Below are 57,671 nucleotides of genomic sequence, written 5' to 3'. Positions count from 1 at the left end.
GCCTTTTGCGCGGGCTGTCTTTCCTTGTAAACCTGCCAAAACGATGAGACAGGGCACGGGGGATGGCCGGTGTGCGAACGGCTTCCGGAAGGAGTATAATAAATAAGGATACCGGTCCGTGAACATAGGAGCCGGCCCGTATCCGTTCATTTGCCCGGCATTTATTCCGGGTGCCGCTTTTCAGATAGGGCGTCCTGACGCCTTTTTTACTTTATAAGCTTGTTTTGTATCAAAAGGAGGAGATTCTTCATGACTACAACGACTTCCGGCACTGCTTCCGAACAATGGCTCAACTACGTGAACGGCCGATGGATTCAATCGGAAAGCGGCAGAACGATCCCCGTCGTTAACCCTTCCACTTTGCGGGAAATGGCGACCGTACCGGATTCGGGCGCTGCCGAAACGAAGGCCGCTATCGAGGCGGCCCATAACGCTTTTCAAACGTGGAGCACCTTATCCGCTTACGAGCGTTCGGATATCCTGATGCGCTGGTATCACCTGATGATGAGCCATCAGGAAGGGCTGGCGAAGACGATGACGGCGGAACAGGGCAAGCCGCTGGCCGAAGCCAAAGGCGAGATCGCCTATGCCGCCAGCTTCATCTCCTGGTATGCCGAGGAAGCGAAGCGGCTGTACGGGGATATCATCCCGGCCACCACTTCCGGCAAACGGATGTTTGTCCTGCGTCAGCCAGTCGGTGTCGTGGCGGCGATCACGCCCTGGAACTTCCCCGCCGCCATGATTACGCGCAAGGTAGGCCCGGCGCTCGCGGCAGGCTGCACCTGCATCGTCAAGCCGGCGGAGCAGACGCCGTTGACGGCGCTGTATATGGCCAAGCTGGCCGAAGAAGCGGGCATACCCGCCGGGGTACTCAACATCGTGACAGGCGAAGCCTCCGTGATCGGCGACACGCTGTTTGCGGACCCCCGGGTAGCGAAAGTGACGTTCACCGGCTCGACGGAGGTCGGCAAGCACATTATGCGCGCTTCCGCCGATACGATGAAGAAAATATCGCTGGAGCTGGGCGGCCACGCCCCCGTTATCGTGCTGGACGATGCAGACGTAGAGCTGGCCGCCGAGCAAACCCTGCTGTCGAAGTTCCGTAATGCCGGTCAAACCTGTGTCTGCGCCAACCGGATTTATGTGCAGAAAGGCATCCGTGCGGCGTTCGAGAACCTGCTGGCGGACAAAATCCGGGCCCTCAAAGTCGGTGACGGCATGGACCCGGACTCCGCCATAGGGCCCGTCATCGACGAAGACGGGCTGAACAAAATTCAAAAGCACGTGACGGACGCCGTCGAACGGGGAGCAACCGTCATTACGGGCGGCAGCCGGAAGGAAGTGCCTCGGCATGCCGGATACTTTTTCGAGCCGACGCTGCTTACGGGCGTAGACAGCTCCATGCTGATCATGAAGGAAGAGACGTTCGGGCCCGTGGCTCCGATCGTCGAATTTACCGATCCGGACGATGCCGTCCGGCAGGCGAACGATTCTCCTTACGGGCTCGCGTCCTACGTGTTCACTTCGAATATCAACCATGCCATCCGCCTTGCGGAGCGACTGCAGTACGGCATCGTCGGCGTAAACGACGGCCTGCCTTCTTCCGCCCAGGCCCCGTTCGGCGGCATGAAAGAAAGCGGCCTCGGCCGGGAAGGCGGCAAATACGGGATCGAAGAATATGTGGAGATCAAATATATCTCGCTCGGCCTTTACTGACTTAAGGCAGCAAACAACGCCCTTCCATAAAAACAAACGTCCTGCAGCGACCCCGGTTGACCGGTCAACTGCAGGACGTTTTTTTCATATCCGCTGTATCCTTACATACTTACATACTTACCCTTGCATCTACATACTTTACGTCTCACACCGCGGAAATCTTTCCATTTCCCGTGTCCGACGTCCGAGGGCCATCCGGCCTCTCTTCGAAATACCGGACGATCTGCTCCTTCAGGATGGCAAAATCCCGCTCCTTGCAGGACAGCCGGACAGGGTCCATGGAGCCCGCTACGATAATATCGATCACGGGGCCGTTTCCTTCCGCAACTTCATACGTGGTCAACCGGCTGCGCTCGTAAAATTTCGTCCCGGCCTTCAGCCCCTCCGTCCCCAAATAAAAACGTTTCAGCCAATCGAGATAAAACATAAAACCGGATAATGCGGCAAACCACAAACTCTCCTTACCGAACAGGTAAAAAAGAAGAATCATACCCGCGGCGGCAATCCAGAACTCGAGCGGATAGAACGGTCCCTTTGCCACCACAATCCCTATCTTCTTAAACGCCTGCCGCGCTTGATACGACTTCCAGGCCACGAACCCTAATATAAGCAGACCCGCTATTGTGCTTGTCACCATTATGAAAATCACACTCCCGCTCAGATGCTTCCATAATACCTTTATTTGGTATTTTTGTTAAGCCCTAATACTACGTTCACGGCAGCGCATAAAAAAAGACCGCTTTCGCGGTCCGGTCTCATCGTTCAAAAGGCGGCGGGCGCTTTGCTCACGCCGAGGGAAACATCCAGCCAGCCTATCAGGTCTTCCATCACTTCTTCACGGTTCACTTCGTTCAAAATTTCGTGACGTTTGTTTTCGTACAGCTTGCAGTCCACCTGCTCCAGCCCCAGTTTGCGGTACAAGGCGGCAAGACGTCTTACGCCTTTGCCCTGTCCCCCGACCGGATCTTTATCACCCGCCAGAAGCAGAACAGGAAGGTCCTTCGGAATGCTACGCATATGACGTTTCTGATGAATATCGGAAAGATGGATAAAAAAATCTTTAAAAAATCCGGTTGTGCAAACAAACCCGCAAAGCGGATCTTTTACGAATTTATCGACTTCCGCATCGTCGGTGCTCAGCCAGTCGAACTCCGTCCGGTTCGGGCGGAAGGGACGGTTAAAGCTGCCGAGCGCCGTATGGCTCAGAAAAGTGCTGCGGGAGCGGTCACCGCTGCGGGCGACGAGCATTTTGGCCAGCAGGATACCCGCTTTCAGAATCGCGCCTTTCGGTCCGTTCGTCCCGATCAGGGCCACACCATCATAAAGCTGCGGAGCCCGGTACATCACTTTCTGGGAAAGAAAAGAACCCATGCTGTGCCCGACCAGGTATAGAGGCAGGCCCTGTCGCTCCTCCCGGATCCGTCTTCCGAGATCGATCATATCGTCCGTCATGCCCGCAAATCCGTCCGGACCCGGGTATCCCAGGTCGTTCACATGGGCGGCCGTCCGTCCATGCCCCCTGTGGTCGTTGGCGTAGACGACATAACCGCGGGCCGTGAGCCTTTCCGCCAGCCGCTTGTAGCGAAACGCGTGTTCCGCCATACCGTGCGCAATTTGCACGACGCCCCGTAGGGAAGTGTCCCGTTCCGGCTCCCAGCGGAACACAAAGACAGGCGTATCCGTCTCTTCGTTTAAATGAAAATGAGTTTCTTTCATCCGATCACCCTTGTTATCCGGTTTGGGCGGTGGATTCAGCCGTGGAAAAATCCGATCTGCACGATAAACAGCGCAGCGAACACGTAAAGCACAGGATGGATTTCCTTGAACCTTCCCCGGGCCGCCTTCAGTATAATGTAAAAAATAAATCCGATTCCGATGCTCGTCGATACACTGTACGTCAGCGGCATCGTGACGAGAACGAGAAAAGCGGGGAAAGATTCCTCGAAATCTTTCCAGTCGATATGCAGCAGATCGGTGATCATATAATAACCGACCACTATCAATGCGGGTGCCGTGACAGACGGCAGGTTAGCCAGCGTTTCCGCTACCGGGGCCAGAAATGACGTGGCGGCCAGCAGCGCGCACGTGACGACCGCCGTCAAGCCCGTCCGGCCTCCTGCGGCTATTCCCGAGCCCGACTCGATCAGTGTCGTCACCGGGCTTGTCCCCATTACGGCGCCGGCCGTAACGCCGGCCGCATTCGCCATAAGCGCGCTTCTGGAACGGGGAAAAACGCCGTTCTTCATCAGTCCCGCCTGCTCGGCGAGGCTGACAAGCGTTCCGGTCGTATCGAACACCGAGATCAGCAGAAACGTAAACGTGACGGCGAACAATCCCTGTTCGAATACGCCTTTCACGTCCATCTGCATGAGTGTTCCCGTCATCGTGCCCGGCCAGGCGAACCAGTGATCCGGCAAAATCAGCAGTCCCATCAGCCAGCCGATCGCAGCCGTCAGCAGCATACCGATAAAAAGCGCCGCACGGACGCGGTACGACATCAGGATCAGAGTGAGCACAAGTCCGATAACGGACAATAGAGCCGCAGGCTCGTGCAGACTCCCGATGGTGACGAGCGTATCCGGTGAAGCGACGATGAGCTTGGCATTTTGCAGTCCTACAAAACAAATAAACAATCCGGTGCCCGCTGTAATCGCGTATTTTAACGAAGCCGGAATGGATACGATCAGCAGCCGGCCGTGCCGGCTGAGTGAAATCAGCATAAACAGAAGTCCGGCCAGAAATACGGAGCCAAGCGCTACCTGCCAGGAAACCCCCGCTCCCTGGACGACGCCGAAGGCGAAGAAAGCATTGATGCCCATGCCCGGAGCTATGACGATCGGGTAGTTGCCCGCCAGTGCGATAATAAGGGTCGAAAATATAGTCGTGAGGATCGTCGCGATGAAAACCGCATGAAAATCCATGCCCGATGCGCTTAAAATACCGGGATTCACGATCACGACGAACGCCATCGTCATAAACGTCGTACATCCCGCCAGCACTTCCGTCCCGATCGTCGTCTGGCGTTCTTTTAATTTAAACCAAGTTTCTGCCTTGTCCAATCAATTCCAGTCCTTTCCTTGCCGCTAATCAAGAATTGTATCATGGATTGAGACAGACTTCACGCTGAATTTATTTCGTGGCGGTAGGTCCGCTCCTTTTCCAGCTCCCTATATTTAACATTATTTCCCATGCAATTCAGTTTCAGCCCACTCGACGAAAAAGACCCGCTATCCTCATGGATAACAGGTCTTCCTTAAGTACAGGGTCCGGGAAAAAACAGGCTATCCCCGTCCGTCGCTCGCTTTACGCTCGATATGCAGCTTCGCTTCGGCGCCGGCCGTGCTCCGTTTTGTCTCATTGTCAAAACGTTTCCGTTCCGTCCGCTCGATTTGAGCGACCCGGCCGTCGTGAATAATGATTTGAACGGTTCCGTACTCCAATCCGTTAATGCTTTGAATGATCCGGTCAATCCAGACTTCATTCAGTTCAACAGGTTTGGCCATAATTCTCATCCTCTCTACCCTCGATTCAAATCATCCAATCGTACCATTCTTTTTTACGCTTCTGCAGGTCTACCAGCCAAGCGGACGTTTTGCCTATTAAAGTAAAAGTGGCGTCACGGTTCGAGAACGTATGGTCGGCCTGGAAAATGAGTTCCAGATCGCAGCGTCCGTCGGCGCGGAGCCAAAACATTTTTTGATAAAGCGGGGCGTAATCTACCGGTATATCTTCGTCCGCCGTGCCGTGTGCGATGAGAACATCTCCCCCGAATTTGCGCAGCTGCTCGAACGGTTGATGCTTGGAGAGAGAGTCGAAAAAAGCCGGGGTCAGCAGATACCCCTGATAGTCGATGCCTTTGTCGGGCTCCAGCTGGCGATAAGCATCCTTGCCTACAATTCGTACAATATCATTGTGCGGGTGGGCTACGGCCGACCACATCACGAGGGTCCGGACGCGATGGTCGGAAGCGGCGGTAAGAAGGGCGACCGCGCCGCCCAGGCTGTGGCCAAGCAGCGTCACGCTGCCGGGATCCACGCAGTCCAGGCTGAGCGCGTAATCCAGCACCCGGCGCGTCTGGGCGATCATCGGATCGAGTCCTCCCGCTCCGTAATCACCGGTGCTTTCGCCGCAGCCGCCGTAATCGAAGCGGAGCACCATATAGCCTTGGCTGCTCAAAGCCCGCGCCGTCTTGACGAACAGCCGGTCGACGCCGATCCGGTTGCCGATAAAGCCGTGGCAGATGATGACAACCGGCCATTTGCCCGCGCCTCCTCGGCAGTCGGCGCCCTCCCCGTCCGTCGGATAGTGCAGCGTAGCCGCCAGTTCCAAATCCCCGCTCGGGATTGTGATGTGATGTTCCATAACCCTAGTCCTTTCTGCAAGTGCGCTTCTGTGAGGTCCGGATCAGATATGAACCGGCATGGGATCGTTTTTTAAGGCATTTTCTACGGTTCTTGTCTGATTGCCGTCGAAGATATACAAGCGGTGGACCAGAACATGGACACGGTCCCCCGTTTCAAGCTGGGGCAGTTCCAGTGAACGGTAGCCCACCAGAAGGTTGGGTCCGCTCTCCACTTCGACCTGCCAGTTCGAACCCCGGAAATACGTGCTTCTGACGATCGCCTCCGCCGACGCCGTCTGGCGGCTGATTTCGCCGGGCAGCCCGATCTCCACGAATTCCGGCCGGACGACTGCGGACGCTTCTCCCGCCTCGGCGAACCCGATCAGGGAGCCGGCTTCTTCCAGCGGCGAAGATTCGCCGATAAAGGAAGCGACGAACGGAGTCAGCGGTTCGCGGTAAATGTCGATCGGCGAGCCTTTCTGCTCGATCCGGCCTTTGTTGACGATCATGATTTCGTCGGCCACCTCGACCGCTTCTTCCTGGTCGTGGGTGACGAAGATCGTCGTGATGCCGACCCGGGAAATCATTTCCCGCAGCCAGCTGCGCAGCTCCTTGCGGACTTTCGCGTCAATCGCCGCGAACGGTTCATCGAGCAGGAGCAGCTGCGGCTCGGGTGCGAGCGCCCGGGCGAAGGCCACGCGCTGGCGCTGGCCGCCGGACAGCTGGTGCGGCAGCCGCTTCTCCAGACCCGCCAGACCGGTCAGCTGGAGCAGCTCATGGACGCGGGTGCGGATTTCCGCCTTACCGCGCTTCTGCACCTGGAGGCCGAAAGCGATGTTGTCGTATACGGACATGTGCTTAAACAGCGCGTAGTTCTGAAAAACAAACCCGATATGGCGTTCCTGCGGCATAAGGTCATTTACCTTTTCGCCGTGGAACAGAATCTCTCCGGAATCGGGCGACTCCAATCCGGAAAGCATGCGGAGTATCGTCGTTTTGCCTCCTCCGCTCGGGCCCAGAAGGCCGATCAGTTTGCCCTGTTCAATGTCGAACGAAATATTTTTGGCGGCTTCATAGGAGCCGAACGACTTGTTGATTCCTTTTACACTGATATGCATAAGTTAACTCCCCTCCGTTGCCTGGTTTAAGCCGGAATCGGCATGCTGCCGGTTGGACTGGTGGAACTTCCATTCGGCCAGACTTTTCACGATCAGCGTGAGCACGGCCAGCATAACGAGCAGGGAAGCAACCGCAAATGCAGCCGAAAATTGATATTCGTTGTATAAAATCTCGATATGGAGCGGAACGGTATTCGTCTTGCCCCGGATATGACCGGAGACGACCGAGACGGCACCGAACTCCCCCATCGCTCTCGCGTTACATAAAATGATTCCGTACAGCAGTCCCCATTTGATGTTGGGGAGGGTCACTTTCCAGAAAATGCGCCAGCCTTTGGCGCCGAGTGTGGCCGCCGCTTCTTCCTCCTGCGTGCCCTGAGCCTGCATAAGCGGGATCAGTTCCCTCGCAACGAACGGGAAGGTGATGAACACGGTGGCGAGCACGATGCCCGGCAGAGCAAACACGATCTTGAGATCGTGATCGGCCAGCCAAGGACCGAACCAGCCTTTCGTCCCGAACAGCAGGATAAACATGAGACCGGCAATGACGGGCGAGATGGCGAACGGAAGGTCGATCAGCGTAACCATCACGTTCTTGCCGCGGAATTTGAACTTCGTGATCGCCCAGGCGGCCGCCACGCCGAACACCACGTTCAGCGGAACGGCGATCGCCGCCGTCGTCAGCGTCAGCCGGATGGCCGCCCATGCTTCTTTCTGGGTCAGGGCCGCCAGATAAACTTCGGTGCCCTTTTTGAACGCCTGGATAAAAACCGTCACAAGCGGCAGCACCAGAAGAAGGGTCAGAAACAGCAGGGCTCCCCCGATCAGAAGCCACTGGACCGCCTTGGGCTCGGTGATATGCTTCGCCGGTTCCGACGAAGGCCCGTTCAGGTTTGCAGCCACGTTGCCTGCCATTATGCTTCAGCTCCTTTCGCGGTCATCCGCTCACCCGCCGGTTGGATTTCATCTGCAGCGCGTTGGTCACGAGCAGCAGCACGAATGAGATGATCAGCATGACCAGAGCTATGGCTGTCGCCCCGGCATAGTCGTACTGCTCCAGCTTCGTCATGATGAGCAGCGGCGTAATCTCCGTCTTCATCGGCATGTTGCCGGAAATGAAGACGACGGAGCCGTACTCGCCGATCGCCCGGGCGAAGGCGAGGGTGAACCCTGTCAGCAGCGCGGGCACCAGCTGCGGGAAAATGACGCGGCGGAACGTACGCCAGTGTGAAGCGCCGAGGCTCACGGCCGCCTCTTCCGTTTCGTGCTCCAGCTCCTGCAGCACGGGCTGCACGGTGCGGACCACGAACGGAAGCCCGATAAACGTGAGCGCGATGATGATGCCAAGCGGCGAATATGCCGCCTTGATGCCGAGCGGAGCGAGCAGGCTGCCGATCCAGCCGTTGTCGGCATACAGGCTTGTCAGCGCGATGCCGGCCACGGCCGTCGGGAGCGCGAAGGGCATGTCGACCAGCGCGTCGACGAACCGTTTGCCCGGAAAGCGGTATCGCACAAGCACCCAGGCCACAAGCAGGCCGAATACGGTATTGACCAGCGCGGCGGCCAAAGAAGCGCCGAAGCTGAGCTTGTAAGAAGCGACCACCCGTTCATCGGTGACTGCCTGCCAGAACTGGGCGAAGGTCAGCCCCGTCGTTTTCCACACGACCGCGGAAAGCGGGAAAAGCACGAGCAGGCTCAAGTAAAGCACCGTAAAGCCCATCGACAAGCCGAACCCGGGTAAAATACGTTTCGTTTTGTTTCGTCTTCCCATTGCGAACACGTCCCCTTGATCGCAGACCGAGTGGTGCCGGTTTGTACCGTCGCACCCGGGCACGCAGTTTTATTTCGGTTTGTAAATCTGGTCGAATACGCCGCCGTCGGCGAAATGTGTTTTCTGGACTTTGGCCCAGCCGCCGAATTCGGGATCGTCGATTTTAAACAGGTTCACTTGCTTGAATTGATTTTCATACTGCTTCGCAACGGATTCCAGACGCGGCCGGTAATAATTTTTCGCGGCAATTTTCTGGCCTTCCTCCGTGTACAGGTAGTCCAGATAAGCCTGGGCCACTTCTTTCGTGCCTTTCTTGTCGGCGTTCTTGTCAACTACCGCTACCGGAGGTTCCGCCAGCACACTGATCGAAGGCGTCACAATCTCGAACTTATCCTTGCCCAGCTCGTTGAGCGACAGGTAGGCTTCGTTCTCCCATGCGATCAGGACGTCGCCGAGTCCTCTTTCCACGAAGGTCGTCGTTGAATCGCGTGCTCCCGTTCCGAGCACCGGCGCGTTTTTGAACAATTGGGTGACGAATTCCTTCGCTTTGGCTTCATCGTTGTTGTTCTTCTTGAGCGCGTAGCCCCAGGCCGCCACGTAGTTCCAGCGCGCTCCGCCGGAAGTTTTCGGATTGGGGGTGATGACGGACACGCCCGGCTTGATGAGATCGTCCCAGTCCTTGATTCCTTTCGGATTGCCTTTGCGTACGAGGAACACGATCGTCGATGTGTATGGAGTGCTGTTGTCCTTCAGTTCCGTTTCCCAGCCTTTATCAATAAGACCCGCCGCTTGAACCTGATCGATATCGTAAGCCAGCGCTAGCGTAACCACGTCCGCTTCCAGTCCGTCGATGACCGAGCGGGCCTGTTTGCCCGAACCGCCGTGAGACTGGCTGACCGTTACGGTCTGGCCTTTCTTTTCTTTCCAGTACTTGATGAAGGCTTCATTGTATTCCTGGTACAGTTCTCTCGTCGGGTCATAAGATACATTAAGCAGTTCGACCGATTTTGGTGCGGAGCCGCCGTTATCCGTTCCCGTTTTCGTGGATGCTGTTTCGTTTCCTCCGCCGCAAGCGGTCAAACCGGTGAGCAGCGAAGTCAGGGCAAGGACGGAAACCGTGCGTCCGAGAACCCTTTTGATAGAATGCGATTGTAAAGCAGCCATGTACATATACCCCTTTCGAATTTGGCACCTCGTTGTCTATCTGTTCACATTCCCTACTGAACTTTTTCTTCGCGTCTCCGGTGATCCGGTGGACAAAATAAACAAATCCTATAAGTTTAGTAAGAATTATTTATACATCAATATAGCATCGCCTATAAATCGTGTCAATACGTTTTTTTGTAAAAAATGTAAGTGCCCGTCCGACCCTCTCCGAGGAAAAAAATCCCCGTTTCAAACCTACCTGCAGCGTGTAAGAAAGGCGTGGGAGTTATCTTGGAAACAAACCGGCAAGCCTTGAAACCACTTGCTTTAATGGAGGTCAAAGAAAGATGAACAACAACTTAACCGCAGACGCCGAACGCGTTTTAATCGTTTATTTGAACAATGACATCGTCGTGGAAAATGTACCGGGAGAAGTCGATGTGGACTCTTATCTCGACGAACAGGATTACGACGCGCGTCAAGTCGAGCTGATTTCGATGGGCGAGTTTAACGATCGCCTGGATCAGATGCTGCTTCAATATTAGTTCGCTCGTTCCGCCAACATTCACGGTAATGAAAACAGAAGCCTCCGGGCTTTTCACATAAAAAGGCAGTACCTTTCGTTAGCGAAAGGTACTGCCTTTTTCAATGTGTGTATGCGCCGTTCGGCTTTGATGGACGCGGCACGGGGCCGGGAAACTCCGGACGGCTTCGCCGCTCCCTGCCGCGGACCCGTTCAAATGCCGGGTGACCCCCGGCCAAGCCGCCTCTAACGGGTTAAGCCGGCAGCCGTTTCAATCCTCTAGCGGCCTTCGAACAGATTGCCGAGTCCGCCGAGCACGCTGCCTTCTTCCTTGCCGCGGAAAGAACCGCTCATCACTCTTTCGGCCAGGCGGCTGAACGGCAGCGACTGCAGCCATACTTTGCCCGGACCTCTCAGCGTGACGAAGAACAGCCCCTCGCCTCCGAAGACGGCGGTTTTGATGCCTTTTACGAACTCGATGTCATACTGGACGTCCGGCGTCATCGCGACGAAGCAGCCCGTATCGACTCGCAGCACCTCGCCCGGATAAAGCTCGCGTTCCAGAATGGAACCGCAGGCATGCACGAAGCCAAGCCCGTCGCCTTCCAGCTTCTGCATGATGAAACCTTCGCCTCCGAAGAAGCCCGCGCCCAGCTTGCGCTGCAGCTCGATACCGATGGATACGCCTTTGGCCGCGCACAGGAACGAGTCCTTCTGGCAGATGAGCTTGCCGCCCAGCGCCTGCAGATCCATCGGAATGATTTTGCCCGGATACGGAGCGGCGAACGTGACGTGCTCTTTGCCCCGCCCGTTGTTGGTATAGACGGTCATAAACAAGCTCTCGCCGGTAAGCAGCCGCTTGCCCGCTCCCATCAGCTTGCCCATCAGACCGCGGCCGCCGCCGCCGCCCGATCCGTCGCCGAAGATCGTTTCCATGCCGATGCTGCCTTCCATCATCATCATGCTGCCTGCTTCCGCGATGACGCTTTCCTGCGGGTCCAGCTCGATTTCTACGAATTGCATTTCATTTCCGTGAATTTTGTAATCAATTTCATGAGCGTTCAAGCACAAGCACTCCTCTGTTCATTGTGATAAGAACCGACTTCATTCACGCCTATCTTACCCATTGGTACGATGCGGAAGACTGTCGGTTCCGCTTCCGTCCAAAAAATTATGCGTACCTAAGGTCCGTCAATCGGCTTCCCTTTCCGCTTTGCGTTTCCTGCGCGCCTCATACCGGGCCGGAGCGGATTCGTACAAGCGCATTTCCCGCTCCGTCTCCGGTATGACCGCGGGAACGGGAGTCGGCCGGCCTTCGTCGTCCAAAGCCACGAACGTGATAAACGAAGTGGCGGTTGTCCGTCTTTCGCCGGTGAACATGTTTTCGGCCACCACACGCACGTAAACTTCCATGGAACTCCGGTGCGTCCAGGAAACGAAAGCTTCCAGCTCGATGGCTTCCCCCAAATGCACGGGAGACAGGAAGTCGAGGCTGTCGCTTGAAGCCGTTACGACTCCCCGGCGGCAGTGGCGCATGCTTGCGATTGTCGCGATCTTGTCGATATATTCCATGATCTTGCCGCCGAAAACCGTCCCGTGATAGTTCGTATCCAGCGGAAAAATAACCTCGGTCATGATAGAGCGGGAGGTGCTCGTCGGTTTCGCTTCCATAGGGGTTCATGCCTCCTTCTCATCGGCGGTACGAAAGCCGGTAAATCCGGCCCCCGCTCCGTCCTTTTCCGTAAAGCTCATCTGACTGACCTCAACATGCGTGTCAGGCTCTATTCCTCGTAGCTGATAAAAAGCTTGCCCGCCGCTTCGGCGGCCATCGCTCTGGCCGTATCCGTATCGGGTGCGGCGGCAAGGGCAACCGCCATCCGGCGGCCCGGTTTCGTTTCCGGCTTGCCGAAAATCCGCACCTGGACATCCGGCACGGCGAGCGCTTCCTCCAGCCCCCCGATTTGGAAATCGGTGCTGCCGCGGTCCGCCTTCAGCGTATGGGAAGCGCCGGGCGTAAGCAGGCGGATTTGCGGAATCGGCAGTCCGAGAATGGCTCTGGCGTGGAGCGCGAATTCGGACAAGTCCTGCGTCGCCATCGTGACCATGCCAGTATCGTGCGGACGCGGCGAAACCTCGCTGAAATATACGCCTTCGCGCGTGAGGAACAGCTCGACTCCGAAGATTCCATAGCCGCCGAGGGCGTCGGTGATCGTCCGCGCCATCTGCTCGGCTTCGGCGATTTGAGCCTCGCTCATCGCATGCGGCTGCCACGATTCGATATAGTCCCCTTCCTTCTGCACATGACCGATGGGAGCGCAGAAGGAGGTGCCGCTTACCGAACGGACGGTGAGCAGCGTAATCTCGGATTCGAACGTCACGAACGCTTCGACGATGACGCGGGCTTTTTTCGCCCGTCCGCCTTCCAGAGCCGTATTCCAGCAGGCTTCGATATCCGCTTCGGACCGGCACACGCTCTGGCCCTTGCCCGACGAGCTCATGATGGGCTTGATGACGCAGGGCGTTCCGATTTCCGCAACCGCGGCATGAAGCTCGTCCAACGTATCCGCGAAAGCGTATTTCGCCGTGCGCAGACCGAGCTCCTCGGCAGCCAGCCTTCGGATGCCTTCCCGGTCCATCGTCAGGCGCGAGGCGTTGGCGGTCGGAATGACGCGGTAGCCTTCCTTCTCCAGCTCGACAAGCTCCTGAGTAGCGATCGCTTCGATTTCGGGCACGATCAGATGGGGCCGCTCCCGTTCGATAAGCTCACGAAGCGCCTGTCTGTCCAGCATGTCGATCACATAACTTCGGTGCGCCGCCTGCATGGCAGGCGCGTGTTCGTAGCGGTCGACCGCAATCGTTTCGATCCCGAGCCGCTGCGCCTCCAGAATGACTTCTTTGCCCAGCTCTCCCGAACCGAGCAGCATGATTTTCTTCGATTTCCCTGATAGCGGTGCTCCAAACATACGGTGTCCTCTCCCCTGAGTGCAGCAGTGTGCCTCTGTATTTATTAAGCTTGCGGTTAGGCAAGTATTCCTATGGGTGATAACGTTCATTGCGGCAGAACCTCTAACTCTTGAGCGGCTGAGCGCCTGATCATATGAGCGGCTATCCGGCTTGCCTCCCTTATCCGCCGCTGCGCAGAAGCAGCCTGCGCAGCAGCGGAGCGAGATGCTCCGGCAGCTCGGCGGCGTGCGGAACCACGATCCCGTGCCGGCCGTAAATGTTGCGCATCGTGGTCCGCTGCGTTTCGTGCACTTCGCCGCTGGCGAGGAAGACGCTGATCACGTCGATCCCGAGCCTGCGGCATTCCAGGACGGCCTCGTACGTGTCGAGGATGCCGTCCTCCTGGTATTCGGCGGCGGAAGGCTCGCCGTCGGAGAAGACAAGCAGCACGCGCTGCTTCTCCGGCCGCCGCAGCAGCCGCCGGGCGGCGTGACGGATCGCGAACCCGTCACGGTTGTCCTGCTGCGGCTCCAGCTGCAGCAGAGCGGCGCCGCTCCGCGGAGACGAGGACGAGCCGAAGTCGATGACCGTGTGGAACACGTTCGGCGCTTCTTCGGCCGTGACCCGCTCCGCGTCTTCCCAGAAGCCCGTCACCTCGTGCGGGATGCGCAGAGTCCGGAGCGTCTCGTGAACGAGCGAGATGCCCAGCTTCGTCTCTTCCATCTTATCGTACATGGAAGCGGAGCAGTCGACAAGAAGCGAGAATGCCGCATTCAGCTCCGGCGCGGGGTTCTCCTTCTTGGTGAAGAGGCGCGGAGCTTCTTCCGTCACGCAGCGCAGCAGCTGCCTGCGGCCGAGCCGCCCGTAGAGCAGGTCGCTCCGCGGAGCGATCCGCTTGCGCTCCAGCGTCAGCCTCACCGTGCGGGTAAGCTGCCTTGTCAGCGGCTCCACGGCACGCACCGCTTCGCGGTAAGCGTCTTCTTCGGCGGGAGCGGGCCTGCGCGGGGCTTGCAGCTCGGCGACAGCGCGCAGGACGGAAGGCCCGTCCCCGCTTCCCGCGGAGGCCGCGGAAGGCAGTAATGGCGCGCCGCTGTCCGGCGGCGGCTCCGACGACTTCCTCTCGGAAGCGGCGGAACGCCCGCGCGCGGCGGCCATGGCCTCGTCCGCCGAGCCGTCTCCGGGCCTTGCGGCGATGCCGCTGAACCGCGCGGTCCGCGTGCCCCGTTCGAGCGACTGCCTCAGTGCTTCCCCGGCGGTGCTCCGCGTCTCACGGTGCCACATGGACTGGCGCTCGCTTCTGCGGTCTTCGTCCCGCCGTGGGCTCAGGCGCTCCGCATCGTCATTCGCGAGCCGTTTCGCCTTCTTGCCGGAAGGGCGTTCGCCGCGCTTCAAGGGCGAGTCCGTGCCGCTTCCGGGCTGAACCGAGAAATAGGCTTCCGCCGCATCCCGCTCCAGCCGGTATTCCAGCAGCTCCAGCATATGAAGGCACAGCCGGGCGTTTTGTTCCGTCGTCTCCGCCGTTTCGGCCTCTTCCAGCAGCGGCTGTATGAGCCTTAACAGCTCTTCCGTACGCTTCGCCGGCGCGGAAGCTTCCTTGGAGGCGCTTCCCGGCCACCCTCCCTGTTCCCCGTACAGTGTCTGCACGTCCGTCCCTTTAAACCAGAGATAGACCGATGCGAAAAGTGCGTCCGCCAGCTCGCCGCGGGTGAGATGCGTTTGGAACTTGTGCGTAAAATAACCTTTGTACACGTCCGACCGTTCTTCGAACACGGCCGCGGTACCCGGACGGATGCGCCGGCAGATCTGTTCCAGCCGAAGGTCTTCGCAGAGGGCGAACAGCTCCGCACCGAGCCTGGAAAGCGGTGATTCCGAAACGGATTCCAGAAACGCATCGGTTTCCCGTCTCCCCGTATACCACGCGCTGCCGAGCGCGCGGAGATAGACGTCGCTTTTCATTCCCGCTTCCCGCTGGGCCGGCTTCCAGTCCCGCCAGAACTGGCTGACCGTCAGCAGCCCTTTGCTTTCTTCATAATGGGAATGAAAGGCGAGCTGAAGCTCCAGATTGCCGTTCCGGGTAAAGGTCCGGGCCAGATCCACGAGCTGCATGAGCGCAAAGGCTTCCAGCCGGTTATCGAGCAGATGCAGTTTTCCGACGAACATCGCTAAAAGAGCGTCTCCGCCACATTGCGCACGGCGGCCCTTTCGCGGTCGTCTTCCAGCTTGGCGGCGATGGCCCGTTCAACGGCTCTTCCCGGTGGCATGAACGCGGCGAGATCGCATGCGTCCAGCAGGGCGCGGATAGAAGCCGCTTCATCGGACAGCTGGCCCATCTGCACGAGCGCGAGCAAATCGGCGGATAATGCCGCGAACGCTTCGAGAAGCCGGCTGTCACGCAGAATCGTACGCTCACTCAGCAGAGTGAGGAGAGCCTCGCCCTGCAGATAGGGGACGTCGATGGCCACGAAGCGGTTTTTCAGCGCTTCGTTAAGCGGAACGGTTCCGATATATCCTTCGTTGATCGCCGCGACGACGCGGAAATCTTCATGAGCCGTAACCGTCTCACCGGTGAACGGATTCGTCAATGTTCTCCGGTGGTCGAGAACGCCGTTAATAAGGGGCAGCGTCTCGGGCTTGGCCATATTCACTTCATCTATGTAGAGGATATGCCCGGCTTTCATGGCGGTAATGACCGGTCCCGGCACGAATTCGATCGTCGTGCTTTCCCCGGACCGGCTCAAGGTTTTGAATCCGAGCAGAACTTCCGCGTCAAGATCCGTGGAGCAATTGACACTGTGCATCGGCTGGCCCGTCAGAAAAGACAAGTGCTCGGCCAGCTTCGTTTTGCCCGAACCCGTCGGTCCTTTCAGCAAAAGAGGCTTGCCGAGCGCCAAGGCGATAATCGAATCCGTGAACACTTCGGGCTGTGCGGGGACGAATCCCGGTTGTCCGACTAAATGGAGCTGTTCCTCTGGCAGCGTGGCGGATTCGATCCGGTTTCGCAGCGCCAAGAGAATGTTTGTAATAGTTTCTGGGAGTTCCCATTGCTGCAGTAGGGCTGCAGGTGTCCTGTTCATCCGGCGTTCTTCCTTCCCGTGTTGCGTTCTCTCTTTTTAACTATCTGCCAAAAGAACAACCGGTGTCAAGTTCCCGACTCCTCAATAAGCGCGTACGGATAAAAATGCAGATCATTCCCGCAGGAAGGACAGCTCATGTAAGACGGGATGTCGTTGAGCATCAGCGCCATGGCATAGGAAGATTCGTAGTTGACCGCCCGGATAATATCCTGGGGATGCACATAGGTGCAAGAAGATGAGCCGCAGGTCGCGCGGACTTTATATGCGTTTGCCACTGGTTTCCTCATTTCCGGAGGACGCAGGCGCTAAGCCTTGTCCTCCCCTTGTTTGCGGTTAAAATCCAAATTCAAAATGACTGTAAACCGGTCCGGTTTCGTCGGTACGATCGAAGCGATCTCGATATATGAAGTGCCGAACTCGTTCTCCGCCCGGTCCACGAGGCTGTTCAGACTATCGCTCAGCGTTGCGCTTTCATCCAATACGACTTCGGCGAAGTACTGTTTAATCATGTCTATTCTCCGTTCCCGGTTGTTCTTTTTCATAAGCGATCAAGGTGATTGCTTCCCCCGTCTGTTCCTGCAATTTGCTTTCCAGGATGCGGATTTCTTCAATCAGCTCTTCTTTACCGTTCAATTCAGCAAACGTATACCCGCTTGTTTCCATGTGTTTAGCCTCCTGTCGGATGTCTTGACGCAGATGGTTAGTGGGGCTGGTGCCTTACCGCTTCTTATTCTTTCCACGCCTGTTCTTTTTTAAAAGCCATCATTCCGATTGCCGGAAGCTCATAAAAATTTTGTTAAATCGCAAATTTTTCAACTAGTTTGGGTATTCCGTCCCTTATTAAGTAAATATTTACCTCTTATAATGTTAATTACGTGCAACTTTTATAATTAGATCACGTAAGTAAAGATGTTCGGCCTGGAAGGATATTTTATTTAACGCTTGCAGGCACCCTAATCCGAAGAGGAGTGAGATGATTTGAAGAAGAAATTAGCCGTTACCGCAATCGGAGCCGCCATGGTACTCAGTATGGGTACGGGCGTACTCGCCGGAGCCAATCTCCAGGAGATCAAAGCTTACTTGAACGGTTCCATCACGGTGAAATACAACGGTTCCCCGGTCCAGCTGCAAGATGAGCAGGGAGCTGTCGTGCTTCCGATCACATATGACGGCAACACCTATCTTCCGGTCCGCAGCATTGCCAAGACTTTAAACGTGGCCGTTAATTACGACGGAGCGACCAACACGGTCCTGTTAGGCGAACAAAATGAAGGCGTCGCACTGGCCAAGAACTTCAGCAATTCTTCGTCGTATCATACGAAAGATCCCGATTTGACTACCTACAAGGGAAAAGACTACAAAGACGTTTTTTTCGATAACGCCAAGTCTACCCGGGGCAGCAGTTTCATGCTGTATCCGAAAGGCAAATACCAGAAGCTCGTGCTCCAGGTAGCGGCTACCGGCAATGATATCGAAAGATTTTTCGTCGAGGACAGCAAAACGGACACGAAGCTCAAAACAACGACGATCGCCGTTGATGAAGGCTTGAAAACGATTGAAGTGGATATTGCGGGAGTCGAGGAAATTTTCGTCCATGCGGATATCGAGGGAGACGGCGGCATGTTCGTCCCTCTTACGACCTCGTATTTCAAATAATCATATCTTATCCCGTGAAGATCTCCTTACGATACAGTAAGGGGATCTTTTGGTTTCTGTCGTCTGGTGCCCTCCGATGTCCTCCGGCTTCTGCCTCAGGCGCCGTGCCTGCCACAGACTTTGCGCCCGACAAAAAAAGCGTCCCCGGAGGGACGCTTTCCGCAACGCTTATTTCAATTCATCGAGCTCGCGAAAAAGCTGCTTGACCGCTTCTTCGTCCACTTTGCCCGCCTGCTTCATCCGGAGAAGCCGTTCCCGGACTTCCCTTGCAAAATATTCATCCCCATCGGTATCTTCGGCGTAACCGGGATCGAACCAGATGTAAAACCCTTCGGGACCGTTTCGCAAGAACGGACGGTTCCAGGCGGCCGGATACTCGTAGGGCTGATCCGAGAAAAGAATCCCGAGCACATCGTCGCTTTCTACGGGGAGGAGCTGATGAAACTGCTCTTCCTCGCCCGTCCCCGAAATCTGCCGGTGTCTGTACGCATAATGCACATAATGCTCGCCGGTTTCCTTGTCTTTGGTCAAAGCGTACATCTCCAGCTCGCCCTGCTTCAAATCTTTGACCGTTTGGAGCCTTTCCTGAAGCAGGTCCCCGGAAATTTTGCCGAGAGCCGAGAATGATTCAGCTGACATCAAACTCTCTCCTTTCTTCCTGCAAAGCGGGCGGCCGCTGTTTGTTCGGCACGTCATTCTGCTGGAGCAGCGTCCGCAGGGAACGGCGCGGAAGCTTCCACTTGAAGATGACCGAGAACATCCGGGATACGACAACGATCATGAACAAAATAATCAGACCGAGCGGATTCTGAGGCCAGCCGATGCCGATAAGAAAGCCGGCCAGCATGGCCCAGACCGCATAAATTTCATCTCTAAGAACAAGAGGCTTGCGTCCGGCGAGGAGATCGCGGATAATCCCTCCCCCGATTCCCGTAAGTACGGCCGCTACGATCGAGGCGCTTACGGGAAGCCCCTGATTGGACGCATAGAGCGCCCCCTGTATGGAGAAGGCCGCCAGACCGATGGCGTCGAAGAACGATTCCCAGGATTTCCACCGCTTGATCCAGGCCAGCGGGAATATAAAGACCAGCGTCATTGCGGCCAGCGCAATCGTAAACTGGAATCCCTGCTGCCAGAGCATCGTCACTTTCTCTCCGATGAGCAGATTGCGGACAACCCCTCCGCCAAATGCCGTTACAAAGCCCAGGACATATACGCCCAGAATATCATAATCCTCTTCCATTGCGACGATCGCGCCGCTGACGGCAAACGCGATCGTTCCGATTAAGCTTAACGCCATCCAATCCACTTTTCTGCAGCTCCCCCGGGTTAGTTAGATAAATCCCAGTCCAGTTCAACCTCTTTGCCGGTACGGGACGATTCGTAGATTGCATTGAGAATCAGGTTGTTCGTATAGCCCGACATGACGGAGGTCATCGGTTCGCTTCCGGTCCGGATACATTCCAGAAAATGCATATTCATCAGGAGGCGCGGATCGGTCTGCTGCTCGGGCAGCTGAAGCTCAACATCGATTTCCTTATCGAACATTTCCGCAAAAAGTTTGCCATAGGAGCTTCCTCTCAGCGTCGCTCCGCCTTCCGTGCCGAGAAGATGAATATACGGCTGATTGTCCGTTTCGGTCAACGCCGCCCAGCTCACATCGAGCGTAAGCGTGCTGCCGTTGTCCATTTTGATCAGGGCCGTCGCCAAGTCTTCCACGTCATAACTGCCGCTCCAGTTCGGTTTGCCCCAGCTGCCGATTCCGCGGCGTTTGGGCCCGAATTCCGAATAGGTAGCGCCATAGACGGACACCGGACGCGGATTGCCCATGAGTGACAAGGACAAATCCAGCATATGCACGCCGATATCGATCAGCGGCCCGCCCCCGGATTTGGACATCTGGGTAAACCATGTGCCCCAACCCGGGATTCCTTTGCGCCGCAGCCAGCCGGTTTTGGCATGATAGATGCTGCCGAGCTTGCCGCGCTGAACGAGCTCCTTCACCTGCATATTGAGCGGCTCCCACCGGCGCTGATGCGAAATCATCAGAACTTTGCCGCTTTCGCGTTCGGCCAGGACGATTTCCTTGGCGGCCTTCACATCGATGGCCATCGGCTTCTCCAGCAGGACGTGCTTGCCGGCCTGAAGCGCTTTTACCGCGAGGGGGGCGTGCCATTCGTTCGATACGGCGATAACCACTGCATCTATGTCGGGATCATGGATCAAATCTTCACCATTTCCGTAAACTTTAGAGATCTGATGTTCTTTGGCCCGCGCTTCGGCAAGCGGAAGAAACACGTCAGCAACCGCGGCTACCGTAACGCCCGGGGTTTCTAGCAGCCCTAGTATATGCACGTTACCGATATTGCCCGCGCCGATGACGCCTATTCTGATCTCATCATTGAGTGCCATTGTGCAAAACCCTCCGATATCACGTTAAAGTAAGTTCGGCTTTATTTTAACACAAATGAAGGACAGCATCAGCCTTCCGGCCATATTTTCAAAAAGGTTTTCGCCAAGCGGATTTGGAAAGGAATAAAACACTTTATTTTTTATATAAACGTTTATGAAGAATATATTTTTCTCTTTATTTTAAAAAGCGAACTATTTTATCGGCACACACGCTCATAAGACAGTCACCGAACCCCCACCCTAACGAAAACAAGGAGGAATGACGCATGACCAGTCGGAAAAAGTACGGTCCCCGCCTGATTGGCGGCAGGTTATTTAAGCCTCTTACGCTGCTGATTCTGATGACGTTCTTCGCCCAGCTTTTGTATGCCATGCCCGCATCGGCACAAGAAGAAGACCGCGGAGCCCCGGCCCCTCACTCCAAAGCCGCCGAGAAAAAACGCAAAGCAGCCGCCCTCCAAGGCCCTTCTATCCAGGTTGATCCCTCTTTCGGCTATTATCAGAACCGGACGCCCGAAAGCATAGCCGATGAATTGCTTCAGCGCGGATACAAAACGGTTCATTATTTTGTCGTCAACGAAAACGATGTGAACCGCGCCTTTATCGAAGCTCTCCAGGCAAAAGGCATCGGCGTATGGGCGCTCGTTCTCGGTAACGGAAGCTATTCTACGGCACGTTTTCCCGCGGACTGGCCTTCATGGCAGATGGAGTCTGCTTAAGCCTCTGAACGACGGGTATTACCGGTTCTCTCCCCACAGCGGTGCCTATGTCCAGTGGAAAAAGCAGGCGCTCGCCAGGCTCGTGCGCGATTATCCTTTTGACGGGATCGAGGTCGCGGAGCCTTATTTCCCCGAATGGGACGGAATAAACCGCGGCGTGTACGGGGACGTAGGGCCACTCGCGCAGAAAGCGTTCCGCGACAAAACGGGCCTGGAGATGCCCGATTTTACCGACGCGTCTTCGCCCCACTATTATTTGACCGATACGGCGGCCTACCGGAAGTGGGTCGATTTCCGCGTTGAAGCCGTGAACGATTTCCTGAACGAGCTGATCAACGGAAAAGGCGGCGTCCGGGAAGCCCGGAAAGATATCCTCGTGGCCACCTGGTCACTGGCGGTAGATGCGGGTCGGGGCTCCTTTGACATGCTGAGGGAACTGCAGGGCCTCGATGCCGCAGCCATGGTCGGCCGGGTTAAGCCGGACATCCATTTCCTTCAAACCCACTGGCCCGACTGGCTTAAACCGCAGGATAGCCTCCCTCCCGATTATGTGAAGCAGTACAAGATTTTCGCGGACCCGATCAAAGCGGAGCATCCCGGGCTTCCGCTCGGCGTTCAGGCGGACATCGGCTCGTCCCTCCCCATGGTTAAGGACGGGGGCTGGTTGAGCGCTTTTTCCGAATCCGTCCGTGCACTCGGGTATTCTACCTGGACCGCGTACGAATACCACTTGGGCGGTTATATGTACAAGGAAGCTCCCGTTCCGGGTGAAGCTCAGCGGCTTTCACGCACGGAAGTGAAGATCCCTTTTCAGAAAAGAATCGACGAAAGCTCGGCGAAAACCGAAGGTAACGTGACGGTTTCGGCAGGCGCGGAGAGCTTTTCCCTGAATCCGGGGGAAATATCGGTTGACGGCAGCAATCTGCTAATCCGGTCGGACCGTCTCCCCAAAAAAGAATTCCGGCTTATCCTGAGCGGGATCAAAGACACGCCGGCTTTCTGGTTCCATAACAAAACGCAAGCGCCCAACGGCATCGCAGGTAACGCGGTGGTAGACGTACCGAAACATTAGCGCGATTTTGTGCAATAAAGGGAATGGCTGCCGGTTGACGAATTTTATTCCTGTCGGTAGACGACGTCATCCGGAAGATGAAAAGCAAAAAAATCCTGTTCACGATTCGTGAATACAGGATTTTTTGCTTTTTAACGTGATCTATTTGCGCATGCCGTATGTTTATCAAAACTCAAAACCTGCATGTCCAGCCCAGCCCGCTATTGTGGGAAATATTCGCGATGCAGCTCTTCCAGCTCCGCAATGGAACGTCTCGCCCATTCTTCTGTCTGATGCAGCATGTTCAGCTCGCGTTCGAGAGCCTGCTGGAGCGAAAGGGTGTAATCCGGCACATTGCCGTGATAGGCATGAATGCTCGACAGCGGCATCAACGCGATTTCGTGGAAAGCAAGCGCACGGCGCTGATGAAAGAACGGGACATCCCCCTGCTGCGGGTTATGAAGATCACCTTGCGAAGGATGCTTAACGACCGCGAGAACTTGAACGGCCGCTTTAATATTGGATGGCGGTTCCACGATGCGGCCGATGTACTCTCCCGTTTTGTATGTGGCTATGACCAGATCACCGACAGAAGCAGTGCTTTCGTTTCTATAGTTCATAAGTGGATGCTCCTCTCTCTTACGGAGTATTTTCCGGATAATCCGACGGCGCGACGATCCTCAGATGCTGCATGCCCGTCAAATAACGAAGTTCGAACAGCAAGTAATCCACCGATTTCACGGCGTAAATGAATCGTACGGCAGTTCCCTTCTCTACCACCACTATACAGGGGATGGACGAGATTTTCCACTTTTGCACGGATGCCCCCGCGTAATTCGCATTACACGCTTTAAGGGGCAGTTCAGGCTCTATCGTTAGAGCCACGTCCAGCATCCGTCTGGCGACTTTGCAAGTTCCGCAAAAAGGGGTATGAAAAAATACGGCGAACGACTGTTTTTCTTTGAGGGCCTGCCCGATTTGCTCATCGTTCCAATCCTGCATACCAATCTCCTTTCCGTAAAAAAAAACATATTCCGGCCGCGAGACTCTCCGGATTGATCGTTCTATGGCGCCGGGCTCCGCGCGCCGAGAATTTGCACGCTGCGGGAAAAGCAGAGCAGTGCCCCAGCGGGCATGAGTCCGGGCAAACGTGAGTGCCCCGGCCATCTTCAGGAAGCGTGATTGTCTCTCAGTACGGACAGAGACATCAGCGTATGTTCCAGCAGTCCTTCGAAGTCGTCCAGATGGCTTTCGTTGACCTTGCGGCCGAATTCGAGCAGCACCTCATTGTGCCAGCCTTCGTTTTCGGAACCGAACACGTAAGAAAGCGTCTGGGTGATGAGCGGCCTTCCGCTCCAGATGGATTCCAGCGAGGACCCGGCAGCGGGGCAGTCCCGCGAAGGATCGTGGGTAAGGAATCCGAATCTTACCGTCAGCGTACAGCCCGGCTCGGCGCTTTTACGGCTCAGCAGCTCCGCCGCCAAATCTTCCAGTCCGGCCGCCAGATGAAGCTCCGCCCACGGAGAAGCCGTGTTCTCCTCCCCGCCGCAGAGTACAAATCGGATCCGGTAATGGCGGCCCAGGCTGGACAGATCCATGACGTCCGACCGGTTCGTCACCAGAATCTCGCCGGACAGATCCAAATCATAGACGGCCCCTTCCAGGACGACTTTCAAATTCTCGTAAACCGTCGGATCAAACATACGATGCAGCCCTCTTTTCCATATAAATTTCGCATAGTCAGCCTGGAAGCTCAATTGATGGTATTGCTAAATGTTCCCGCGTCCCAGAGCGCAGCAAAGGCGCCCGGATGATAAGCATCCAAGCGCCTCTTCTGTGTATTCCGTTCGAAAGCCTCTACCCGTTAAGCGTAGTATTCTTCACGCAGACGGCGCACATCTTCATTTTCCAGATATTCGTCGTAAGGCATCATCCGGTCGATTACACCTTTCGGCGTAATTTCGATAATGCGGTTGGCAATCGTCTGAATGAACTGATGGTCATGCGATACGAACAGCATCGTGCCGTCAAAGTCGATCAGACCGTTATTGAGTGCCGTGATGGATTCGAGATCCAAGTGGTTCGTCGGCTCGTCAAGGATAAGAACGTTCGCGCTTGCAAGCATCATCTTGGAGAGCATGCAGCGCACTTTCTCGCCCCCGGACAGAACGCTCGCTTTCTTAAGCGCTTCTTCGCCGGAGAAAAGCATCCGGCCCAGGAAGCCGCGGATAAACGATTCGTCCTGATCTTTGGAATATTGACGCAGCCAGTCGACGAGGTTCATATCGACACCGTCGAAGTACTGCGAGTTGTCTTTCGGGAAATAAGCCTGGGTTGTGGTGACGCCCCATGTGTAGGTGCCTTCATCCGCTTCCGTTTCGCCCATCAAAATCTGGAACAAGGTCGTTTTCGCGTGACCGTCCGGACCTACGAAAGCGATTTTATCGCCTTTGTTGACGGTGATGGAAATATTGTCGAGAACTTTCTGGCCTTCAACGGACTTGCTGACTCCGTCGATCGCCAAAAGCTGCTTACCCGCTTCACGCTCAGGCTTGAAGTTGATGAACGGGTATTTACGGTTGGAAGGCTTGATGTCGTCCAACGTAAGCTTCTCGAGCTGTTTCTTACGGGATGTCGCCTGCTTCGACTTGGAAGCGTTGGCGCTGAATCTCGCGATAAACGTTTCGAGTTCCTTGCGCTTCTCTTCGGTTTTCTTGTTCTGTTCTCTGGCAAGCTTCAAAGCCAATTGGCTGGATTCATACCAGAAGTCGTAGTTGCCGACGTACATCTGAATTTTGCTGAAATCGATGTCGGCGATATGCGTACAAACCTGGTTCAGGAAGTGACGGTCATGGGATACGACGATGACGGTGCCTTCGAATCTGGCCAGGAAGTTCTCCAGCCATTGAATGGACTCGAGATTCAAATGGTTGGTAGGCTCATCGAGCAGCAGAATATTCGGGCTGCCGAACAACGCCTGGGCAAGCAGGACGCGGACTTTCTCGTTGCCGTCCAGATCTTTCATCTTCTGGTCGTGAAGTTCTTTCGGAATGCCGAGACCGATCAGAAGCTCGGCCGCATCGGATTCCGCCTGCCAGCCGTCAAGCTCGGCGAATTCGCCTTCAAGCTCGCCCGCACGGATTCCGTCTTCTTCGGAGAAATCCGATTTCGCATAGAGAGCGTCCTTCTCTTCCATAATCTGAAAGAGGCGCGCGTGGCCCATCATAACTGTTTTCAGAACATCGGTTTCATCGAACTCGTAGTGGTTCTGCTTCAGAACCGCCATACGTTCGCCCGGAGCGATATGAACGTCGCCTTTGTTGGGCTCGATTTCGCCGGACAAAATTTTCAGAAACGTGGATTTTCCCGCCCCGTTAGCGCCAATCAGGCCGTAGCAGTTGCCGGGAGTAAATTTAATATTAACGTCTTCGAAAAGAGCGCGTTTGCCGTACCGAAGCGTTACATCCGTTACAGTGATCATAAGTGCGGTTAACCTGCCTTTTTGTAGAATCACGGCTTCTTCCAAGCCAATTCCTTTTAGTATACCATAAAAAAGGGCTGCCCGCTTGAAATTGCGGGAATGAGCTTACTTGCCGCGCTCGATTTCCTCCACGAGCTCGGAGAGAACGGTCCAGCGTTCCATGGCCTGTTCAAGCTCTTCGCCCGCGGCGATCTCCTCGGCGTACAGCTCCTGTACCCGGCCGTAGTCGCTTCCGGCCTTCACGATATCGCTCTTGATCCGCTCTATCTTTTCTTCGAGCCCGGCGATGCGGTCTTCAATCGTATCCCATTCCTTCTGCTCGTTGAAGGAAAGTTTTTTCTTCCTGACACGCTCTCCGCCGGAGCCTGCTCCGGCACCGCCGTCGGATGGAGCGGACGATGCGGGGGCCTGTGTCCGGGCTTTTTCTTTGGACTCGGGCTTAGACTCGGAGGCTTCGGGCTGCTCTTTAAGTTCCAGGTATTCGGAATACGTGCCGATATACCGTTCGATCTCGCCCCCGCCCGTAAACGAAAACAGATGGTCGGCCGTCCGGTCCAGAAAATAACGGTCATGGGACACCGTGATGACGGCACCCGGGAACTGCTCCAGATAATCTTCCAGAATGGAGAGGGTCTGAATATCGAGATCGTTCGTCGGCTCGTCAAGAAGGAGGACATTCGGCTCTCCCATCAGTGTACGCAGCAGATAGAGCCTTCGCTTCTCGCCACCGGAAAGTTTTCCGATCGGCGTCCACTGGAGATTCGGCGGGAACAGGAATCGTTCCAGCATCTGCGCCGCCGTGATGCTCTCTCCGTCTTTGGTGCGGATGACTTCGGCCGCCTCGCGGACATACTCGATGACACGCTGCTTGTCATCCATCTCAACGCTTTCTTGTGTGTAGTAGGCTAGCTTGACGGTGCTTCCCCGCTCGATTTCCCCGGTGTCCGGGTCCAGGCGTCCGGCCAGCATGTTCAGCAGCGTCGATTTGCCGCTTCCGTTGCGGCCGATAATGCCGATCCGGTCATCCGGCAGCACGATGTAGCTGAAATCGCGGATGAGTTCGCGGCCTTCGTAGCCTTTGCTCACCTGCTTGAGCTCAATGACTTTGCGGCCGAGGCGGCTGCCCGCCAGAGCCATGTCGAGCTTAGCCGCAGGCCCGTCGACTTTGCGGTCGCGCAGCTCCTCCGCCCGTTCGACGCGTGCTTTCTGCTTCGTCGTGCGGGCTTTCGCGCCGCGGTGCAGCCACGCGAGCTCTCTGCGGAGCAGATTGCGGCGCTTGTCTTCGCTGGAGGCTTCCCGCTCCATGCGCTCGGCTTTTTTTTCCAGAAACGTCGTATAGTTGCCTTCATAGCTGTAAATGCTGCCCCGGTCAAGCTCCAGGATTCGGCTGGTTACGCGCTCCAGGAAATAGCGGTCGTGCGTGACGAGCAGCAGAGCGCCTTTCCACTTGCTTAAAAACTGCTCCAGCCAGTCAACCGTCTCGTTATCGATATGGTTGGTCGGCTCATCAAGGATAAGCAGGTCGGCGGGCTGAATCAGTACGCGGGCCATCGCCACACGCTTCCGCTGACCGCCGGACAGCTCGCCGACAGGCTTGCCGAATTCCGTAATGCCCAGCTTCGTCAGAACGGTCTTGGCCGTTGTGCCGGCTTCCCACGCGTCCAGCTCGTCCATCCTCGCCTGCACCCGCATCAGCTTCTGCTGGGCAGCTTCGTCTTCGGGGCTGTTTTCGAGAGCGGCAAGCGCCTGCTCGTAATCACGGAGCACCTTCATAAGCGGCGTCTCCCCGTAAAAAACCTGCTCCAAGACCGTCGAACGTTCGTCGAACTCCGGCTGCTGGGGCAAGTATTCCACCCGGAAATGATTCGAATGAACGATCGATCCGGAGTCGGGCGTTTCCAAACCGGCTAAAATTCTCAGCAGAGAAGACTTGCCGGTGCCGTTGACGCCGATCAGGCCGATCCGTTGTTTTTCCGAGATCGTAAAGGAAATATCGTCGAAGAGAATTTTCTCTCCGTAAGTTTTTACAAGATGTTCGGCATGAATAATACTCATGAGTTCCTCCGTCCTTAAGCGGTAACGCCAAATGAATCCGGCTGCTCCCATGTCCGCCGCTGGGCGTCGGATGAGACCAGCCGGAAGTAGAGTCCGGTTCCCGGAGTGATCAGACCGGGCTTACGGGATTTTCGGGCTGCCCCGGTTCGTTCGCCGCCGCGGCCGGATGCAAAATATATTGCAGCAGCAAAGAAGCGGTTCCCGCAATGGCGTCCACATGCGTGCGTTCCATGCCATGCGAGGCATGAACACCGGGGCCGATCAACGCCGCACGGATGTTGCTGCCTCCGCGAAGCGCCGCCGAAGCGTCCGAACCGTATTGCGGATATATATCCACCGCATGGCGTATACCGGAGTGCTCCGCGAGGCGGATCAGTTGGGAAGTCATCGCGTAGTCGTACGGACCGCTGGAATCTTTTGCGCAGATCGAAACGTCCTGCTCGGTGCAGGTCAGATCGTCCCCCATGGCCCCCATGTCGACTGCGACAAGCTCGTTAATATCAGCCGGGATGTAGGAAGCTCCATGGCCGACTTCTTCGTAAGTGGTCAAAATGATTTTAACGGTGCAGGCCGGTTCGATCAGCTCGTTCTTAAGCAGATCCATAAGAGCGAACAGGGCGGCCACGCTCGCTTTATCGTCGAGATGGCGGGATTTCACATACCCGTTCTCCAGCATGCGGACCCGCGGCTCGAAAGACACGAAATCCCCGACACGAATTCCCAGCTTCTGTACCTCATCTTTGTTGAAAGCCAGTTCGTCCAGACGGACTTCCATGTTCTCCTCGACGCGTTTGTGGTCTCTCGCATCCGGAAATACGTGGACCGAAGGTTTAGTGGTCAGGATCGTGCCTTCATAACTGAGTCCCTGGCGCGTATGAACGCGGCAGTACTCGTTTTCGATGGCCGCCATCATAAAACCGCCTACCGATGTGAGGCGCAGACGCCCGTTGTCCTTGATGGAGCGAACCATTGCTCCCAGCGTATCCACGTGAGCCGAGAGCCCGATCGTGTAATCGCTCCGTTTGCCCGGAATCGTAATGATGCCGCAGCCTTTATTCGTCAGTTCCAGCTTGTAACCCAGTTTCTCGGCCTCCGCCTTCACTTTGTCCATAATGTGGTGGGTGTACCCGCTCGGACTCGGCGTATTCAAAAGCATGTCCAACACTTCGAGCAGATACGTTCTGTTTACTTGCTCCATAACTCAACCTCTCCTTTTCTGTCCCCGTACGAGTAATGTTGTCCTCGCAAACGAAACCGCGCAGCGGAAAAATCCCCGTCTGACGGCTGCCGCCTGCCGTTTCCGGACGCTATGTAAAGTCTTGCTTCTACTTAATACCCCGAAATTCCCTTTGTCCATCAGTCTTGTACAAGCGGGTCCGGATTACGAGCATTTCAGCCGATCCGGCCTTACGTTCAATAGCGCTCTCATACAGGTGATACTACACTGTTTCCCCGCTGTTTTCAAACGATAAACCTCTTTTGAGGAAAACAATCCGGCCGCTGTTGGAAAACTTTGACCCGTGAAATCTAGCAAATCGCATGCTAGGATTAAAAGGCTTCTTCCGGGACGCAGCGCCGCACAGTGTTATGCTGCTGCTCATCTCAGGCGGAAAGCAAAAAAACAAGGCCGAAGCTTCTACGGAAGCACGGGGGAACCCATTTTTGGGGTGAAGCCATGATGTTTATGGCCGGGTGATTGCTCTTTGACCCGAATCCGTCAGCTAACCTCGCAGGCCGAAAAAGGAGAGATTCTAACTTGAAATCTATCAAAAAAGCAGCACTAGTCGGTGTTTTCGCCCTCACGTCCGTTTTCGGAGCAGGTGCCGCATCCGCATCCGCCGTGCCATGCAGCGTTTCCGGCGGGGACACGCTTTCGACCCTATCGAACAAATACGGCATTGATCTTGCCTCTCTTCTCACATCCAATCCGCAATTGAAAAATGCGAACTTCGTTTGGAAAGGCATGCAGATCGTCGTACCGTCTGCGCCGCCAGCTTTGGAAAAACCGTCTGCCGGTAAACCGGCCTCACCTTCCGTGCCTGAAAAGAAACCGGAAGTCCAGAAGCCTGCCGCACCTTCGGCAAAACCGAGCACTCCCGCTCCGGAAACCCAGGCGCCCGTAAGCACGCCGGAACCGACAACCAAGCCTTCCGCACCGGCTGTAACTCCGGCACCGAAACCGGTTGAAAAACCGGCCGCTTCCCAATCGGAATTTGCGGACCAGGTTGTAACGCTTGTAAACCAGGAACGCGCAAAAGCCGGCCTAAAACCGCTCGCTTCAGACAGCGCGCTGGCCGCCATGGCACTGGATAAAGCGAAGGATATGTATACAAACAACTATTTCGACCACAACTCTCCAACGTACGGGTCTCCATTTGATATGATGAAATCTTACGGCATCTCCTATACGTATGCAGGTGAAAATATCGCCCAAGGACAGCGCACTCCGCAGGATGTGATGAACTCCTGGATGAACAGCCCGGGTCACCGTCAAAACATTTTGAGCCCGAACTTCACAAAAATCGGAGTCGCTTACTATAACGGCGAATGGGTTCAAGAGTTTATCGCGAACTGATCTGTTTTTTTAAATAAATACGCGAATATGACTATTCGATTTCATGCTATGATCTGAAACGTAAATTTTCCATCTTAAATTTCATAAAATTCAGCTATGGAAAAGCGGTCCGCTCCGAACAGGAGCCGGCCGTTTTTTTTGTTAAAGACAGGCAGCAAGAAACAAGATGATGGAGGAAGGAAAGGATCATAATGCAGGCGATGTTGGGGAAACTGGGGTAGATGAAGCTTTTAGGGCGGGTGACGTGTTAAAGAAGAAAGACGAATATAAAATTAGCTTATCCAGCGCCTCACGCCACAGTGGACGAAGCCGTAGTTCGAAGGAAATTTCCGATAGTGAATGACATAGGGACCAAAGATTCCGCTCACCTTGAAATGAGGATCATGACGCTCACACGCATGTTCGGCCGTCGGCTAAAACGCTAGAAGAACCTGCCGCGATAAACGGCAAGTTCTTGAGGAAACAGCAGATTGACTAAACAATTAGCTTTCAAAGTCTACGCAAGGAGCGACGCCGTCTTTGGCTTCCCCCATATAAGCGAGCACATCCTGATGGACCGGGTGGACATTATAAGCTTGGAGGTCTTCCAGGGAGTTGAATTTGGTGATCAAAACCAGATCATAAGAACGTTCGGAATGGATCACATCCGCCCCTACTTCGATATGAAGCAGTTCGGAAATTTTGCCTTCCATGTTCTGCAGTTTGGCTTTTGCTTGCTCGACGGACTCCGGGCTGCGATCCTTAAGCTTGAAAAACACGACATGTGTAATCATTGGGCATTCTCCTCTTTCCCGATTCTTCAACAACCTGTCCATTATATCATTAACGTACCGGGACCGGAACTCATCGGCATGACCGGAAGCTAAATTCGGTATAAACCATCCGCACCACGTCCCCGTCTTTTAAAGGGACCAACTGATAAGGAACCAGCATCCCCTCGTTTAGAAACGTACCGTTTCGCGAACCGAGGTCCTTAACCGCATAACCTTCCGTCGTCCGTATAAATTGCGCGTGAATCCGGGAAATTCCCAGCACATCTTCGATGTAATCGGCATCCCCTTCCCCGCGCCCGATTATAAAAGAATCCGTATCCAGGAGGATCGTTTCTTTCCGCCCTTCCCGCATAACTTCAAGTACGGGATGACGGAAGTTCGCGGAGGGCGGAGCTGTCTCGGCGCCGAGGAAAACCGTTTCATCTGCGGTTGCCGGCGCAGATAGAGGGGGAGCCAGGAGCGTCGTACGTTCGCCCAAGCGGGCGTAGTACTGTTCCAGCGACACCGGCTCCTGCTCCGCCACAGGCGGATACGGGCTGCTGCCGGAGGATGCCGCTTCTTTCGATTGGCTGTTACGGCGGCCCGGAAGGCCGACAGCCAAGAGTATGTAAGCGGCATCCAGCGCCAGCAGCGTCACTCCGCTGCTGATATAGAGCAGCGGGGTCCCGGGAGCGCTGAAATAAGCGTTCCAGATCATCCCGATGATCAGGAATGCGCCTCCCAGCGCGAGGATTTTGGCGCGGGACCCGCGAAGCGGTCCCGCAGAGGCCGCCGCTCCGGCAGGCGGCGGCACGATTGGCGCAGCCGCGGTTGCGGCAGCGGCAGCCGGCGGCGGAGCGGTGCGCGTAACTGCCTTGCGTGAAGGCGCCGCATGCGGTTGAATCGCTTCGCGCATGGAGGGAGTTACCGCGGCTCCGCCTGCGGAAAAACACGTTACAGCAGCGCCGGCCGCTGCAGGTGAACTTTTTGCAAAGGCCACCGAAGCCGCGCCACCGGAACTCCCGGCGAAATCCCTAGTGGAAACGGCATGGCCCGGCGAGACCGGCTGCGCAAAACCCGGAGAGGCAGCCGCCGGAGACGCGATCGTCACAGGAGGATGGCTGCCGCCCGTTGTGAGTTGTTGACGTTTTTGGATAAACTTCTTTGCAGCTCCGCGCGGCGGCTTACGTTCGATATGACTCTCATGTGCAATCCCGTGGGCCGATCGGGTCCGTTCTTGCAGCACGTGGTCGTTCTCCCTTGGCAAATGATCGTCAACGGCCTTGTTATTCTGACTGTGAAACTGCAGCGGTTCCGTCACAGATATATTCCTTTCTGCGTTTGACAAAACAGAAAACGGCCGAACCTCCCGTTTACCAAAATCCGCCGGATTCTCTATACCTGATTCCATGAGGGGCGAACTTCGAATTAGCAAATCCGGCTCGTCCCCTCCTTCCTGTTCATCAGTTCTAAAATTTTGCTGATACTCGCTTATTTCCAGATATACTCTCCTCTTAAACTCTCGAACAGAAAAATCTTCACGCTCACAGTACTCCGTAAGTCTCCCAAGGCCTCCTTGTTCTTGGACCGTGAGCCGCCTGCCTAAGTCACGCACAAGCACTCCCCAACTACCGGAAACGGACGCGGCCGGAAATTCTTTTAATGGCAGGCACAGCATTGAGACGTCTGCCCACCCTTTATCCATATACATATAATTCTTATCCACTAAAAATTGAGCTTCGTTCAACATGAAATTGCCGCTGTCGCCCACACAAGCCGCCGCTTCGTGCAGCAGTTGAAGACATCCGGCGAGATTAGGACTATGCTCCTTAAGAATAGATGCCAGTGACCGCCTGGAACCCAGTTCATAGAGCAGCTTGAGCTGACCGCCGATCTCTTCCGTTTTTAAAGGCAACACCCCGGGAATCGGATATTTTTGAATCATTTTCAGCTGTGTAGGCGCCAGTAGCCCGAATGTCAGCCCTTCTTCCAAGCCCACTTCCAACCATCTGCCTTGTGATAACCGCATGCTTGTCTGCAATCCGAACCGTTCCATAGCTACATCCTTTCACTTTCCTGAAGGGAATCAGTTAAAAGCGAGGCTTCCGTACCAATAAGCAGCCAGAACCCCCGGCAGTACCGCATACATAAAAGGAAACCGCAGCTGATCCTTTTGTTTCAGACTTTTCCAGAACGACATATCTTTAAGACATAAAAACATGGCCACTCCGCCTAACAAGCGGCCTAATCGTTTGACTCCTTCTTTTCTGACAAGAAGCAAGCCCAACCCGATTGCCCCGGCAAACAATAAAGAATAAACCGCGCACGTAAAAACGGAAGCCACGCCCGTTAAAGCTCCAATCGCCCCGAACAACTTCACGTCTCCCGCCCCGAGAGCTCCCGCCGCATACAAAATTAAGAGCGCGGCAAAACCGGTCAAGCAGCCCGCCAGAGAGAAAAAGAGTCCGTTCCAGCCACCGGCAAGAAAATGATAGACAATTCCGCTGCAGGCACCTGCGGCAGTCAAGACGTTCGGAATGACCGATTTTCGTACATCGGTTACAAACGCGGCCAGAATTAGAAGAGAAAGCAGCAGCTCCTCCATGGTGGTGTATCTCCTTTATGCGCCCAGCCAGACCCGCTCGAGCGCTTTCTTTTTCAAAACAAGGGTACGGCTGAAAAATGGAACGGCAAGACGATAATTATAAGTGGCTTCAAACCCCAGATAAGCCTTCTCCCTATTAGTTAAGCTGGGCAGCGTTACCCCGCTGATGCGGAATCGTTCCTTCTTCAAAATCCGTTTGTCCGCAAAACTGTACACGACTGGTTTCATGGCATCTGACAGAGCCTCACTTGCCGCATCCTTCACTCCATCAACACCGTTTTCGCCCGTTTGGCGGACCCATGCCAGAAGTCCGACTACCGGATCAGGAATATAAGCTTCAACCGATTCGATAAATTCTCCCGCTTGTGCGGCTTTTTCTCTTATGTTTTGAAGAGCTTCCGTTACCTGCCGCCCTCCGGATGCCAGCGCTGTCCGATCGAAAGATTCCTTCCCCTGGATATACAGCACTTCCGCCGGATAAAGTCCCGCGGCCAGAACCTTTGTAGATTCACTTACCGCAGACCGCAGTGCCATATCCGCTACCGCTATTTGAATGCACACGATAAGAGCGACGATAAATCCGACGAACATCGGCAAAATGAGTGCCGCTTCCAGCACCATCCCCCCTTGCTCGCTTTTTCTAAAAATGTGCATACAATCGCTCCATCCCGTTGGTTGGCGTTTTTCTCTAGTAAGCCAGTTCCGTACGGCTGATAAACCGGCACCGGTTCTCTCTTACTTCGCAGGAGGAAATGCCAGTCCCGTTCATCAGCTTCATTAAACCAGGCAAAAACCATAAAGATACGGAAGATTCGGCGGTCCCTTGTATGTATGTTACCGCGTTATCCAGCGGCCGCTCCGAATTCAGTTCGACCAAGGATTGAAGTCGTGCCAGAAGATTCGTGTCTCCGCCGTGCAGGAGAAGAAAAATCCGCAAATAGTCTTTGTAAGTGAAAGTAAACAAAGGATTCGTCAATTTGCCGGATATCTGCACTGCTTTTCCTTCAGTTAAGTTGTCCATATCCGCCAACGCCTTGACGGCAGCCTCGGCTGCACTGACCAGCAGTACCAGCAGCGGGGATCCCGCCTGGAGCATTTCATTTTTAGGGTCCATCAATTCTTCGACCATGTGGACCGCAAAACGGAACGCAAACATTTCACCGTAAGCCGAGGACATGTTTTTGGCACAGGAATTGAACCCGTACAGCAAATACTCGACTTCTTGACCGGGAAGCTTATGACCGGACGGATCGGACAGCGCGTGAAGCGGCTTTATCTGCCCCGACCCGTCCAATTCCCGCCCATACGTTCTGTAGTTAAACTGAGATAAGGCGTACTCGTTTACGAACAGCTCGTTGCGGATAGCTTCACCCGCTTGGCCAAGCCGCTCCAGTAAACTCATGGCATGCTGGATTTCGATATCGGGCTTGCCTTCCAGATCGTACACGGTACGGCCGCCGGCATTTGAAGCACTCTCGTTTAACGTCATGTATTTCCGGTATAACCCCTCTTCCCCATTCCCCTCTAAAGTCTCGTAGAAAGACGAAACCGATCCTCCTGCCTGATCCGTGCCGCATTCTCCCATAGCCTGCTTGGCCCGATCTAAAGCCGCCTGTATTTTCGAACGCTGCTTCTCTTTTTCTTTGCGGATATTCTCGTTCCGCTTGTTTCGCTCCGTTTCACTAGCAAGCTGTTTGCGGTAGGTTTCATCCATCTGGGTCTGGTAAGCATCGTTTGCGGCGTGTATTTTTTGAGCATTTGCATTCGTGAACAGATTGGTGCTTCCGATGCCGCTGCGAAAACCGCTGAATAAAGCCGCGCTTGAAGCAACTCCCGTCATATAGACACGTAAATCGTCTTCGCTAACAATTTTCAAACTTTTGAACGCTTCGAACGCTTTAAGTTCATTCCCCTCAGACGAGGACAAGCGTTTCAGTTCTGTATTCAGCTCGTCGTTTGCTTTCTTCGCTTCGCCGAGCAGCTCCTGTACGGATGTTTGAATACTTTGCACATTTTCGTCATCACGGACGATTTCAATCTTGGTTGCCGCCAGAAGCGCCGTGTATTTCAAAATATTTTCAAGCAAGGTCTTCAGATCGGAAAGCTTGTTTTGCAGAGCAGACATCTGATCTTGAAGCGAACGAATGCTATCCATCATTCCCTGAATTGCGGCCGCCGCTTCCGGTCCTGAAGCTGCTGCGGCTGCAATGGAGCCGTTCATATTTGATATAGAGTCCGAGAGCGAGCGAATTTGCTCTTCCAATGTTTTGATTTGCGACCTTACCTCGTCCGCGGTATTTAAGCCGATAAGCTCCGAAAGACGGTTCAGTTCGGTTATTCTTGCCCGGTAGGTATGATGCCGGCCGTTCAGCTCCTCCTTCATTTTGACGGTTCCCGACCAGGCCTTATCGAGCAAATCTTCCCGCTTGGCGAGCAGTTTTTCGATTTTTTCCGCTTCTTTGGCGTAGGCCGCGCCGTTTGTCATCGTTTTGACGGCACCCGGCTTTTGGAGCTTATCCGTTATTTCCAGGGCGAATTCAATCGGCGCCGCGTATTTCATATGTTCAAGAAGTTGTTCTTTAAATACGCTGTGATTGGCTAGCGTGTAAAGAGAGGCCAGCGACCTTGCCCCTTCTTCCGGTTTTGTATCCAGCATTTTATAAAAAACACCGTTCGAACTGCCCGAAAGATTCTCTTTGTAGATCAAGTCGAACAAAGCTGCGGAGCTTTCCGGCTCTTCGGTAAGACCGAACAGTCCGTATTTCTGAAGCTCGGGATCGAAGGCGGACAAAACGGATCGTACCGCAGCCCGTGCCGCCGTATCCGCTTCTCTCTCTGCCGCCTTAACCCGTGCGAAATCGATCAAGACAGCCTGCAGAAAAAAAATAGGAACAATGATAATAATCAAATAAATTGAAACGGCACCATTTTCGGAGTTATAGAAGCTTCTCAAAACACGCTCCTTTCCGGGCAGCCAAAGCCGCCCTCGATTTATTCGTGCAAAATGACGGAGATGCCGTTTTGAGCCAGCTCCCGCTGAATGGCTTGTGAGGGCGCTTTTCCCGATTTGGTTTTGAAAAAGTGCCATACGATCCCTTTAACCTGTGTTCCCTCCTTTTTCAGAAGAACGTCTTTACGCATTTGTTCTCTCAGGTTCTTCTCATTGAACGTGTAAAAAGCGAGATGCGCCGTCCCGCCGGCATCCAAGGCGTCTATCGTTCTTTTATCACCCTCCGGGGTAATTACCTCCGTTTTCCGCCCGCTGACCAGCTTCCGGATATAGGCGCTTGCCTGCGCTTCGCTTGTGATCCCGCTTGTGGAAGGAATGGCACCGGCTGCGGGCTCGGTCAGCACTTCCCTGGCCTTCGATGCGGTAATGCGGTTTTTTATCGCCGGTATGTAGCTGCGTGTCAGATCCACGGTCCTGATCAATTCAACGGGATCGACTACGTGCGAAATACCCTGCCCGCTAACATGGTCGCGTATAACGTTCCCGGGTAAAAAGGAACGCGTGCGAAAGGGCGCCTCCAGCTCTGCCGAAACTTTGCGTTCCCATAGCTGATTCACGTACGACATGGAGCCGCGAGCGCCGGCGGGCAGGAGAGCGGCCACGCGCGACAGCTTACCCGCAGGACCGCTGCCTCCCGGTAAGCCCGGAACTTGGACAGTCGACGATTTTCCGCTATAGCCGAAAATACCGAGAATGCCGTCCTGCGTTAAACGCCAGTAGAGTCCGTCTCCGGCTCCCGGTGTATAAGCTCCCGTTACGGGGTCTTTACGGCTGTTGTTCCACGAAAAGGCGGCTCGTTCGGACGCGATACCGGCTTGCTGCTGAAGGGCCACGCGGTTGTACACAAACATGCCGAATAGGATAAGGGTTAAGGTAATGAAGATCATTACCGGAAACAGCAGGGTCCCTTCCAGGGTGAAATTGCCCGCTTGGGAACGGAACAGACGTAGCAGGCCTTTATCCGTCTTCAATTTTACAAGCATCCTGCTACGGCGCTTTAATGGCATCATCGCTTTTGGAATTGTTAAATTCCGTATCCGCTTTACCAATCAGTTCATTGAACCATTTAATAATCCACTTTCTGAAAATAACGGCTACCGCTATAAGTACGGCTACGATAAGCAAAATTTCAAGCGTGCCCAGCCCTTCCTCATCGTTCCAGAAACGCACTGCGGCTGTTTGTAATCGGTTCTTCATTATAGGTAACCTCCCAAAATGTGAATCGTTTTTGTCCGTCAGCCATTTATGGACAGGACGGCGGGCGAAGCAACGATAATCATGACAACGAGAAAAATTGCCACCATCGGAAACACCAGCTTCGAGGAAGCCTCCTCTCCAAGCTTCCGGGACTCCGCCTTACGGCGGTCCCATAATTCTTTGGCGAGCGAGCGCAGGGCGACCAGAAAATCTTCTCCTCCTCTTCTGTAGTTCAGCAAAATTGTCGTTGTGAACAGTGCCGTTTCCTGCATGGCGCACCGCTTGCTCAAATCCTCAAGCACTTTGGGTAGGGACACGTTCATCTCCAGTTCCCGTACTGCCTGCCCGAACTCGGCGTGAAGCGGGGATGCCGCAGCCCGTGATGAATCCACACTTCGGATCAGCGCCTTCTGGAGAGTTTCTCCCGCATTAATAAGCAGAATCATCTTGCTCAGCACTTCCGGCAGCTCCAGAACTATCCGGCGTTTTCGCAGCATGATTTTCTGATCGAGCTGTCTAAGCACCAGTAAAGGAGTTAAACCGGCACCCAGCAAACCGAGGAGCAAAACTGCCGGGTCTCCGCCTCCCGCAATACCCAGCAGGCCGCTGAGCAGGAGAACGAGCAGAGCCGTCAAAAACATATCTCCCATCACAAGCTTCGCCATAAACAGCGTGTCCTTATGACCGTAAAGCGAACGGATCCGCTGCATAATCCGGACACCCGCATCCGGGAAACGCTCCATCGTTTTGAACCGTTCGACCGCATAAAGACCCGCGGAAGCCAGCTTTCTCATATGCAGCGTACACGGATAGTCCGTCCTCATACCTTTAAAGCGCCTGGAACCGAGGACGTACAAGAGCAGCAGAGCCGAAAAAGAACTCATACTTAAACCCAGTAGTACAAGCATGTCGTCACACCTTTATATCCATAATCTTGCCCGTCAGCCACATGCAGCCTCCCAAAGCAAGCAGTCCTCCCGTCATAATGAGGGGACCCGTGCCGCTGTACAGAGGTGCCATATAATCGGGGGAGCTGAATCCGAGCACCGCAACCATACAGACGGGGGCGGCAAGAAGTACGCGCGACTCCAGCTTTTTCTGGGCCACCATAACCGAAATGTCCTGCTCAATGTCCAGCTTATCTCCGATAATGCCGGCAGTTCGCCGGATGACCTCAACCAGGTTGCCCCCCGTCCGTTTGCAGGTCGTGAATACGTCGGAAAAATTCGTAACATCCTCGCACTGTGCCCGCACCGCAAAATCCGCCACGGCATGTTCAATCGGCTCCCCGTTATCTAAACGCCTTATGATGATTTCGAATTCCCGGACAATAAGGCAGTTCGGATCAGGATAAAGCATCTGAAGGTCTTTCCACGCTTCACGGAACGAATTTTCTACGGATCTTCCCGCTGTGAGCGATGTGGACAGGCAATAAAGAGCCTGCTTGAATTGAAGAATCAATTTTGCCTTTCGTACGGTTATCAGCCGTATTTTGCGGAAACGCGGAACCGTTAAGCCCAGCATCGTGCAAAGCAAAGCAAGTATAAGGTCCTTGTAAAAAATAAAAGCGATACCCGCAAAAACGAGCCCGGACAAACCTGAAGTCAGCACCGTCTCACGAAGTGTCATCCGGTAGCTGCCGTAATCCGTAAGTCCAGCCGGTGAAACGCGCAGCGGCTTGTTCCTTGGAGAATGGGGATCTTCTTGCCGCAACTGCCGCGCATTCCGCGCCTTCTCTCCGGTATCGCCTGATTCCGGCAGTTTTCGCCGCTTTCTCTTGTCCTGCACCATTAAAACAAGCCAAAGAACCAGCCCGGCCAAACAAGCCGTCACCGGAAGCATCATGAGGCCGCCTCCCTCTCACATGCCGTCCAATCCGGTAACCTCACCCCCGCAACGCCGCATTTCCATCCGTGAACGAGTGGATTTTCCGTGTAGATCAGGCTTCCTTTCACCCTTCCGTTCTCGTCCTCACCCTGATCTTCAAACCGGAACAGCGGATTCAAGCCGATTTCACCATCCTCAATACCGGCAAGCTCGCTGATCTCAACGATCTTCCGGGAGCCGTCCCTCATCCGGGTCAGATGCACCATAAGATCTATGGCCGAAGCGATTTGTTTGCGGATCACCGGCACCGGAAGGTCCGCCGCGCTCAGCACCATCATTTCCAGACGGCTCAGCATATCAACGATTGAGTTACTATGACCGCTGCTAAAGCTTCCCTCATGTCCGGTATTCATAGCCGCCAGCATATCAAGCGCCTCCGCTCCTCGGACTTCTCCGACGATAATCCGGTTCGGCCGCATCCTCAGCGACGAACGGATCAGGTCCCGGATTCCGATCCCTCCTTTCCCCTCGGTGTTCGCGTTGCGCGTTTCCAGGCTCACGAGATTCGGAACCGTACGGATTTGCAGCTCGGCCGAATCCTCAATCGTAATAATGCGTTCGTCCGGCGGGATACCTTGGGACAGGGCATTTAAAAAGGTCGTCTTGCCGGAACCGGTGCCGCCTCCGATAAAAATGTTGTATCTCGCCTTCACAAAAACGGCGAGCAGTTCCGCCGCCTGCTCCGTCAACGCTCCTCTGGCAATCAAATCGCTCATGGTCAGCGGCTGGGTTGGAAACTTACGGATCGTCATCGTCGGGCCTTGAAGCGCCACCGGGGGGAGTACCACATTGACACGGGAGCCGTCCTGCAGCCTGGCGTCTACGATCGGCGACATCTCATTCACGGTCCGGTTCACTCTGGCAACGATCGCCTGAATGATGTCCTCCAGCTTCTCCCGGCTCTCGAACCGGGCTTCGTTCCGGGTGACACGCCCGTCACGCTCGATAAAAATATCCCGGTGGCTGTTGATCATAATTTCCGTAACGGACGCATCGTCGATTAAGGGCTGCAGAACATCAAGCCCCCGGTAGGAATGGAAAATACGCTGCACCATCTCCCACTTTTGTCCGGCCGTCAGCCGGCCGTCCCCCGAATCCCCTAGCACCACCTCCTCGATCAATTCCATCAACTCTTCGTCCGAAGTGGACTGTGTCGGATCCAAACGGGCGTTAACGGCATCCTTGAACGCACGGACCCATTCTTCTCTCACACCGCCTCAGCTCCCTCGTATAACCTTCGTAAAATACGGCCGACCTGTGCGGCAAAAACAGGCTCGTTTAACCAGACGGCGGGGTCCGGCACGTTTTTCCAAGAGGGGATATAAGGAAGCGTGCCAAATAGGGTGACGTCAACGTCTATAGCCATGTTTACTTCCCTTCCCGTATATTTGTTCAAAACAAATAAGTTCTTGCCCGCGCAGGTATCCATGGATTCCATGGAGTTCAGGGCTTCCCGGACTTTTCGAGTTTTGTACAAAGCGTGCGAGTCTTCCGCGACCAGCCACACGACATAGTCGCAAGCTTTTAGAGCCCCTAGCGTTCTCGGCCGGACGGCACTATCCAAATCGAGCAGCAGAACGTCCCAATTTCCGCTCTCTGCGATACGCCCGACCAAGCTCCTCACGTCTTCCGCATTCAACTCGTCCGCTTCCCGGATGTTCGGAAAAGGAGCCAAATAATCGAAGCCGTACGCGGGATGCCGGCATTGCAGCAGTTCCGCATATTCCGCAGCCCGTTCCCGCGATTTTCTCCACGCATAGAGAAGCCGCGAAAACGAATCCGGCGGGCCGTCCGGTATAAGCAGAGCGGAAGAGCTCACCGCTTCCAGGGACACATACAGCGCCTTCCTCCCCTGTGCGGCGAGCTGCGCTGCCATATTCAGGGCGAGAACGCTTTTGCCGCTCCCGCCGGAAGCCGAGTACACGGCGATTACGCTCGTCCGGCCTTCTCGGAATGCGGTCCTTATGCCCCCTGACTCACCGGTTTGCTCCGCCGCCCGCAGCAGCAGATCTCTCAGCATCGTACGAAACGGCTGATACCGGTAAATCAGGTTCTCTGCCGGCACATCCGCGCATTCCGGGCTCTCCGACAACCGGTAAACTAGGATATTCTGCGGCCGGCCGAGCCAGCGGTTCACTTCTTCTTCCGCAATCGTTTCCGCATGCAGAACAAGCGGGAACGCCTCCTTGTTCTCCATCCTGACCGCTTCGAGCTGCTCGCACCGGGTAAACCGCCGGATATCCAGCCGGTCACGAAACTCTCCCTCACGGACAAAACGTTCCAATGCGGACGCAAATTCCTTGTCGGGTTCAATCAAGATCAGCAGCCTTTTCATTTCTCCGCCTCCTTACCGCTTCTTTATAATCCGCTCGACTGTAAGATCCCGCCAAGTATGAGCACCCCGCCGGACACGCCGGCGGCTAGCGCTATGCGCCATTGCGTTTGCCTTGTCATCTGTCACCTCACTTTTTACCGGAAATCAACGCAAAAAAGCACCACTGACAAGGAAGAAACGTGCTCTTCCACATCAGCGGTGCTTCCGCTTTTGTGCATCCGGTTGTTTAATTACCGCTAATTATACCATAATTACCCAATCGGTCAACGATTATTTTTATTTTTTACAGGCATACCTATCCCGCATTCCCATATACCTATACTAATGGACAAACAATCCGGGAGGGGGTGCCTTTTTTGTTCTACCCATTTATGCTGGCCGCCGCAGTAACGTATGCACTCTTACTCTTATCCGCCGCTCTCTTCCCCGCCGACATCCGGTGGTATGCTTCCGTTAAAAAGCCGGCATGGGCTCCTTCCGGACAGCTGATCGTCAGCGCAAGAGGATTTATGCACGCGTGTATGGCCGCTTCCGTCGCACTCGTCTACGTAAAAACGGGCGGATTTCAAAATGTGGGGATCGCCTGGATTTTTGTTATGATCCTCCATTATTTATGGAGCCAAGCCTACGGCTTTTTTCTGTTTAAGGCGAAAAGTTTCGGGCTCGCTTTGGCAGACAGCATGTTCGCCGCTCTTACGGGCTGGTGGCTGATTGTCCTGACCGCGCCGCTGGCGAAAGAAGCCGCCTGGCTGCTCCTGCCCTGTCTGGTCTGGAGCTGCCTGACGACTTTTTACACGTGGATCATCCGCATAATGAACGCCCAATGACTCCCGCAGGTTTATTTTTTAATGAAATAAAGCGTAAGCTCTTCGCGGTTGTGAAACAATTGTTTCGCCTGACGCAGGTCCAACTGCCCTTCAAAATCCTGTTTCAGCTCTTTCACCGTCTGAAAGGTTTTTTTGTGCATCAGTTTCGCCGTAATGATCGCCGTCCCTCCGCTTCGCAGCGCAGGCAGGAGATCGAGGATAAGCCGGCTCATCTGCCGCGGGCTCCAGCTCATATCGCAGACGAGCAGATCGAACTCGTCTTCGCGCAGCTTTACGTCCGCGGCATTCTTGCCGTGATACGTAAGCCGCGGGTGCTTGATGAGACTCGGGTGCATTTTGGCCGGGTCGATCGCGGTCACGTGAAGTCCCCGTTCCAGCAGCAGCGACGTCCAGCCGCCGGGAGCCGCGCCTACATCGACCGCTTTGCGGAAATCCGCAAAATGCAGATGGAACTTGCGTTCCGCCTCCAGCAGCTTGAATTTTGCGCGGGAAACCTGGTTCTCTTCGCGCTGAAAGCGGATGGCGCCCCCGCTCCAGTCGGACAAATTCTCTTCGGGCGCCGAGACTCCGGCATAAATCGCCTGATGCCCGACATAGACCGAAAGAATGTTGTCCGCGTGACGCACGAGCGTCTCGGCCCCCGTCGCCTCGCCCATGGCGACTTCGCAAGCCGCTCGGACATCAGAAGCGCCGTAGGGTACTTCTGTGCCGTCTGCGATTCTCACCTGGACGGCGGAGCTGCTGCCGGTGTGTAGACGGCCGAGTTCGGACGCCAGTTCCGCGGCGGCCAAAATGTCCTCGTCCGTTCCGGACAAAGCGCGCTCCTCCTGGACAGGCTGCATATGACGCAGAAAAATCGGCTCCTGCGCCCGGATGGCCGCCGATACTTCTTCCCAGCTTCCGGGCGCTTCCGCAAGAAACGTCTCCGTCGGAACAAGCGTCCGGAATTTCACTCCGGGTATGAGCCGCCGGATTTCTTCCTGGGCCTGCTGGGCGTACCCGCGGTTGGCCGTGCCGATCAGGCGGGCCGTGTTTGTAGTCGAATCATGTTCTGTCATTCCTTACAGCACCTTTATCCATGGTCTATTGCGGAACCACTCCACTTCGAGCGGAACCTGAAAAGCTTGGTAGAGATGTTCGGGCGTCAGCACTTCTTCCTTCGGGCCAGCCGCAATGATCCGTCCCTGTTCGATAAGCGCGACGTGCGTAAACATCGGGATGATTTCTTCGATATGATGCGTGACGTAAAGTACGGTCATTTCCTGATCGCTGAATTCGCGGATCGCCGCCAGCAGCTTTTCGCGTTCGTAAAGATCCAGCCCCGAGCAGGGCTCATCCATAATGAGGAGCTCCGGCTTCTGCATCATGGAACGGGCCAGCATCACTTTCTTGCGCTCGCCCTGCGAAAGCGTCCCGATCGACTGCATGGCGACATGCGGCAGTCCGATTCTTTCCAGCATGCCGATCGCTTTCTTTTTCACATCTTCGGGAATTTCCTGGTAAAAGCGCAAATAGGCGTATTCGCCGGTGGCCACCGCTTCCCATACGGTATCCGCGAGGTTCATTTTCTCAAACAGGGACTGGGAAATATAGCCGATCCGCTTGCGGACTTCACGCACGTCAACTTGCCCGTATCGGTTGCCGAGCACTTCGACTTTCCCCCTGGAAGGAAACTGGTAACCGTTCATAAGTTCGAGCAAAGTCGTTTTGCCGGAACCGTTCTTGCCCAGCAGAACCCAATGCTCGCCTTTTTCCGCATGAAAAGAAACATCCTGAAGGATATGCCGTTCTTCGCGTATAAAATGAATATCGTTTAAATGAATCATGTCACAGAATCCTCTCTTCTTTGAAAAATGGTTGAATGAGTCAGCCTCCGGCAAGCTCGGCCAATAAACCGGCAGGCGGAGGTCCCGGATGAAGAGAGGTTGCGGAAGGAACCGCGGCGTACAAAGCCTGGTACATCCGGTTCCGGCCTTCCAGGCTGGATGTGTGTAAATAAATACGGGCCGGAAAAGTACCGGTCCCGATCATCCAGGCGACGATATCCCATCCGGATTCGTCCCAGCCCAAATCGTAATCGAGGGACAAAATGTCGACCTCGCATTCCTGCAAAAGCAGCCGGCATTCCTCCACGCTGCGCGCAAGGGTAAAACCGGCCGGACATCTGCGCTGATCGTCCAGAAAAACGTGAATCTTCATCAGGTATCCTTTCCCGCCGCCCCGGCTGTCCGCTTGACCAGCGCAATCTCTTCCCTGTGCGTACCGTCCGGCCCGCTTCCCGTTTCGAGTACAAGCGGTATATCCCGCACGATATCCGAAGCCAGCAAGGACTTGAATCCTTCCAGGCCGATATATCCTTCGCCGATATTGGCGTGACGATCCTTACCGGAACCGTGGGGATAGAGGGAATCGTTAAGGTGCACAGCTTTCAAATGGTCAAAATACCCGAGCTCGGCGCCTCTTTGCTCGACCTCGTCCCAATCGTTCCCATGCCAGAGTCCTGCCGCAAACGCGTGACACGTGTCCAGGCAGAACGCGATTTTGTCCGGATAATCCGAAAGCTGTCTGATCCGGGCCAGCTCCTCCATCGTCGTGCCCATCTGGGAACCGCTGCCGGCCTGGTTTTCAAGCAGGAGAAGCGCGCTGCCCCGCCACTGGCTCAGCGTCTTATTCGTACATTGTATTATATTTTTATAACCTTGTAACGGATCTTTTCCGGAAAACTTCCCGAAATGCACGACCAGCCCAACGGAACCGCACGCATCCACGATCTCCAGCGCGTTCAGCATCGCTTCCACCATCACGTCCTGCTGGCTGCCTTCCGCTGCCGGATTGAGGGGGTAAGGCGCATGCCCGATCGAAAGAAGGCCTTTTTCCCGGCAGTATTCCGCGCACCGCCGGGCGTCGTCCCAGTCTACGTTTGTTTTCAGAATGAGGCTGCGCGGATTTTTCGGAAAATATTGAAAAGCCCCGGCTCCGATAGCGGAAGCGGTCACCGCAGCTCCGTAAAATCCTTTCCGGGTGCTGATGTGCGCCCCGATGTGAAGCTCTTTTCTCTTTTTGCGTGCCATGTCTCTTCTCTCCCCTCGCTATTATGTCTGGCAGCTGCTGCAAAAGAAACATTTACGCGAAGACAGCGTCTGAAACACAATCGGGCTCCCGCATCTTACGCACGGTTCGCCGCCCCGGTCATAGACACGGCACAGCTCGTTGAAGCCGCCCGTCCGCTCATCTCCGCCGTAGAGAGGCATTTCCATGTAGCCGCCTGCTCTGAGCGCCTCGGTAAGGACGCTGCGCATGGACGTGTACAACCGGGCGGCCTCGTGCTCGTCCAAAGCAGCCGGACGTCTGGAAGGCAGGAGACCCGCCGCAAAACAAATTTCGTCGGAATAGCAGTTGCCGATTCCGGCCAGCCAGTGCTGATCGGTCAGACCCGTTTTCAGATTGCCCTTGCGCGTTTTCAGCATGCCCGCAAAACGTGCGGCGGTCAGATCCGCGTCAAACGGTTCCGGTCCCAGTGATCTCAGCTCCTCCTCCAGTCCCCGCTTGTCGTACAGGTGAAGATAGCCCAGCCTCAGCCCGATAAAATAAAGCGCCAAGCCCCCGAAGTAAAGCTCGATCTGTGTGCTGCGGTCCGGCTTGTCCGCTTCCGTACCGAGATGCATCATTCCGCCCAGCATAAGATGCAGGAGCAGGTAGCGTTCGCCGCTCAGGACGAAAATGAGCTGTTTGGCCCTCCGGTCCACCCGCTCCACAACCGTTCCCAGAACGGTCTTGCGGAACTCCTCTTCCGGAACATTCAACGATTTTGGTCTATTAACGGTTATACCGCTGATTTTGCGGTTTTGAATCCTTTTGTTCAATTCCTGGCGATAATGCTCCATTTCCGGCCATTCGGGCATACGGACACATCCTTTCTCCGGCTTCTTACTGGTATGTCCGTGCTCTCTCCCCTTTAAACGTCAGGTTCTTCTTCGCCCGACCGCAAAAAACAGCGCGGACCATCAAGACGGTCCGCGCCGGGCTTTATTCTTCGTTTTCGGTTATCCGGACCACGGACGCATTGGAAACGGCAACCGTCACAATGTCCCTTCCGGAAGGAGAACGGACCCCGTATGTGACCTCGGCCGTATTCACAAGACGCCGGTCTCGCCCGCCGGAGCCTGCCCGCTGATTTCCCTGGCTCCCTTCGGAGGGCTCCGGAAGCGAGACGACGCGGACGCGGAAGGATACTGCCGCCGTCTCCCCGGGGGCAATGGAGCCCAGCGGGATGCCGGTTTCCGGCCCGGCGCCACTTACGGCGGCTCCTCTCACGACTACGCTGTCCGGCACAAACGAAACCGCAGGCGGCAAAAAATCGGTGAGTACGGCGCCCGTCGCCGTCAGTCCACTCACGTTCTTGACGTTGATCGTGTAGCGGAATTCGTCTCCGATAAAGCTTTCTTCCGTATCCGCGTTTTTGAAAACGTCCAGCACGCGGATAACCCTCACGCTTGCGGCCGCTTCAAGAGTCCCTCCGGTTTCGCTGACGGCTGTGACCCGGTTTACGAAGAGCGTACCGGCGGGCGTTTCAGGCGGAATACGGAAAGGCTGCGACAAGAGAACGCCGCCGCCGAAAGGCAGGGTTCCGGGTCCTATCGTTATGCCCACCTGCGGATCGTTTAGCACTCCCGTCAGAAGCGTATTGCCGATATTCAGCGCCTCGATCCGGTAGCGCACGGTTTCGCCCGCGACCGCGACCGGGGTGCTCGCCTGCTTCCGCAGAACCAGTTCGGGCACCGGGGCAACGATCACCAGAAAGGACGCGTTTTCTTCAGGGGTCTCGTCGCTGGTCAAGCTCACCACCCCGGGAATTTGTGTGCCGGCGGGGGTACCCGGAGGGACGGTAATGACGGCCGTGAACGTGGCCGTTCCGCCCGGCACGAGCATGGATATATTTTCATTCAGTCCGAGCAGACTGTTCGAAACCAGCACGTTATTCAGCACGACATTGGACGGATTGGTGACCGTTACCATGACCGGCACGCGCTCGCCGGGTCTCACGAACTCGGGATTGGGCGTAACCATAATGGATATGTTCGGCGGCGGAAGAATCCGGATATCCACCGCCGATACGACGGGCGCCGTCTGATCCGACCGCAGCTCGGCGGTATTCGTAAATACCGTGCCGGGCGCGAGACCCTGCGGCAGACGGAACGGAACGACCTGCCCCTGGCTTTCTCCAGGAGCGAGCGAGTTCAGCGTGAAGGTAGCCTCGAGTACCGGATCGGCGACCCGGATATTCGTCAACGTCACGTTCCCGGTGTTAACCAGCACGAAACCGAAGGCAATCTCGCCTCCCGCCGGAGCCTCTTCATCGCTGACGAGCTTAATGAAGGCGACGGACGGAGCCGCTCCTACCGTAACGGTGACCGAGGCCGTTACCGGGACCGTTTCCGCCGACTGCGCTTCCGCGGTGTTGATAATCAGCGTGCCGGCCGGTGTCCGGAACGGAATCGTAAAAGACGCAAACAAGGTTTGGGTTTGCCCCGGCGCCAGCGTCCCCAGATTCCGGTCCAGCCCCAGCACCGCATCGGTTACCGTCACGCCGGTCAAGACCTGGGCGCCCGGATTCGCGACCGTAATCGTAAAGGTGACCGTTTCGCCCGGAAGCGCCGTAAGACGGTCGGCCGTTTTGACCAGCGTGATCGCGGGGGCGGGAGCTACCGTAACGGTCGCCTCCGCCGTGACGGCCGGTGTCTGGGCCGACACGGCCGATGCCTGGTTCGTGATCACGGTGCCCGGCGGTGTTCCTAACGGAACGGTAAACGTTCCCGTCAGCGGCACCGTTTCGCCGGGTCCGAGCACGGGAACCGTGGTGTCGATCCCGAGCAGACCGTCCGTGATCCGCAAGGCGCTTAGAGGAACGTTGCCCGTGTTAGACGCCGTGATCGTAAAGGTTACGGTTTCTCCGGGAAGCGGGAGCGGCAGATCGGCCGTTTTGGTCAGAGAAAGGGACGGGATGCTGAGCACCGTAACCGAGACGGAGCCCGAAGCGCTCAGTCCGGAACCCGCAACCACTGCGGTGTTCGTGATAACCGTTCCTCCCGGAGTTCCGGCCGGAACAATCTGACTTGGCGCGAACAGGATGGAGGCGCCCGCTTCCAGCAGCGGGATGTTCTCGCTGAATCCGAGCGTGCTGTCCGAGAGGGTCAGATTGGTCAACGGAACGTTGCCCGTGTTCGTTACCTCGATGACGTAGTCGATGAAATCTCCCGGCGCCGCTCCGGTCTGCTCCGCCGTTTTGACCAGTGACAGGCCGGGACGTATGACGAAAAGGGAAGCCGAAGCTTGGGCGCTGACGGATATCTCCGCACCCGTGCCTTCCACAAGGGCGGTATTGACGATCGTTTCGGGAGCATCCGGCGGAACGACGAAGGCAATCGTTCTCGTCTCCGACGCGCCCGGTGCAAGATCGGGGATCGCCGAATCCAGATTGACCGTCGAGTCCAGGAGCCGCACGTCACGCAGCGTCTCATTGCCCGTATTCGTGACGGTAAACGTATACTGTACCGTATCCCCCACACCTGCGGAAGCCGGATTCACGCTTTTCGCGAGAGACAGGGAAGGAACACCTGTGACAATCACATTTTCGGTATCGGTCCGCTCACCGGTCTGGCTTGAAACTACCGTCACCGTGTTGGAAATGATCGTACCCGCAAGCGCATTTGCGGGAACAACGAACGATCCGGTAAACGTTACCCTTCCTCCCGGAGAGAGAGAAGTGACCGTTTGATGCAAGCCGATATTATTATCGTCGATCTTCAGTCCGGTTAAGGTTGTGTTTCCGGTATTGATCACCTCAATGGTGTACTGAACCGTTTCGCCCGGCCGGACCTCCGTACGGGACGGTCTTTTGCGGACGACAAAAGCGGGACTCGGCGAAATCATTAATTCGGCGGAGGCTACAAGCTCCGGAGTCTGATCGGACCGGACCGCTGCCGTATTGCGGATGATGCTGTCCGCTGCCGCATCGGCCGGGACGATGAAGATCGCTTCCCTTACGACGCGTTCGCCCGGCGCCAAATCATCGATCGTCACATTCAATCCCAGCGTGGGATCTTGAAGGACGATATTCGTCAGAGTAGTGTTTCCCCTGTTTTGAAGGACAAACAGATACGTTACAGATTCCTGAGGCGCCGCTTGCGCGGGATCTACCGTTTTAAAAAAGCTCAGCAAATTGACCGGAGCCACGGAGACGGTAACGCTGTCCGTACCCATGGCTCCTTCCTGGGACGAAACAAGGACCGTGTTGGTAACGGCTGTGCCGGCGGGCGTTCCTTCGGGTATCGTAAATGCTTGGTTGTACGTGGCCGACTGGCCCGGAGGAAGGGAACTGATTGTTTCGTTCAGACCTAGCATTTCATCCGTCACCGTTACGTTCGTCAAGGTAATGTTGCCCGTATTCGTCACCGTGTACGTGTAGACGACGCTTTCCCCCGGAACGGCCGAGCTGCGGTCCGCTTCTTTTACAACCGTCACGCTTGGAGTCGGCTGGGAAATCACGATATCCGCCTGTGCCTGCTCGCGGATTCCGACATCGGGTTCCGAAACGGTAAAAACATCAGTAAGTACGGACAACCCCGATGAAGGCACGACAAAAGGAAACTGCCGGTTGACCGATTCGCCCGGATTCAGGAAAGGGATCGTTTCATCCAGAAGCACCTGCCCGTTCGCCGGGAGAACATCCGTCAGTCTAACCTGGCTGAGCACGGTATTGCCCGTATTCGTTACCCGGACCTGAATAAAAACGGTTTCTCCGGGATTGGCATTGACGCTCTCCACCCCATTGATCGTTTTCTCCGCTCTGACGGACGGTCTGTTCTCGTACTTGGGCACGACCACGATTCCGATGGACTGGTCGCCGACAGGCACAGAGGCGATGACGGATCCGGTCGCCAGGCTGATGACAGATACCACATTCGTACGTGTGCTTACATACAAAAAAGCCCCATCCGGAGTGACCGCGATATACTGGGGAAAGGTTCCCGTAGGCAGTGTACCTGCGCTTGTGTTTCCGGCAACATTGACGACGGTCAGGTTGCCCGAAACTTCGTTAGCCACAAAAATTTGCCGGCCGTTCGTTGCAATCCCGATCGGTGAAATTCCCGTAGCAAACGATCCGGTTACCGTGAGGCTCGCGGTGCTGATAATATCCGTCCGGCTCAAAGCCCGGGTCGTCACGTAGACGCTTTTGCCGTCCGGAGAAGCAACTACGCCGATTGGCTGCACGTCTACCGGCACGTTGGCGATAACTGCACCATCCTCCGCACGGATTACGGAAACGGTGTTGCTCTGCTGATTCGCCACATAAACGAAAGCACCGTTCGGGGTCACGTCCACACCGACCGGATTGATTCCAACGGGAATGGTTTGAATGACCGTATTAGTCGCCACGTCGATTACGGATACGGTATTGTCCACGGAGTTCGTCACATAGACGCGGGTCCCCGACGGATTTACGCTCACCCCCTGGGGACCGCCCCCTACCGGTATCGTGGCGACAATCGTATTGGTCGCCGTGGCGATAACCGATACGGTAGAAGCGGCAAGATTCGCGACATAGACGAACTGGCCGTCCGGTGTGGCGTCGAGCTGCTGCGGAGTTGAAAATCCCGGTATCGTAGCCGTGACGGTATTGGTCGTCTGATCGATTACGGATACCGTATTGGAGCCGCTGTTTGCTACATAAACGGGCATGCTTGTTCTCCCTTCCCCCTGTTCGGGCAGACGCTGTCGAACTAGTGTATGGCGGAGGGCTTGGCAGACATGCCCCGTTTTTACTCTGTAATAAAAAAGGAAAACGCCACGCCTCAAAAGGGCATGACGTTTCAATAAATCGAGTTGCGAATATGGGCAACCGTCGTCAGAGGATGCCGTACTTCATGTTCTGGAAGCCGGGCGTTACGGAAGTTCTCCCATTTCGCGATTGATGTCAATTAGCCGCAAATGGGACGTTCCGTGACATGTCAGCCGGAGCCCCCTGGCACGTCGAACAAACTGTCGGCCGCATAAGCGGGCCGGGGTTTGCCGGGCGGCTTGGCGGCGGATTTGGCTTGTCCCGAAGACTTAGCCGGTCTGGAAGTTCCTCCGGGAAGATCAGCCGGTTTCGGGGATGTCCGGCTTCCCCGGGCCGGCTTGCCGCAATCGCGGAGCTTGCGCTGCAGCCGTTCGATCCGGTGCGCGATCCGCTGCTCCTCTTCCGCCGCCTTTCCGCTGCGCCGCAGAAGCCTGCGTCTTTGGCGGAGAACTTCCAGCGCTTCACACGACAGCTCCAGAGCAAGCGCATAATCTTTGCATCCGTGTTCGTAGTGCATCGCCAGTTCGATATAAGCTTCCACATGCGGCGCAGCCGCAGGTCCCGCCTGCCGGATCTGCCGGGTCCACAATTCGACGGCTTTGTCCCGCATTCCCGCTTTTTTGTAATGGGCCGCGTAACGGAGAAATAAATCCCCGCCGGCATGACGGCCTTCTTCCGCCTGCTCCAGAAGCCTGGAAAAGCCCAGTTCCATAATTTTCTCGGCGGATGGGAGCCGGTTCATTTTCAGCAGCCACTGGCCCAGCCGGTACAAATCGCCGGGCGATTTCGGCTCCAAGGGCTCTTCATCGGCCAAATACTTGGCAATGAGAGCGGATAACGCCGCCAGGGACACGATGTCCCGTTCGTTGTGGACGAATACGCCGCGCAGCACGTCCGTTTTTCCTTCCGCGAGATAAAGGACATACAGCTCGGGGGCGAACGCGCCGGAAACGTCGTCTTCCCGCACATAACCGAGCTGTGCTTCCTCCACCTTTCCCAGCCGTACGGAAGGCATGGAATGCTTCCACAAGCTGCGGGACGGATGCAGCAGGTCAAGGTGCAGCAAGCGGTCGATGTCCGGCCGCATCCGGTTCAGAATAAACCGGTTCTGCAAAATCGGCCAGTCGAAGGTCCTTCCGTTGTAGGAGACGATATGAGTAAATTTAGCCAATTTCTCTTCCAGATAAGCCAGCATCGCGCGCTCTTCGGCCGGATGCCGGATAAATAGCTGCTCGACGACAAAGCGACCGGCTTCGTAATAGCCGATGCCCACGAGAAACGCAACATTGCCCGCGCCGACGCCGAGCCCCGTCGTCTCCGTGTCGAAGAACAGGAGACCCTCCGCATGGACAGGTTCCGCTCCGGGATGAAAGGCTTCGAGCTCTTGGATATGCTCATGGAGTGCGTCGAGCCGGTACCGGCCGTGTCGGGCATCGTGCGGGTACGTGCACACACGCCGCACGAACGACCCTGCGGCGGACTCGTACAGCTCTGCGCCAAGCTTCGCCCACTCTGCGGCCTCGGGATCTGCCGCCGGAGGCGCTGTGGCAACCTCAGGCCCGCCGGGCCGAAAGGCGCCGTGCTCCGCGTCATCCGGAGAGGCGCCGGCTTCCGCGAGCGCGGGTGCGCAGTCGGACGCGCCTGAATAGGCGTCCGCGGGTTCGAGCGCCGAGTCACCGGCTGCGGGTCCGCGCGGTATTCGGCTGTCCGCCGGCTCCGCCCCCTTACCCGGCTTTAGATGCCGGGTAAGACGTTCGCGCAGCCCGCTCATCGGTCCGCTCCCGGCGCTGTCCCGCCTGCGTCCGGCCGGCCAGACGCGGTCAGCTGTAATCCTCGCCCCTCGCGGAATCCCCGTGTCGACGTTCCGGCCGCTATATATTTATAAGGCTCAACACTTTTAATTCGGTACCGATACATGATGGGCATCCATCCTTACCTGGGCATTTTCGGGTAACCCTTGTTTAACGTTCATTCGCCGATAACCTTCGACATCCGGATATTTGTAGCTTTAAACCCGGCAGATGTATAAAGCTTCAAGGCGACCTCATTGTCTCCGAAGACATGCAGGGAAATTTTCGGGGGTAACCTTCTTTCTTTAACGAAAGCCTCCAAGGCTGCCAGCGTTTTCTTGCCGAACCCATTCCCCCGGAAATTTTCATCCATGCGAATTCCATAAATAAATACTTCCTGCTGTTCCTGGCGTATTTTGATCCACAACGTACCGACGACTTGACGGCTTTCAGCGTCGGTTGCGTTGAAAATATAGCTGTCCGCCGTGTTTAATCCGTCCGGCAGCAGCTCTTTAAACTCACGTGCCGAATCTTCCATGGCTTTCTCGGCCCCCGTATTACCGGCTTTCGTTTTGCTTTCGGCATATTCCTTTACGGAAAGCTCCAGCCAGCCATCGAACTGTCCGGGCAGCATAGGCTCCAAAACGACCATAAGGGCACCTCCGTTTAGTTGAAAAATTAGCCGTCACAAGGCTCTAAGTTTACAGCTGGTCCAGCAGCTTAAGACTGGTCCGCTTCGCATGAACCCCTTCAATCTCACTTCCGATGCATGACGGACAGCCGTCTTCACACGCGCATTTCCGGATGAGATTTTTGGCGGCCTGTTTAACTTCCTCGAAGCGGCCGTACACTTCCTCGGCAAGACCGATTCCGCCGGGATAATGATCGTATATGAAAATCGTCGGCAGGCCCGTATGGGCCGCTTTGATTTGGGAAACGACGTGAAGGTCGCTGCGGTCGCACATGACCAGAACGGGTGCGATATGCCGCAGGACGTTTGAAATTCCGAGCAGAAGCTGCTCCAGCGTTTTAATGCCGAGCTCCGGATCGACCTCGGCAAGCTCCACCCAGGCCGCGCTTGTGTGAAGCTCTTCTTCGGGCAGATGAATAGGACCGGAACCGATATTTTCAAAGGTGCTCAATTTGATTTTCTTGAAAATAGTCGGCATCGCGTTAACCGTCACGTCTCCGTAATGCAAAGCCGACTTCGCAAGACTCCTCGTCTTGTCAATCTCCAGCACTTTCAGCTGGACGGCCAAGTTCGCATCCGTGTAATACTCCACGTCCACTTCGCGGACGTACGCTTTTTTGTGCTCCCAATCGAGCTTTTCGACCTGATACTGCACGCCTTCGTGCAAATAGATCGCTTCGTCGTGCAGGAGCGTCATGGCGCTGAACCGGTCCATTTCCCCGATAATCCGCACGTTCGCCACATCGGACTGGTCGATAATGACCACGTTTTCCTGGGACGCCGACCGCAGGCTTATATTGCTGGCGGGAAAAGACTGGTCCGCCCAGTAGAACGTGTCCGCATTGCGGTGCAGCACGCGCTCTTCCACGAGAAACTCCATAATCTCGGTAACCGCCAAAGGCCCGTACTCCTCCGTCTCCTTGAAGGGCAGCTCGTAGGCGGCGCATTTCAGATGATCCACGAGAATAATCAGATTCTCCGGGTTGATCCGGGCGGCTTCCGGGGTTCTCTCAAAAAAATACTCCGGGTTCTGCACCACGTACTGGTCGATAGGCGTGGAACTCGCGACCATGATAATGAGCGCTTCCCCGTGACGCCGTCCCGCCCGTCCCGCCTGCTGCCAAGTGCTCGCGATACTTCCCGGATAGCCCGTCATCACACACACCTGGAGCTGTCCGATATCGACGCCGAGCTCCAGCGCATTCGTACTGACAACGCCGAGAATTTCGCCGTCCCGGAGTCCTCTTTCGATTTCCCTCCGCTGTTTCGGCAAATACCCGCCCCGGTATCCCCGGATGGATTTCGTGCCGATTTCGTTTTTGACGAGTTCCTGGATATGGCTCAAAATAATTTCGACCCGTACGCGGCTTCTCGCGAAAATAATCGTCTGGATTTTATTTTTCAGAAATTGCTTGGCCAGGCTGTTGACTTCCGCTGTCGCGCTCCGCCGGATATTGAGGGGCTTGTTCACCACGGGCGGGTTGTAAAACACGAAATGCTTCCGTCCTCTGGGAGCGCCGTTATCGTCGATCAGCCTCATCGGAGAGCCGGTCAGCTGTTCGGCCAGCTCCTTGGGGTTGGCAATCGTGGCGGAAGTACAGATAAACACCGGATCGCTGCCGTAAAACTTGCAGATCCGTTTCAGACGCCGGATGACGTTCGCGACATGACTGCCGAATACGCCCCGGTACGTGTGCAGCTCTGTCGATGACGATATATTTCAAATTCTCGAACAGGCTCACCCATTTGGTATGATGCGGCAAAATGGCGGAGTGAAGCATATCCGGATTCGTAATGACGATATGCCCGGCTTTCCTTACGACCTGCCGGATGGCCGGGGACGTATCCCCGTCGTACGTGTAGCTTTTGATGTCGATGCCCATTTCGCCGATGATTTCGTTCAACTCGCTCTTCTGATCCTGTGCCAGCGCTTTCGTCGGGAACAGATAGAGCGCCCGGCTGCTATCGTTATCCGCGATAGCCTGCAGGACGGGCAGATTGTAGCAGAGCGTTTTGCCGGAAGCCGTGGGCGTCACCGCCACGATGTTTTGTCCGGCGTGCACCGTCTCGTAAGCAGTGTGCTGATGGGTGTACAGCTCCGTGATCCCCCGCTTTGCCAGAGCCGACTTGATCCGGTCGTCCACACTGCCGGGTACGGCTTTTGTTTTTGCTTCCTGGGGTTCGATCTCGTGCCAGTTCACTATATTTTCATCGGTCCGGAGTTCCTGAATTAATTCGGCAAGCTGTTTCTTTCTCATGATTCGCGTCCCTTCTTAACCTCGACTGCTTAGAACGGCTGTTCTCATTTATTATACGCTTCCCGGGCAAAAGAAAAAAAGCCCCAGTTTTATACGGGGCTTTCGTTAAGACAAATACCGGCGCCGGGCGCAAGGGCAAGATCATCCCGGCCCATCGCCTCGTCGAGCAGCTTCGCGCCCTGCATCACGATCGGGATTCCCCCGCCGGGATGCACCGAGGCACCGACGGCGTACAAGCCCCGGATCGGATACGGCTTGACCTGGGGCCGGAATACGCCGCTCTGAAGCAGGGTCGGCGCGATGCCGAAACTTCCTCCGGCATAGAGCCCGCCGGCAAGCGAATCGTGCGGGGTCCGCACTTTACGCCACCGGACCGACTTGCGCAGCCCGGCGAAGCCGCGTTTTTCCACTTCGTCGATGACGGAATCGGCGAGCGCTTCCGCCCCGCTCCAATCGAGATGCTCACCGGACGGAACCGGCACGAGCATGTACAGCACGCTGTGCCCTTCGGGCGCCAGGGAACCGTCGATCAGCGACGGGTTGAACACATAAATGCACCGCTTCTCGGGCACGACTCTGCCGTGAAACACATCCTTCATCATACCGTCGAAATGATCGGAGAAATAGAACTGGTGCACATCCTTATCCGCATAAATGGTGTCCACTCCCAAATAAATAAGCAAGCAGCCCGAAGAGGGCGTAAACTTTCTTCTTCCGGCGGAATGCTTTCCGTCAAAAAGGCCCGATGCTCCCGGAAAATCCCCGTTGAGCACCACACGCTCCGCCCCGATCTCCTCGCCTCCCGTTGAGATTCCCCGGCATACGCCTTCCGCATGAAGAACGCGCTCCACGGTGCGCCCGGTATGCACGCGCACGTTTCTGGCCAGCAGCTCCTCAT

53 protein-coding genes, 2 pseudogenes and 1 riboswitch (1 of these 56 only partly in view) are annotated in these 57,671 nt (G+C 55.6%); of the genes and pseudogenes, 7 read left to right on the top strand and 48 right to left on the bottom strand.

The genetic code is table 11. From position 1 onward, the window contains the following. Positions 1-249: 249 nt before the first annotated feature. Positions 250-1,716, top strand: a complete 1,467-nt coding sequence (locus ABC395_RS10720; RefSeq protein ID WP_413002880.1) for an NAD-dependent succinate-semialdehyde dehydrogenase — start codon at positions 250-252, stop codon at positions 1,714-1,716. A gap of 145 nt (positions 1,717-1,861) precedes the next feature. Here ABC395_RS10720 and ABC395_RS10715 read toward each other — a convergent pair whose 3' ends face one another. The 9 genes from ABC395_RS10715 to ABC395_RS10675 form a co-directional block, all read right to left on the bottom strand. Next, on the bottom strand, positions 1,862-2,353 hold the full coding sequence (locus tag ABC395_RS10715; protein WP_413002878.1) for a hypothetical protein: 492 nt from the start codon (positions 2,351-2,353) through the stop codon (positions 1,862-1,864). Between the two features lie 125 nt (positions 2,354-2,478). Continuing rightward, on the bottom strand, positions 2,479-3,432 hold the full coding sequence (locus tag ABC395_RS10710; protein WP_413002877.1) for an alpha/beta fold hydrolase: 954 nt from the start codon (positions 3,430-3,432) through the stop codon (positions 2,479-2,481). A gap of 35 nt (positions 3,433-3,467) precedes the next feature. After that, positions 3,468-4,775 (bottom strand): NCS2 family permease, encoded by a 1,308-nt coding sequence (locus tag ABC395_RS10705; protein ID WP_413002875.1) that lies wholly within the window; start codon positions 4,773-4,775, stop codon positions 3,468-3,470. A gap of 222 nt (positions 4,776-4,997) precedes the next feature. Beyond that, on the bottom strand, positions 4,998-5,219 hold the full coding sequence (locus ABC395_RS10700; RefSeq protein ID WP_413002873.1) for a YezD family protein: 222 nt from the start codon (positions 5,217-5,219) through the stop codon (positions 4,998-5,000). A 25-nt stretch (positions 5,220-5,244) separates the two neighbouring features. Continuing rightward, on the bottom strand, positions 5,245-6,078 hold the full coding sequence (locus ABC395_RS10695) for an alpha/beta hydrolase family protein (protein WP_413002872.1): 834 nt from the start codon (positions 6,076-6,078) through the stop codon (positions 5,245-5,247). A gap of 42 nt (positions 6,079-6,120) precedes the next feature. Beyond that, entirely contained in the window at positions 6,121-7,176 is a 1,056-nt protein-coding gene (locus tag ABC395_RS10690) for a sulfate/molybdate ABC transporter ATP-binding protein (protein ID WP_413002870.1), read from the bottom strand. A 3-nt stretch (positions 7,177-7,179) separates the two neighbouring features. Then, the gene (gene cysW, locus ABC395_RS10685; protein WP_413002868.1) at positions 7,180-8,091 is read right to left on the bottom strand and encodes a sulfate ABC transporter permease subunit CysW; all 912 of its coding nucleotides are present in this window, start codon (positions 8,089-8,091) and stop codon (positions 7,180-7,182) included. A 22-nt stretch (positions 8,092-8,113) separates the two neighbouring features. Beyond that, positions 8,114-8,947 (bottom strand): sulfate ABC transporter permease subunit CysT, encoded by an 834-nt coding sequence (gene cysT / locus ABC395_RS10680; protein WP_413002866.1) that lies wholly within the window; start codon positions 8,945-8,947, stop codon positions 8,114-8,116. Between the two features lie 69 nt (positions 8,948-9,016). After that, positions 9,017-10,111, bottom strand: a complete 1,095-nt coding sequence (locus ABC395_RS10675; RefSeq protein WP_413002864.1) for a sulfate ABC transporter substrate-binding protein — start codon at positions 10,109-10,111, stop codon at positions 9,017-9,019. Positions 10,112-10,440: 329 nt separating this feature from the next. Here ABC395_RS10675 and ABC395_RS10670 point away from each other — a divergent pair, with 329 nt between their 5' ends. Further along, a complete protein-coding gene (locus ABC395_RS10670) occupies positions 10,441-10,638 on the top strand; it encodes a hypothetical protein (RefSeq protein WP_103994856.1) in 198 nt (65 codons plus the stop codon). Positions 10,639-10,895: 257 nt separating this feature from the next. Here ABC395_RS10670 and ABC395_RS10665 read toward each other — a convergent pair whose 3' ends face one another. From ABC395_RS10665 to ABC395_RS10630, 8 genes are all read right to left on the bottom strand, one after another. After that, positions 10,896-11,681 carry a TIGR00266 family protein gene (locus ABC395_RS10665; protein ID WP_413002862.1) on the bottom strand — a complete coding sequence of 262 codons (786 nt, stop codon included), beginning with the start codon at positions 11,679-11,681 and terminating at the stop codon, positions 10,896-10,898. Positions 11,682-11,807: 126 nt separating this feature from the next. Next, a complete protein-coding gene (locus ABC395_RS10660) occupies positions 11,808-12,287 on the bottom strand; it encodes an acyl-CoA thioesterase (RefSeq protein ID WP_413002860.1) in 480 nt (159 codons plus the stop codon). A gap of 110 nt (positions 12,288-12,397) precedes the next feature. Then, positions 12,398-13,579, bottom strand: coding sequence for a formate-dependent phosphoribosylglycinamide formyltransferase (gene purT / locus ABC395_RS10655; RefSeq protein ID WP_413002859.1), 1,182 nt, complete (start codon positions 13,577-13,579; stop codon positions 12,398-12,400). 160 nt (positions 13,580-13,739) lie between these two features. After that, on the bottom strand, positions 13,740-15,719 hold the full coding sequence (locus ABC395_RS10650) for a vWA domain-containing protein (RefSeq protein WP_413002857.1): 1,980 nt from the start codon (positions 15,717-15,719) through the stop codon (positions 13,740-13,742). A gap of 2 nt (positions 15,720-15,721) precedes the next feature. Then, complete coding sequence (locus ABC395_RS10645) at positions 15,722-16,633, bottom strand: ATP-binding protein (RefSeq protein ID WP_413002855.1); 912 nt, start codon at positions 16,631-16,633, stop codon at positions 15,722-15,724. Positions 16,634-16,698: 65 nt separating this feature from the next. Beyond that, positions 16,699-16,908 carry a hypothetical protein gene (locus ABC395_RS10640; protein ID WP_413002853.1) on the bottom strand — a complete coding sequence of 70 codons (210 nt, stop codon included), beginning with the start codon at positions 16,906-16,908 and terminating at the stop codon, positions 16,699-16,701. 30 nt (positions 16,909-16,938) lie between these two features. Beyond that, the gene (locus tag ABC395_RS10635) at positions 16,939-17,142 is read right to left on the bottom strand and encodes a hypothetical protein (RefSeq protein ID WP_103994863.1); all 204 of its coding nucleotides are present in this window, start codon (positions 17,140-17,142) and stop codon (positions 16,939-16,941) included. Beyond that, positions 17,135-17,296 (bottom strand): hypothetical protein, encoded by a 162-nt coding sequence (locus ABC395_RS10630; RefSeq protein ID WP_413002851.1) that lies wholly within the window; start codon positions 17,294-17,296, stop codon positions 17,135-17,137. The genes ABC395_RS10635 and ABC395_RS10630 overlap by 8 nt, the downstream gene beginning before the upstream one ends. Positions 17,297-17,611: 315 nt before the next feature. On the opposite strand from ABC395_RS10630, the gene ABC395_RS10625 reads away from it, so the two are divergent. Beyond that, a complete protein-coding gene (locus ABC395_RS10625) occupies positions 17,612-18,289 on the top strand; it encodes a stalk domain-containing protein (protein WP_413002849.1) in 678 nt (225 codons plus the stop codon). 168 nt (positions 18,290-18,457) lie between these two features. Here ABC395_RS10625 and ABC395_RS10620 read toward each other — a convergent pair whose 3' ends face one another. From ABC395_RS10620 to ABC395_RS10610, 3 genes are read right to left on the bottom strand one after another with little or no spacing between them, the layout of a single operon-like run. Then, on the bottom strand, positions 18,458-18,928 hold the full coding sequence (locus ABC395_RS10620) for a hypothetical protein (RefSeq protein ID WP_413002848.1): 471 nt from the start codon (positions 18,926-18,928) through the stop codon (positions 18,458-18,460). Beyond that, positions 18,918-19,598 carry a trimeric intracellular cation channel family protein gene (locus ABC395_RS10615; RefSeq protein WP_317953856.1) on the bottom strand — a complete coding sequence of 227 codons (681 nt, stop codon included), beginning with the start codon at positions 19,596-19,598 and terminating at the stop codon, positions 18,918-18,920. Before ABC395_RS10615 ends, ABC395_RS10620 begins: the two co-directional genes overlap by 11 nt. Before the next feature lie 20 nt (positions 19,599-19,618). Next, complete coding sequence (locus tag ABC395_RS10610; RefSeq protein WP_413002845.1) at positions 19,619-20,701, bottom strand: Gfo/Idh/MocA family protein; 1,083 nt, start codon at positions 20,699-20,701, stop codon at positions 19,619-19,621. A gap of 266 nt (positions 20,702-20,967) precedes the next feature. On the opposite strand from ABC395_RS10610, the gene ABC395_RS10605 reads away from it, so the two are divergent. Together ABC395_RS10605 and ABC395_RS10600 are read left to right on the top strand one after the other, a co-directional pair. Then, complete coding sequence (locus ABC395_RS10605; protein ID WP_413002843.1) at positions 20,968-21,420, top strand: hypothetical protein; 453 nt, start codon at positions 20,968-20,970, stop codon at positions 21,418-21,420. Positions 21,421-21,502: 82 nt separating this feature from the next. Beyond that, a complete protein-coding gene (locus ABC395_RS10600; RefSeq protein WP_413002841.1) occupies positions 21,503-22,492 on the top strand; it encodes an N-acyl-D-glucosamine 2-epimerase in 990 nt (329 codons plus the stop codon). Between the two features lie 200 nt (positions 22,493-22,692). Here the strand turns inward: ABC395_RS10600 and kapB are convergent, their stop codons facing one another. The 6 genes from kapB to ABC395_RS10570 all read right to left on the bottom strand — a co-directional run bounded on the left by kapB (position 22,693) and on the right by ABC395_RS10570 (position 29,205). Next, positions 22,693-23,091 (bottom strand): kinase-associated lipoprotein KapB, encoded by a 399-nt coding sequence (gene kapB / locus ABC395_RS10595; protein WP_413002839.1) that lies wholly within the window; start codon positions 23,089-23,091, stop codon positions 22,693-22,695. A 19-nt stretch (positions 23,092-23,110) separates the two neighbouring features. Continuing rightward, entirely contained in the window at positions 23,111-23,473 is a 363-nt protein-coding gene (locus tag ABC395_RS10590; protein ID WP_413002838.1) for a thioredoxin family protein, read from the bottom strand. Between the two features lie 167 nt (positions 23,474-23,640). After that, entirely contained in the window at positions 23,641-24,174 is a 534-nt protein-coding gene (locus tag ABC395_RS10585) for a hypothetical protein (RefSeq protein WP_413002837.1), read from the bottom strand. Positions 24,175-24,335: 161 nt separating this feature from the next. Next, the gene (locus ABC395_RS10580) at positions 24,336-25,952 is read right to left on the bottom strand and encodes an ABC-F family ATP-binding cassette domain-containing protein (RefSeq protein ID WP_413002835.1); all 1,617 of its coding nucleotides are present in this window, start codon (positions 25,950-25,952) and stop codon (positions 24,336-24,338) included. Between the two features lie 105 nt (positions 25,953-26,057). Next, positions 26,058-28,007: an ABC-F family ATP-binding cassette domain-containing protein gene (locus ABC395_RS10575; RefSeq protein ID WP_413002834.1), complete on the bottom strand. Its 1,950-nt coding sequence runs from the start codon at positions 28,005-28,007 to the stop codon at positions 26,058-26,060. A 109-nt stretch (positions 28,008-28,116) separates the two neighbouring features. Then, positions 28,117-29,205 carry a M42 family metallopeptidase gene (locus ABC395_RS10570; protein ID WP_413002832.1) on the bottom strand — a complete coding sequence of 363 codons (1,089 nt, stop codon included), beginning with the start codon at positions 29,203-29,205 and terminating at the stop codon, positions 28,117-28,119. A 417-nt stretch (positions 29,206-29,622) separates the two neighbouring features. Further along, positions 29,623-29,758, top strand: a riboswitch (cyclic di-AMP (ydaO/yuaA leader). A 5-nt stretch (positions 29,759-29,763) separates the two neighbouring features. Here ABC395_RS10570 and ABC395_RS10565 point away from each other — a divergent pair. After that, positions 29,764-30,582: a CAP domain-containing protein gene (locus ABC395_RS10565; RefSeq protein WP_413002830.1), complete on the top strand. Its 819-nt coding sequence runs from the start codon at positions 29,764-29,766 to the stop codon at positions 30,580-30,582. A gap of 482 nt (positions 30,583-31,064) precedes the next feature. Here the strand turns inward: ABC395_RS10565 and ABC395_RS10560 are convergent, their stop codons facing one another. From ABC395_RS10560 to ABC395_RS10505, 12 genes and pseudogenes are all read right to left on the bottom strand, one after another. Next, the gene (locus ABC395_RS10560; RefSeq protein WP_413002828.1) at positions 31,065-31,355 is read right to left on the bottom strand and encodes a Dabb family protein; all 291 of its coding nucleotides are present in this window, start codon (positions 31,353-31,355) and stop codon (positions 31,065-31,067) included. A 70-nt stretch (positions 31,356-31,425) separates the two neighbouring features. After that, positions 31,426-32,655 carry an FHA domain-containing protein gene (locus ABC395_RS10555; protein ID WP_413006721.1) on the bottom strand — a complete coding sequence of 410 codons (1,230 nt, stop codon included), beginning with the start codon at positions 32,653-32,655 and terminating at the stop codon, positions 31,426-31,428. Between the two features lie 345 nt (positions 32,656-33,000). Beyond that, a pseudogene (locus ABC395_RS10550) lies at positions 33,001-33,279 on the bottom strand (DUF6382 domain-containing protein); the annotation flags it as partial. Between the two features lie 141 nt (positions 33,280-33,420). Continuing rightward, positions 33,421-33,939 carry an A24 family peptidase gene (locus ABC395_RS10545; RefSeq protein WP_413002827.1) on the bottom strand — a complete coding sequence of 173 codons (519 nt, stop codon included), beginning with the start codon at positions 33,937-33,939 and terminating at the stop codon, positions 33,421-33,423. Between the two features lie 15 nt (positions 33,940-33,954). Beyond that, positions 33,955-34,593, bottom strand: a complete 639-nt coding sequence (locus ABC395_RS10540) for a hypothetical protein (RefSeq protein ID WP_413002825.1) — start codon at positions 34,591-34,593, stop codon at positions 33,955-33,957. Between the two features lie 34 nt (positions 34,594-34,627). Further along, positions 34,628-36,892, bottom strand: coding sequence for a hypothetical protein (locus tag ABC395_RS10535; protein ID WP_413002823.1), 2,265 nt, complete (start codon positions 36,890-36,892; stop codon positions 34,628-34,630). Between the two features lie 38 nt (positions 36,893-36,930). Further along, complete coding sequence (locus tag ABC395_RS10530; RefSeq protein WP_413002821.1) at positions 36,931-37,920, bottom strand: TadE/TadG family type IV pilus assembly protein; 990 nt, start codon at positions 37,918-37,920, stop codon at positions 36,931-36,933. A gap of 16 nt (positions 37,921-37,936) precedes the next feature. After that, entirely contained in the window at positions 37,937-38,146 is a 210-nt protein-coding gene (locus ABC395_RS10525) for a Flp1 family type IVb pilin (RefSeq protein ID WP_413002819.1), read from the bottom strand. Between the two features lie 38 nt (positions 38,147-38,184). After that, positions 38,185-39,054: a type II secretion system F family protein gene (locus tag ABC395_RS10520; protein ID WP_413002817.1), complete on the bottom strand. Its 870-nt coding sequence runs from the start codon at positions 39,052-39,054 to the stop codon at positions 38,185-38,187. Positions 39,055-39,058: 4 nt separating this feature from the next. Continuing rightward, positions 39,059-39,991: a type II secretion system F family protein gene (locus tag ABC395_RS10515; RefSeq protein WP_413002815.1), complete on the bottom strand. Its 933-nt coding sequence runs from the start codon at positions 39,989-39,991 to the stop codon at positions 39,059-39,061. Next, positions 39,988-41,244: a TadA family conjugal transfer-associated ATPase gene (locus ABC395_RS10510; RefSeq protein WP_413002813.1), complete on the bottom strand. Its 1,257-nt coding sequence runs from the start codon at positions 41,242-41,244 to the stop codon at positions 39,988-39,990. The genes ABC395_RS10515 and ABC395_RS10510 overlap by 4 nt, the downstream gene beginning before the upstream one ends. Continuing rightward, positions 41,241-42,368 (bottom strand): P-loop NTPase family protein, encoded by a 1,128-nt coding sequence (locus tag ABC395_RS10505; protein ID WP_413002811.1) that lies wholly within the window; start codon positions 42,366-42,368, stop codon positions 41,241-41,243. Before ABC395_RS10505 ends, ABC395_RS10510 begins: the two co-directional genes overlap by 4 nt. A 356-nt stretch (positions 42,369-42,724) precedes the next feature. Here ABC395_RS10505 and ABC395_RS10500 point away from each other — a divergent pair, with 356 nt between their 5' ends. Next, positions 42,725-43,195: a tryptophan-rich sensory protein gene (locus ABC395_RS10500; RefSeq protein WP_413002809.1), complete on the top strand. Its 471-nt coding sequence runs from the start codon at positions 42,725-42,727 to the stop codon at positions 43,193-43,195. 11 nt (positions 43,196-43,206) lie between these two features. Here the strand turns inward: ABC395_RS10500 and ABC395_RS10495 are convergent, their stop codons facing one another. The 10 genes and pseudogenes from ABC395_RS10495 to ABC395_RS10450 all read right to left on the bottom strand — a co-directional run. Then, on the bottom strand, positions 43,207-44,253 hold the full coding sequence (locus ABC395_RS10495) for an SAM-dependent methyltransferase (protein ID WP_413002807.1): 1,047 nt from the start codon (positions 44,251-44,253) through the stop codon (positions 43,207-43,209). Positions 44,254-44,256: 3 nt separating this feature from the next. After that, complete coding sequence (locus ABC395_RS10490) at positions 44,257-45,021, bottom strand: ABC transporter ATP-binding protein (protein ID WP_103994883.1); 765 nt, start codon at positions 45,019-45,021, stop codon at positions 44,257-44,259. A gap of 40 nt (positions 45,022-45,061) precedes the next feature. Continuing rightward, the gene (locus ABC395_RS10485; RefSeq protein WP_413002805.1) at positions 45,062-45,394 is read right to left on the bottom strand and encodes a cyclic-phosphate processing receiver domain-containing protein; all 333 of its coding nucleotides are present in this window, start codon (positions 45,392-45,394) and stop codon (positions 45,062-45,064) included. Beyond that, positions 45,394-46,266, bottom strand: coding sequence for a deoxyribonuclease IV (locus tag ABC395_RS10480; RefSeq protein ID WP_413002803.1), 873 nt, complete (start codon positions 46,264-46,266; stop codon positions 45,394-45,396). The genes ABC395_RS10485 and ABC395_RS10480 overlap by 1 nt, the downstream gene beginning before the upstream one ends. A 21-nt stretch (positions 46,267-46,287) precedes the next feature. Further along, on the bottom strand, positions 46,288-47,097 hold the full coding sequence (locus tag ABC395_RS10475; RefSeq protein WP_413002801.1) for an Fpg/Nei family DNA glycosylase: 810 nt from the start codon (positions 47,095-47,097) through the stop codon (positions 46,288-46,290). A 124-nt stretch (positions 47,098-47,221) separates the two neighbouring features. Beyond that, positions 47,222-51,934, bottom strand: a complete 4,713-nt coding sequence (locus ABC395_RS10470) for a DUF7507 domain-containing protein (RefSeq protein WP_413002799.1) — start codon at positions 51,932-51,934, stop codon at positions 47,222-47,224. Between the two features lie 269 nt (positions 51,935-52,203). Next, positions 52,204-53,805, bottom strand: coding sequence for a ribonuclease H-like domain-containing protein (locus tag ABC395_RS10465; protein WP_413002797.1), 1,602 nt, complete (start codon positions 53,803-53,805; stop codon positions 52,204-52,206). A gap of 197 nt (positions 53,806-54,002) precedes the next feature. Next, a complete protein-coding gene (locus tag ABC395_RS10460; RefSeq protein ID WP_413002795.1) occupies positions 54,003-54,476 on the bottom strand; it encodes a GNAT family N-acetyltransferase in 474 nt (157 codons plus the stop codon). A 49-nt stretch (positions 54,477-54,525) separates the two neighbouring features. Then, positions 54,526-56,773 (bottom strand): annotated as a pseudogene (locus tag ABC395_RS10455) (DEAD/DEAH box helicase). A gap of 89 nt (positions 56,774-56,862) precedes the next feature. Next, a protein-coding gene (locus ABC395_RS10450) for a phytoene desaturase family protein (protein WP_413002793.1) crosses the window boundary here: on the bottom strand, positions 56,863-57,671 show its 3' portion. The gene runs 694 nt beyond the window's last position; only the last 809 of its 1,503 coding nucleotides appear in the window; the start codon falls outside the window, past its right edge; it ends in the stop codon at positions 56,863-56,865.

The sequence above is a fragment of the Paenibacillus canaveralius genome, assembly GCF_047238265.1.
Taxonomy (GTDB): domain Bacteria; phylum Bacillota; class Bacilli; order Paenibacillales; family NBRC-103111; genus Paenibacillus_F.
This window is presented reverse-complemented; position numbering and strand designations above follow the sequence as displayed.

Coding starts and splice junctions, on each gene's coding strand:
- ABC395_RS10650 (WP_413002857.1), bottom strand. CDS start 15,719: ATGTTCGTCGGAAAACTGCATCTGCTCGATAACCGGCTGGAAGCCTTT.
- ABC395_RS10525 (WP_413002819.1), bottom strand. CDS start 38,146: ATGAAGAACCGATTACAAACAGCCGCAGTGCGTTTCTGGAACGATGAG.
- ABC395_RS10675 (WP_413002864.1), bottom strand. CDS start 10,111: ATGGCTGCTTTACAATCGCATTCTATCAAAAGGGTTCTCGGACGCACG.
- cysT (WP_413002866.1), bottom strand. CDS start 8,947: ATGGGAAGACGAAACAAAACGAAACGTATTTTACCCGGGTTCGGCTTG.
- ABC395_RS10490 (WP_103994883.1), bottom strand. CDS start 45,021: ATGATTCATTTAAACGATATTCATTTTATACGCGAAGAACGGCATATC.
- ABC395_RS10570 (WP_413002832.1), bottom strand. CDS start 29,205: ATGGAGCAAGTAAACAGAACGTATCTGCTCGAAGTGTTGGACATGCTT.
- cysW (WP_413002868.1), bottom strand. CDS start 8,091: ATGGCAGGCAACGTGGCTGCAAACCTGAACGGGCCTTCGTCGGAACCG.
- ABC395_RS10480 (WP_413002803.1), bottom strand. CDS start 46,266: ATGGCACGCAAAAAGAGAAAAGAGCTTCACATCGGGGCGCACATCAGC.
- ABC395_RS10540 (WP_413002825.1), bottom strand. CDS start 34,593: ATGCACATTTTTAGAAAAAGCGAGCAAGGGGGGATGGTGCTGGAAGCG.
- ABC395_RS10495 (WP_413002807.1), bottom strand. CDS start 44,253: ATGACAGAACATGATTCGACTACAAACACGGCCCGCCTGATCGGCACG.
- ABC395_RS10560 (WP_413002828.1), bottom strand. CDS start 31,355: ATGATTACACATGTCGTGTTTTTCAAGCTTAAGGATCGCAGCCCGGAG.
- ABC395_RS10635 (WP_103994863.1), bottom strand. CDS start 17,142: ATGATTAAACAGTACTTCGCCGAAGTCGTATTGGATGAAAGCGCAACG.
- ABC395_RS10620 (WP_413002848.1), bottom strand. CDS start 18,928: ATGTCAGCTGAATCATTCTCGGCTCTCGGCAAAATTTCCGGGGACCTG.
- ABC395_RS10485 (WP_413002805.1), bottom strand. CDS start 45,394: ATGAAGATTCACGTTTTTCTGGACGATCAGCGCAGATGTCCGGCCGGT.
- ABC395_RS10710 (WP_413002877.1), bottom strand. CDS start 3,432: ATGAAAGAAACTCATTTTCATTTAAACGAAGAGACGGATACGCCTGTC.
- ABC395_RS10470 (WP_413002799.1), bottom strand. CDS start 51,934: ATGCCCGTTTATGTAGCAAACAGCGGCTCCAATACGGTATCCGTAATC.
- kapB (WP_413002839.1), bottom strand. CDS start 23,091: ATGAACTATAGAAACGAAAGCACTGCTTCTGTCGGTGATCTGGTCATA.
- ABC395_RS10515 (WP_413002815.1), bottom strand. CDS start 39,991: ATGATGCTTCCGGTGACGGCTTGTTTGGCCGGGCTGGTTCTTTGGCTT.
- ABC395_RS10605 (WP_413002843.1), top strand. CDS start 20,968: ATGACCAGTCGGAAAAAGTACGGTCCCCGCCTGATTGGCGGCAGGTTA.
- ABC395_RS10585 (WP_413002837.1), bottom strand. CDS start 24,174: ATGTTTGATCCGACGGTTTACGAGAATTTGAAAGTCGTCCTGGAAGGG.
- ABC395_RS10645 (WP_413002855.1), bottom strand. CDS start 16,633: ATGAACAGGACACCTGCAGCCCTACTGCAGCAATGGGAACTCCCAGAA.
- ABC395_RS10520 (WP_413002817.1), bottom strand. CDS start 39,054: ATGCTTGTACTACTGGGTTTAAGTATGAGTTCTTTTTCGGCTCTGCTG.
- ABC395_RS10660 (WP_413002860.1), bottom strand. CDS start 12,287: ATGGAAGCGAAACCGACGAGCACCTCCCGCTCTATCATGACCGAGGTT.
- ABC395_RS10690 (WP_413002870.1), bottom strand. CDS start 7,176: ATGCATATCAGTGTAAAAGGAATCAACAAGTCGTTCGGCTCCTATGAA.
- ABC395_RS10505 (WP_413002811.1), bottom strand. CDS start 42,368: ATGAAAAGGCTGCTGATCTTGATTGAACCCGACAAGGAATTTGCGTCC.
- ABC395_RS10460 (WP_413002795.1), bottom strand. CDS start 54,476: ATGGTCGTTTTGGAGCCTATGCTGCCCGGACAGTTCGATGGCTGGCTG.
- ABC395_RS10695 (WP_413002872.1), bottom strand. CDS start 6,078: ATGGAACATCACATCACAATCCCGAGCGGGGATTTGGAACTGGCGGCT.
- ABC395_RS10720 (WP_413002880.1), top strand. CDS start 250: ATGACTACAACGACTTCCGGCACTGCTTCCGAACAATGGCTCAACTAC.
- ABC395_RS10630 (WP_413002851.1), bottom strand. CDS start 17,296: ATGGAAACAAGCGGGTATACGTTTGCTGAATTGAACGGTAAAGAAGAG.
- ABC395_RS10670 (WP_103994856.1), top strand. CDS start 10,441: ATGAACAACAACTTAACCGCAGACGCCGAACGCGTTTTAATCGTTTAT.
- purT (WP_413002859.1), bottom strand. CDS start 13,579: ATGTTTGGAGCACCGCTATCAGGGAAATCGAAGAAAATCATGCTGCTC.
- ABC395_RS10475 (WP_413002801.1), bottom strand. CDS start 47,097: ATGCCCGAATGGCCGGAAATGGAGCATTATCGCCAGGAATTGAACAAA.
- ABC395_RS10590 (WP_413002838.1), bottom strand. CDS start 23,473: ATGCAGGATTGGAACGATGAGCAAATCGGGCAGGCCCTCAAAGAAAAA.
- ABC395_RS10545 (WP_413002827.1), bottom strand. CDS start 33,939: ATGGAGGAGCTGCTGCTTTCTCTTCTAATTCTGGCCGCGTTTGTAACC.
- ABC395_RS10580 (WP_413002835.1), bottom strand. CDS start 25,952: ATGATCACTGTAACGGATGTAACGCTTCGGTACGGCAAACGCGCTCTT.
- ABC395_RS10465 (WP_413002797.1), bottom strand. CDS start 53,805: ATGAGCGGGCTGCGCGAACGTCTTACCCGGCATCTAAAGCCGGGTAAG.
- ABC395_RS10700 (WP_413002873.1), bottom strand. CDS start 5,219: ATGGCCAAACCTGTTGAACTGAATGAAGTCTGGATTGACCGGATCATT.
- ABC395_RS10575 (WP_413002834.1), bottom strand. CDS start 28,007: ATGAGTATTATTCATGCCGAACATCTTGTAAAAACTTACGGAGAGAAA.
- ABC395_RS10715 (WP_413002878.1), bottom strand. CDS start 2,353: ATGGTGACAAGCACAATAGCGGGTCTGCTTATATTAGGGTTCGTGGCC.
- ABC395_RS10610 (WP_413002845.1), bottom strand. CDS start 20,701: ATGGCACTCAATGATGAGATCAGAATAGGCGTCATCGGCGCGGGCAAT.